This is a genomic window from Kitasatospora sp. NPDC085879 (assembly GCF_040686255.1).
Classification (GTDB): Bacteria; Actinomycetota; Actinomycetes; order Streptomycetales; family Streptomycetaceae; genus Kitasatospora.
The window spans coordinates 113011-157760 of sequence record NZ_JBFBJZ010000014.1 but is presented as its reverse complement, the minus strand read 5'-3'; the positions used below and the strand labels follow the sequence as shown (position 1 = coordinate 157760).

The 44750-nt window shown below is 74.9% G+C and carries 38 protein-coding genes, 5 tRNA genes and 3 pseudogenes; 16 read left to right on the top strand and 30 right to left on the bottom strand.

The window, feature by feature from the left end:
* Positions 1–194: 194 nt before the first annotated feature.
* Positions 195–764, top strand: coding sequence for a CGNR zinc finger domain-containing protein (locus AB0P35_RS14050; protein WP_363510294.1), 570 nt, complete (start codon positions 195–197; stop codon positions 762–764).
* A gap of 72 nt (positions 765–836) precedes the next feature.
* On the top strand, positions 837–1334 hold the full coding sequence (locus AB0P35_RS14045) for a DsbA family protein (RefSeq protein ID WP_363510292.1): 498 nt from the start codon (positions 837–839) through the stop codon (positions 1332–1334).
* A 40-nt stretch (positions 1335–1374) separates the two neighbouring features.
* Here AB0P35_RS14045 and AB0P35_RS14040 read toward each other — a convergent pair whose 3' ends face one another.
* The 3 genes from AB0P35_RS14040 to AB0P35_RS14030 form a co-directional block, all read right to left on the bottom strand.
* The gene (locus AB0P35_RS14040) at positions 1375–2217 is read right to left on the bottom strand and encodes a GNAT family N-acetyltransferase (protein WP_363510290.1); all 843 of its coding nucleotides are present in this window, start codon (positions 2215–2217) and stop codon (positions 1375–1377) included.
* A 79-nt stretch (positions 2218–2296) separates the two neighbouring features.
* Complete coding sequence (locus AB0P35_RS14035) at positions 2297–3112, bottom strand: aminodeoxychorismate lyase (RefSeq protein ID WP_095871973.1); 816 nt, start codon at positions 3110–3112, stop codon at positions 2297–2299.
* A 21-nt stretch (positions 3113–3133) separates the two neighbouring features.
* On the bottom strand, positions 3134–4189 hold the full coding sequence (locus tag AB0P35_RS14030) for a chorismate-binding protein (protein ID WP_363510288.1): 1056 nt from the start codon (positions 4187–4189) through the stop codon (positions 3134–3136).
* Positions 4190–4494: 305 nt separating this feature from the next.
* On the opposite strand from AB0P35_RS14030, the gene AB0P35_RS14025 reads away from it, so the two are divergent.
* From AB0P35_RS14025 to AB0P35_RS14005, 5 genes are all read left to right on the top strand, one after another.
* Positions 4495–4567: transfer RNA gene (locus tag AB0P35_RS14025), tRNA-Gly, on the top strand.
* A gap of 39 nt (positions 4568–4606) precedes the next feature.
* Positions 4607–4680: transfer RNA gene (locus AB0P35_RS14020), tRNA-Cys, on the top strand.
* 33 nt (positions 4681–4713) lie between these two features.
* A tRNA-Val gene (locus AB0P35_RS14015) sits at positions 4714–4785 on the top strand.
* Between the two features lie 28 nt (positions 4786–4813).
* Positions 4814–4885 (top strand) — tRNA-Val (locus AB0P35_RS14010).
* Between the two features lie 28 nt (positions 4886–4913).
* A tRNA-Val gene (locus AB0P35_RS14005) sits at positions 4914–4985 on the top strand.
* A gap of 227 nt (positions 4986–5212) precedes the next feature.
* Here AB0P35_RS14005 and AB0P35_RS14000 read toward each other — a convergent pair.
* The gene (locus AB0P35_RS14000; RefSeq protein WP_095871974.1) at positions 5213–5404 is read right to left on the bottom strand and encodes a hypothetical protein; all 192 of its coding nucleotides are present in this window, start codon (positions 5402–5404) and stop codon (positions 5213–5215) included.
* A gap of 535 nt (positions 5405–5939) precedes the next feature.
* On the opposite strand from AB0P35_RS14000, the pseudogene AB0P35_RS13995 reads away from it, so the two are divergent.
* Positions 5940–7292, top strand: a pseudogene (locus AB0P35_RS13995) (protein kinase); the annotation flags it as partial.
* A gap of 666 nt (positions 7293–7958) precedes the next feature.
* Here the strand turns inward: AB0P35_RS13995 and AB0P35_RS13990 are convergent.
* The 17 genes from AB0P35_RS13990 to argC all read right to left on the bottom strand — a co-directional run bounded on the left by AB0P35_RS13990 (position 7959) and on the right by argC (position 28821).
* Positions 7959–8765, bottom strand: a complete 807-nt coding sequence (locus AB0P35_RS13990) for an RNA methyltransferase (RefSeq protein ID WP_363510285.1) — start codon at positions 8763–8765, stop codon at positions 7959–7961.
* Positions 8766–8869: 104 nt separating this feature from the next.
* Complete coding sequence (gene cobA / locus AB0P35_RS13985) at positions 8870–10102, bottom strand: uroporphyrinogen-III C-methyltransferase (RefSeq protein ID WP_363510283.1); 1233 nt, start codon at positions 10100–10102, stop codon at positions 8870–8872.
* A 94-nt stretch (positions 10103–10196) separates the two neighbouring features.
* Positions 10197–13760, bottom strand: a complete 3564-nt coding sequence (gene cobT / locus AB0P35_RS13980) for a nicotinate-nucleotide--dimethylbenzimidazole phosphoribosyltransferase (RefSeq protein ID WP_363510281.1) — start codon at positions 13758–13760, stop codon at positions 10197–10199.
* 364 nt (positions 13761–14124) lie between these two features.
* Positions 14125–15375, bottom strand: coding sequence for a precorrin-6y C5,15-methyltransferase (decarboxylating) subunit CbiE (gene cbiE / locus AB0P35_RS13975; protein ID WP_095871979.1), 1251 nt, complete (start codon positions 15373–15375; stop codon positions 14125–14127).
* A 169-nt stretch (positions 15376–15544) separates the two neighbouring features.
* Positions 15545–16192 carry a GNAT family N-acetyltransferase gene (locus tag AB0P35_RS13970; RefSeq protein WP_363510279.1) on the bottom strand — a complete coding sequence of 216 codons (648 nt, stop codon included), beginning with the start codon at positions 16190–16192 and terminating at the stop codon, positions 15545–15547.
* A 187-nt stretch (positions 16193–16379) separates the two neighbouring features.
* Positions 16380–17216 carry a MetQ/NlpA family ABC transporter substrate-binding protein gene (locus tag AB0P35_RS13965; RefSeq protein ID WP_363510277.1) on the bottom strand — a complete coding sequence of 279 codons (837 nt, stop codon included), beginning with the start codon at positions 17214–17216 and terminating at the stop codon, positions 16380–16382.
* A 90-nt stretch (positions 17217–17306) separates the two neighbouring features.
* The gene (locus AB0P35_RS13960; protein ID WP_363510275.1) at positions 17307–18041 is read right to left on the bottom strand and encodes a methionine ABC transporter permease; all 735 of its coding nucleotides are present in this window, start codon (positions 18039–18041) and stop codon (positions 17307–17309) included.
* The gene (locus tag AB0P35_RS13955) at positions 18038–19060 is read right to left on the bottom strand and encodes an ATP-binding cassette domain-containing protein (RefSeq protein ID WP_363510273.1); all 1023 of its coding nucleotides are present in this window, start codon (positions 19058–19060) and stop codon (positions 18038–18040) included. Before AB0P35_RS13955 ends, AB0P35_RS13960 begins: the two co-directional genes overlap by 4 nt.
* A gap of 468 nt (positions 19061–19528) precedes the next feature.
* Positions 19529–20029, bottom strand: a complete 501-nt coding sequence (locus tag AB0P35_RS13950) for a GNAT family N-acetyltransferase (protein WP_363510271.1) — start codon at positions 20027–20029, stop codon at positions 19529–19531.
* A gap of 265 nt (positions 20030–20294) precedes the next feature.
* Positions 20295–20852 carry a sigma-70 family RNA polymerase sigma factor gene (locus tag AB0P35_RS13945; RefSeq protein WP_363510270.1) on the bottom strand — a complete coding sequence of 186 codons (558 nt, stop codon included), beginning with the start codon at positions 20850–20852 and terminating at the stop codon, positions 20295–20297.
* Between the two features lie 62 nt (positions 20853–20914).
* Entirely contained in the window at positions 20915–22354 is a 1440-nt protein-coding gene (argH, locus tag AB0P35_RS13940; protein WP_095871986.1) for an argininosuccinate lyase, read from the bottom strand.
* Positions 22355–22433: 79 nt separating this feature from the next.
* Entirely contained in the window at positions 22434–23627 is a 1194-nt protein-coding gene (locus AB0P35_RS13935) for an argininosuccinate synthase (RefSeq protein WP_363510269.1), read from the bottom strand.
* Between the two features lie 267 nt (positions 23628–23894).
* Positions 23895–24443, bottom strand: a complete 549-nt coding sequence (locus AB0P35_RS13930; protein WP_095871988.1) for an arginine repressor — start codon at positions 24441–24443, stop codon at positions 23895–23897.
* Between the two features lie 23 nt (positions 24444–24466).
* Complete coding sequence (locus AB0P35_RS13925; RefSeq protein ID WP_363510267.1) at positions 24467–25663, bottom strand: acetylornithine transaminase; 1197 nt, start codon at positions 25661–25663, stop codon at positions 24467–24469.
* Entirely contained in the window at positions 25660–26592 is a 933-nt protein-coding gene (argB, locus tag AB0P35_RS13920; RefSeq protein ID WP_095871990.1) for an acetylglutamate kinase, read from the bottom strand. The genes AB0P35_RS13925 and argB overlap by 4 nt, the downstream gene beginning before the upstream one ends.
* A 19-nt stretch (positions 26593–26611) precedes the next feature.
* Positions 26612–27766 carry a bifunctional glutamate N-acetyltransferase/amino-acid acetyltransferase ArgJ gene (gene argJ, locus AB0P35_RS13915; RefSeq protein WP_363510304.1) on the bottom strand — a complete coding sequence of 385 codons (1155 nt, stop codon included), beginning with the start codon at positions 27764–27766 and terminating at the stop codon, positions 26612–26614.
* Positions 27767–27792: 26 nt separating this feature from the next.
* Positions 27793–28821 carry an N-acetyl-gamma-glutamyl-phosphate reductase gene (argC, locus tag AB0P35_RS13910; RefSeq protein WP_095871991.1) on the bottom strand — a complete coding sequence of 343 codons (1029 nt, stop codon included), beginning with the start codon at positions 28819–28821 and terminating at the stop codon, positions 27793–27795.
* Between the two features lie 262 nt (positions 28822–29083).
* Between argC and AB0P35_RS13905 the strand changes: the two are divergent.
* Positions 29084–30302, top strand: a pseudogene (locus tag AB0P35_RS13905) (beta-ketoacyl-ACP synthase II).
* Positions 30303–30360: 58 nt separating this feature from the next.
* Here the strand turns inward: AB0P35_RS13905 and AB0P35_RS13900 are convergent.
* The 4 genes from AB0P35_RS13900 to AB0P35_RS13885 all read right to left on the bottom strand — a co-directional run bounded on the left by AB0P35_RS13900 (position 30361) and on the right by AB0P35_RS13885 (position 32972).
* A complete protein-coding gene (locus AB0P35_RS13900; RefSeq protein WP_095871993.1) occupies positions 30361–30801 on the bottom strand; it encodes an SRPBCC domain-containing protein in 441 nt (146 codons plus the stop codon).
* Between the two features lie 95 nt (positions 30802–30896).
* Complete coding sequence (locus tag AB0P35_RS13895) at positions 30897–31235, bottom strand: metalloregulator ArsR/SmtB family transcription factor (RefSeq protein ID WP_363510264.1); 339 nt, start codon at positions 31233–31235, stop codon at positions 30897–30899.
* Positions 31232–31696: an SRPBCC family protein gene (locus AB0P35_RS13890; RefSeq protein ID WP_095871995.1), complete on the bottom strand. Its 465-nt coding sequence runs from the start codon at positions 31694–31696 to the stop codon at positions 31232–31234. Before AB0P35_RS13890 ends, AB0P35_RS13895 begins: the two co-directional genes overlap by 4 nt.
* A gap of 127 nt (positions 31697–31823) precedes the next feature.
* Positions 31824–32972, bottom strand: coding sequence for a methyltransferase (locus AB0P35_RS13885; protein ID WP_363510262.1), 1149 nt, complete (start codon positions 32970–32972; stop codon positions 31824–31826).
* Positions 32973–33281: 309 nt separating this feature from the next.
* On the opposite strand from AB0P35_RS13885, the gene AB0P35_RS13880 reads away from it, so the two are divergent.
* Positions 33282–33875 (top strand): hypothetical protein, encoded by a 594-nt coding sequence (locus AB0P35_RS13880; protein WP_363510260.1) that lies wholly within the window; start codon positions 33282–33284, stop codon positions 33873–33875.
* Between the two features lie 40 nt (positions 33876–33915).
* On the opposite strand, the gene AB0P35_RS13875 is transcribed toward AB0P35_RS13880, so the two are convergent.
* Genes AB0P35_RS13875 through AB0P35_RS13865 form a run of 3 tightly spaced genes read right to left on the bottom strand, consistent with a single transcriptional unit; the run spans position 33916 to position 37078 of the window.
* Positions 33916–34485, bottom strand: a complete 570-nt coding sequence (locus tag AB0P35_RS13875) for a GNAT family protein (RefSeq protein ID WP_363510258.1) — start codon at positions 34483–34485, stop codon at positions 33916–33918.
* Positions 34486–34541: 56 nt separating this feature from the next.
* The gene (locus tag AB0P35_RS13870) at positions 34542–35411 is read right to left on the bottom strand and encodes a hypothetical protein (RefSeq protein ID WP_363510256.1); all 870 of its coding nucleotides are present in this window, start codon (positions 35409–35411) and stop codon (positions 34542–34544) included.
* A complete protein-coding gene (locus AB0P35_RS13865) occupies positions 35411–37078 on the bottom strand; it encodes a serine/threonine-protein kinase (protein ID WP_363510254.1) in 1668 nt (555 codons plus the stop codon). The genes AB0P35_RS13870 and AB0P35_RS13865 overlap by 1 nt, the downstream gene beginning before the upstream one ends.
* Positions 37079–37193: 115 nt before the next feature.
* Between AB0P35_RS13865 and AB0P35_RS13860 the strand changes: the two are divergent.
* Positions 37194–37709 (top strand): annotated as a pseudogene (locus AB0P35_RS13860) (GNAT family protein); the annotation flags it as partial.
* A 120-nt stretch (positions 37710–37829) separates the two neighbouring features.
* On the opposite strand, the gene AB0P35_RS13855 reads toward AB0P35_RS13860, so the two are convergent.
* Entirely contained in the window at positions 37830–39212 is a 1383-nt protein-coding gene (locus AB0P35_RS13855; RefSeq protein WP_363510252.1) for a PLP-dependent aminotransferase family protein, read from the bottom strand.
* 122 nt (positions 39213–39334) lie between these two features.
* Here AB0P35_RS13855 and AB0P35_RS13850 point away from each other — a divergent pair, with 122 nt between their 5' ends.
* The 5 genes from AB0P35_RS13850 (at position 39335) to AB0P35_RS13830 (ending at position 43742) form a co-directional block, all read left to right on the top strand.
* On the top strand, positions 39335–40270 hold the full coding sequence (locus AB0P35_RS13850; RefSeq protein ID WP_363510250.1) for a DMT family transporter: 936 nt from the start codon (positions 39335–39337) through the stop codon (positions 40268–40270).
* 57 nt (positions 40271–40327) lie between these two features.
* Complete coding sequence (locus AB0P35_RS13845; protein ID WP_363510248.1) at positions 40328–40981, top strand: GNAT family protein; 654 nt, start codon at positions 40328–40330, stop codon at positions 40979–40981.
* A 67-nt stretch (positions 40982–41048) separates the two neighbouring features.
* Positions 41049–41906, top strand: a complete 858-nt coding sequence (locus AB0P35_RS13840; RefSeq protein WP_363510246.1) for an arylamine N-acetyltransferase — start codon at positions 41049–41051, stop codon at positions 41904–41906.
* Positions 41899–42663 (top strand): alpha/beta hydrolase, encoded by a 765-nt coding sequence (locus AB0P35_RS13835; RefSeq protein ID WP_363510244.1) that lies wholly within the window; start codon positions 41899–41901, stop codon positions 42661–42663. The genes AB0P35_RS13840 and AB0P35_RS13835 overlap by 8 nt, the downstream gene beginning before the upstream one ends.
* 83 nt (positions 42664–42746) lie before the next feature.
* A complete protein-coding gene (locus tag AB0P35_RS13830; protein ID WP_363510243.1) occupies positions 42747–43742 on the top strand; it encodes a 2-dehydropantoate 2-reductase N-terminal domain-containing protein in 996 nt (331 codons plus the stop codon).
* 36 nt (positions 43743–43778) lie between these two features.
* On the opposite strand, the gene AB0P35_RS13825 is transcribed toward AB0P35_RS13830, so the two are convergent.
* The gene (locus tag AB0P35_RS13825; RefSeq protein ID WP_363510241.1) at positions 43779–44597 is read right to left on the bottom strand and encodes an SDR family oxidoreductase; all 819 of its coding nucleotides are present in this window, start codon (positions 44595–44597) and stop codon (positions 43779–43781) included.
* Between the last annotated feature and the right edge of the window lie 153 nt (positions 44598–44750).

Genomic DNA, 44750 nt, shown 5'->3' with positions numbered 1-44750 from the left:
ATCGACCACCTGCACGCCGAGTCGCAGGCCTCGGCCGAGAGGATCGACCTGCTGCTGACGGCGCCGCGCACCTGAAACTGGGGTGGCCGGCCGTGCTGCCGGGCGCTTTCCTTCGCCCGGGCGCCGCAGCCCGGTAGAGTCGCGGGTGACGACCGACGCGGGGCCGGTGCGCCCCCGCCGCGCGAGGAGCCCACGTGCTGATCACCCATGACACCGAGTGCGCGTTGAGCATTCTGGTCGAGCTGCTCAACACCGCCCCGGAGGCGTGCGGCTCGGAACAGCTGCCCGACACCGCCGCGCTCGACGCGTTCGTGGTCAAGCAGGAGATCAGCGAGATCGACTCGCTGACCGGCGCCGATCTCGCCGCGGTGCAGCTGCTGCGCGGCCGGCTGCGCGAGGTGTTCTCCGCCGAGTCGACCGAGCAGGCCGCCGAGCTGGTCAACGCCGTGGTCGCGGCCGCCGGCACCACGCCCCGGCTGACCAACCACGACCACCACGGCTGGCACATCCACTACTTCGCCCCGCACGCCGCGATCGGCGACCACCTCGCGGCCGAGCTCGGCATGGCGCTCGCCTTCATCGTGATGGCCGGCGAGCTCGAGCGGCTGCGGCGCTGCGAGGCGCCGGACTGCGAGCGGGTCTTCGTCGACCTCTCCCGCAACCGTTCGCGCCGCTACTGCGACAGCCGCACCTGCGGCAACCGGCTGCACGTCGCCGCCTACCGCGCACGGCAGCGCTCGGCCGAGGCCGTCGCCACGGGCTGACCGGCCCGCCCGCGAGCGGCACCGTCCGGGGGACGGTCCGCCGGGTGGAGGACCGGGTGGAAGACTGAGGGCATGACCGACGCCTCCCTCCCCCGCCTCGAATTCTGGTGCGACCTGCAGTGCCCCGACTGCCGCATCGCCCTGGACGACGTCCGGGCGCTGCGCGCCGGCTACGGCGACGAGCTCCGGATCGAGCTCCGGCACTTCCCGCTGGAGAAGAACAAGCACGCGTACGCGGCCGCCCAGGCCGCCGAGGAGGCGTTCGCGCAGGGCAGCGGCTGGCCGTACGTCGAGGCGCTGCTGGAGCGGACCGCGGAGCTCGGCCGCGACGGCGAGAAGGTACTGCTGGCGGTCGCCACCGAGCTGGGGCTGGACGCCGACGAGATCGACACCGCCCTGATCGACGGGCGGCACACCCTGCTGGTCGACGCGGACCAGGCGGAGGGCCGCGCGATCGGGGTCAGCGGCACCCCGACGTATGTGATCGCCGGGCAGCGGCTGGACGGCGGCAAGAGCCAGGCCGGGCTGCGCGCCCGGATCGTCGAGCTGATCGGGCAGGAGCGGGGCTGAGTCGAGCCGCCGGCGGGTCCCGGAGCGGTCGGCGTCTCCGTCAGAGGAGCTGCTTGCCGAGGACCCGCCGGGTGACCCGGTAGCCGAGCGACGCGTACAGCGCGACGGCGACCGTGTTGCTGCTGAAGACGTTGAGCCCGAGGTCGTGGACGCCGGCGGCGAGGCACTCGCGCTCGGCGGTCAGCATCAGGGCCCGGCCGAGGCCTCGGCCGCGGTGCTCCGCGGCGACCTCCACCACCATCACCCAGGCCAGCGGGCGGCCGTCCGGCAGGACCTCCTGCCGCAGGTTCAGCCAGAGGCTGCCGAGGACGCCGCCCTCGGCGTCGGTGATCCGGCGCAGGACGACGCCCGGGGTGTCCGGGCCCTGCGGCAGGACCTGGCGGTGGTCGGCCTCCGCCCTGGCCACCGCCTGCCGCTCGCTGAGGCCCGAGGAGCGCAGGTCGTGCAGGTAGCCGGCTCTCGCGACCACCAGCCACTCCCGGTAGTCCGCGTCGCCGATCGGACGGACCGTCAGCCCCTCCGGCGGCTCCGGCACCGGTCCGAGCCGCTTGGCCATGTTCTGCATCCGCTCGGTGTAGCCGAGCGACCGCGCCAGGGCGAGCGCGGCCTCCGCCTCCGCGGGGACGGTGACGTCGACCCGTCCGCAGTCCCATCCGCGCAGCACTTCTTCGGCGGCGAGCATGCCGACGGTGCCGCGGCCTCGGCGGCGCCCCTCGGTGACCTCCAGTTCGGCGATGTCGCCCCACCACTGGTCGCCGCGCGGCGTCGCCGTGGTGCGCAGCCCGCCGACCGGGCGGCCGTTGACACAGATCCGCCAGCGGCGGCTGCGGCCGCCGCCGGGCAGCGGCTCCTCGGCGCCGGCGGGGCGCAGGGTGGTGGTCATACCGGCTTCCCTGCCCCGGCGGTGGCGGCGCTACGCCTCGGTGGCGGCTTCCGTCGCCGAGGACCGACGTCGGCCGGGATCAGGGGTCGAGGTCGTCGCCGCTGCGCTCGGCGAACTGGGCCATCGCCTTGAGAGTGATCGGGCCGGGTGCGGGCAGCTCGCGGTCGTCGATCCGGGCCACGCCCTGGACGTCGCGGAGCGTGGAGGTCAGGAAGACCTCCTCGGCCTCGAACAGTGCCTCGAAGGGGAGGTCGGCCTCCTCGGCGCCGCTCCAGTCGACCACCAGCTGCCGGGTGATGCCGGCCAGGCAGCCGGAGTCCAGTCGCGGCGTGAGCAGCCGGCCGCCGAGCACGACGAAGACGTTGGAGCCGGTGCCCTCGCAGAGCCGGCCAGCGGTGTTGGCGAACAGCGCCTCGGAGCCGCCGGCGCGGTGGGCGGCGGCCAGCGCCACCACGTTCTCCGCGTAGGAGGTGGTCTTGAGGCCGGCGACGGCGCTGTGCTCGTTGCGGCGCCACGGCACGGTGACCACCGCGGTGGTGTCGGGTCGGGGCTTGGCGGTGCCGAGGGCGACCACCAGGGTCGGCGTGTCCTCGCCGCGCTCGGAGCCGAGCGGGGAGGTGCCGCCGGTGTAGGTGATGCGCATCCGGCCGAGCGGCATCGGGTTGGCGGCGAGCACGGCGGCGCAGGCCTCGCGGACGGCGTCGTGGTCCGGGTCGGCGAGGCCGAGGCCGCGGGCGGAGCGGGTGAGCCGGTCGAGGTGGCGGGTGAGCGCGAACGCCCGGCCGTCGACGGCCTTGACCGTCTCGAAGACGCCGTCGCCGACGGTGAGGCCGTGGTCCAGGACGGAGACGGCGGCGGTGCCGGCGTCGACGAGGTTGCCGTTGACCCAGATCATCGAGGGCTGCTCCTGGGGTTCTCAGTGGGTGCTGGTGCCCGACGCTATCGCGACCAGGCGGGCGGCCTTGAGCTCGGTCTCGTCCCATTCGCGCTCGGGGTCGGAGCCCCAGGTGATGCCGGCGCCGGTGCCGAACCGCAGCACGGGGGTGCCGCCCGTCCGGTCGATCCAGAAGGTCCGGATGCCGACGGCGAGTTCGGCCTCGCCGCGGTCCGCGTCCACCCAGCCGACGGCGCCGCAGTAGGGGCCGCGGGGGGCGGTCTCGAGGGCGTCGATGATCCGCAGGGCGCTGGACTTGGGCGCGCCGGTGACCGAGCCGGGCGGGAAGGTGGCGGCGAGCAGCTCCGGCCAGCCGGCGCCGTCCCGCAGCCGCCCCTCAACGGTGGAGACCAGGTGGACCAGCCCGGGGTGCTTCTCCACCGCGCAGAGGTCGGGGACGGTGACGGTGCCCGTCTCGCAAACCCGGCCGAGGTCGTTGCGGACCAGGTCGACGATCATCACGTTCTCGGCATGGTCCTTCTCCAGCAGGTCGGCCTCGGTGCGGCCGGTGCCCTTGATCGGGCCGGAGGAGACGGTACGGCCCGAGCGCCGCAGGTAGAGCTCGGGCGAGGCGGTGGCGATCTCCACCCCGTGCTCGGGGAGGCGGATCGTTCCTGCGTACGGGGCGGGGTTGCCGCGCGCGAGCAGGCCGGTGAGCGCGTCGACGTCGGCGCGGGCCGGGTCGGGCAGCGGCCCGGAGAGCACCCGGCAGAGGTTCGCCTGGTAGACCTCGCCGGCCGCGATGTGCTCGCGGATCCGGCGCACCCCCGCGGTGTAGGCGGCCCGGTCGAGCGAGCTGTGCCAGCCGTCGGGCCGCGGGCCGAGCCAGCCGTCGGTGGCCGGCGGGACCGGGTCGGGGCGGACCTCGTCGAAGCGGGCGCAGGTGAGGCGGCCCTCGAAGTCGTACGCGACCGCCCAGAAGCCCCGGCCGTCGAGCACCGCGGGGTCGGAGGAGACCTCGCGCAGCCCGGTGGCGAGACGGCCGCCGAAGCGGGCGATCGGCTGGTCGGGGCTGAGGGGGGCGGTGCGGCCGGACACGGTTCTCCTGCGCGGACTCGGTGCTGCTCCGCGCGGGTGCGGCGCGGGTACGGGGGCTGGCTCGGTGCCTGAAGTGTAGGTCGGCGGGCCGCCCGGACGGCCGGGGGGCGGGCGCCGGGACCTGCGCCGTGGCCCCCGTCGGGGCCCTCCGGAGGCCACCCGGACGGCTGACGGAGCACCACCTTCCGACCACCCCCGCGCCACGCTGCGGGAACGGATTTTTAGCTGGCCCGGGAATCCGCTAGAGTTCAACACGTCGCCGGGACGCGGAACCGAAGAAAAGCGGGGAAGCAGCCGGGAGACAGGCGGACGTGGCTCAGTTGGTAGAGCATCACCTTGCCAAGGTGAGGGTCGCGAGTTCGAATCTCGTCGTCCGCTCGATGGAGAACAGGGTAAGATCGTTCTCCGAAGTTGCCTGGTGGAGTGGCCGAGAGGCGAGGCAACGGCCTGCAAAGCCGTGTACACGGGTTCAAATCCCGTCTCCACCTCCAAGAGGTGCCCCTGGTTCGCCGGGAGCCCTCCCCGCGCGATTAGCTCAGCGGGAGAGCACTACCTTGACACGGTAGGGGTCACTGGTTCAATCCCAGTATCGCGCACTCGAACCCTTCGGGGATCGGCATCCCAGCGCGATTAGCTCAGCGGGAGAGCACTACCTTGACACGGTAGGGGTCACTGGTTCAATCCCAGTATCGCGCACGCAGGCCCGGCAGGGCTTGACACACCCGCGCGATTAGCTCAGCGGGAGAGCACTACCTTGACACGGTAGGGGTCACTGGTTCAATCCCAGTATCGCGCACCGAAGATCGAAGGCCGTGGTCCATGTGGACCGCGGCCTTCGTCGTTGTGCTGCACGGGCGGCGGCGTGCCGGGCACCTCCCGGGGGTGCGGAAAGGCAGGTGCCGGGCACGGACGCCCTCACCGACGTCACGCACCCGGCCCCTGCTCCTGCCGGGGTGGCACCGCTGGGCCCGTCCACGTGTCCTGCGGTGTCGTACCCGGCCGGCGCGAACCCCTCCCCTGGGGTCAGCGCCCGATCAGATCGGCGACGGCCTGGGCCTGTGTCGCCAGTTGTTCCCAGCCGCCGAACAGCGCCAGCAGCAGCACCGCGCACGGCACCGCGATGGCGAGTGCCACCGCGGGATGCCTGTCCCCGGTGGGCGACTGGCCGGTGAAAGGCCGGCGGCGGCGCCCGGTGCCGGTGAACTGCGTGGCCATGATCGTCTGCTCCTGCTCGTCGCCGGGCGCGGCCGCTGGGCGGCCCGCTCGGGGCGGTCGGGTGGTCGGGACGGCGGGCCGGGACCTCGGGGGACGAGTAGCGGCCCGCCGTCGAGATCAACGGTATTCCGGAGGGCCCCCACCGGTCGTCATGCCCGCGCACGGTTCCACCGGCCTCCCGGAGGATGAGGCGGCGCCGTGCCGCGTACTACCGCAGGCGGAGAAGAAACCGATCACATCCCCGAGGCAACCCTGAGGCCCACCCCGAGGGGGCTCTCGGGGAGGGCCGGGAGCCCTGCGGAGGGAGCCGTCGGGCGGACCGTCGGGGAGTCCGTTCGCGCGCGTCGCGCCGTTCCCCGGAGCGGGTGCTCCGGGTACCCGTCGGACGCCGTCCGGCGGAGATCGGACAATCCGACCGCCCCTCGGGGTGTTGCGTGTCAGCACAGCACTGCGGCCAGTCCGTAAGCTGTCCCGGACAGGATCTGACGACGGCCCATTCGACGGGGCCTCACTCCACGGGCTGACGGGGACGGGTATGGCGATGATGCGGCTGAGGCGTGAGGACCCCCGCATCGTCGGACCGTTCCGACTGCACCGGAGGCTCGGCGCGGGCGGCATGGGCGTGGTCTACCTGGGCTCCGACCGGAAGGGACAGCGGGTCGCCCTCAAGCTGATCCGCGACGAGCTGGCCGGGGACGCCGAGTTCCGCACCCGGTTCGCCCGCGAGGTGGCCGCCGCCTCGCGGATCCGCGGCGGCTGCACCGCCCGCGTCGTCGGCTCCGACCTGGAGGCCGACCGCCCGTGGCTGGCGACCGCCTACGTGCCCGGCCCCTCGCTGTACAAGCGGGTCACCGACGAGGGCCGGCTGCCGTGGCCGGAGGCGGCCCGGATCGGCGCGGCGCTCGCCGACGGGCTGGTCAAGGTGCACGAGGCCGGGGTCGTCCACCGCGACCTGAAGCCGTCCAACATCCTGCTCTCCCCGCGCGGCCCGCGGATCATCGACTTCGGCATCGCCTGGTCGCGCGGTGCCTCCACACTGACCCACGTCGGCACCGCGGTCGGCTCGCCCGGCTTCCTCGCACCCGAGCAGGTCCGCGGCGCCGCGGTGACCCCGGCCACCGACGTCTTCGCCTTCGGGGCGACGCTCGCCTTCGCCCTCACCGGGGACTCGCCCTTCGGATCCGGGGCCTCCTCCGAGGTCATGCTCTACCGCGTCGTGCACGAGGAGCCGGATCTGGCGGCCGTACCGCCGGTGCTGGCGCCCTTGATCCGGGCCTGCCTGGCCAAGGAGCCGGGCGAGCGGCCGGCCGCCGCCGCACTGCACGAGCGGCTGACCGAACTCGCCGCGCGGGGCAGCCTGCTCGGCGGGCGGCCGCGCGGCGGGGCGCCGCTGGGGCCGGTCGGCCCGGCCGGTCACGGCGCGGGGACGGGCGCGGTGCAGGACGGCGGCCCCGGCACGGACGAGGCCGGGCAGCCGCGGCAGGCTCCGCACACGCCACGGCCCGGCGCGGGTCGGCATCAAAGTCCGCATCCCGGTCCGCAGTCCGGGCACGGGCACGGGAGCCACGGGCATCCGGGCGGGCAGCGGCCCGTGGTCGGCGGACGGCCCGCGCCGGGCCGACCGCCCCGGCGTGCTCCGGGGCAGCCGCCGCACCCGGCCGGGCCACTGTCGGACGGCCACGACACCGTGCGGGAGCGGCACCGCACGCCGGCCCCGGCACGGCCGCACACCCCGGCACCGGGGCGGCCGCGGGAGCGCCAGCACACGCCCGTCCCCGGGCGGCCCTCGGCGGTCTCCCGGCGGCGGCTGCTGCGGCAGCGGCTGGTGGTCTTCGTCACCGTGACCCTCGGTGTGGCGCTGGCGATCGCGACCGCGCAGGGCTGCGAGAACCGCCGCGACCAGGGGCGCGGCCCCTCCCCCGCGGCCTCCACGCCCGCCCTGTCGCTGGACGGGGTCACCAGCACGGGCTCCGGTGCGCCGGTCGCCGCGCCCGCCGCGGCGACCGGGTTCGCGTCGGCGGCGGGGCCGCTGCCGGCCGTGGACTGGCCGAACCGCTCGTACACCGACCCGGCCGGCGGGCCGGAGATCCGGCTCCGTGACGGGAAGGCCGGCGGCGACGGCGCCCAGATCGCGCTGAGCACCGTGCTGCCCGCCCGCTACCGGGAGGCACCCGCCGCACTGGTGGTGCTGCGGCGGACCGAGGGCTCCGTCCCGGTCGACCTGGTCGAGCTGTTCGCGTTCACCGGCGACGCCCCGGCGCTGGTCTCCTCGCGGGCCTCGGCCGCGGACCCGCAGGCGGCGGCCACCTGGCGGCTGGAGAACGGCGCGCTGCTCCGCGAGGAGAAGGTCTCGCTGACCGGCGCGACCTCCTCCACCCGGTACACCGCCCGCGCCGACGGCGGCCTGGAGGAGGCCTGGCCGGGCGCCGGGGTGTCGGGCGGCAGCCGCTGACGGCACGGGCCGGACGGGCGGGAGCGGTCGGCCCGGCCGGGGTGTGGCACCGGGGAGACGCGCCTGTGGTGGGACACGTCGTGAGCCCCTTGCGGGAACGCCCTACCGGGCGCGGGTCGTGTAGAAGGCGACGGCGGAGGCGGCGGCGACGTTGAGCGAGTCCACTCCGGCGTCCATCGGGATGCGGACGTGCTCGTCGGCGGCGGCGAGGGTCCGGCGGGCGAGGCCGTCGCCCTCGGTGCCGAAGACCAGGGCGAGGCGCTCGGCGTTGCGGGCGGCCAGCTCGTCCAGGGTGATCGCCTTCTCGCTGAGGCAGAGGGCGGCGACCGTGAAGCCGGCCGAGCGGAGGGTCTCGATGTCCGTCGGCCAGGTCTCCAGGCGGGTCCACGGCACCTGGAAGACCGCGCCCATCGAGACCTTCACGGACCGGCGGTAGTACGGGTCGGCGCAGCGCGGGGTGAGCAGGACCGTGTCCACGCCGAGCGCGGCGGCGTTGCGGAAGGCCGCGCCGATGTTGGCGTGGTCGACGATGTCCTCGAAGACGGCGACCCGGCGGGCCGGACCGAGCAGGTCGGTCAGGGCGGGGAGCGGGCGCCGCTCCATGGCGGCGAGGGCCCCCCGGTGGACGTGGTAGCCGGTGACCTGTTCGGCGAGCGCGGGCTCGACTACGTGGACGGGGGCGTCGGCGGCGGCGGCGACGTCGGACATGACGTCCAGCCACTTGGGGGTGAGGAGCATCGACCGCATCCGGTAGCCGGCGTCGACCGCCCGGCGGATCACCTTCTCGCCCTCGGCGATGAAGAGGCCCTCGGCGGGCTCGCGGCGGCGGCGGAGTTCGACGTCCGTCAGGTCGGTGTAGTCGGCGAGCCGGGGGTCGGCGGGGTCGGTGACAGTGCGGGGTTCGGACACGGGGTCGATCCTGCCGCGTGGGACGGGGCGGGGCCAAACCGGCGGACGCCCCGACCCGGGGGACGGGTCGGGGCGCACCTGGAGCGGAGTCGGGCCGGCCCGGCTCAGTGGGCGAGGACGTTGACCACGTCGCCGATGACGATGACGGCCGGCGGCTTGATGCCCTGGGCCGTGACGGTCTCGCCGACGGTGGCGAGCGTCGCGTCGACGCGGCGCTGGCCGGCGGTGGTGCCCTCCTGGACGACGGCGACCGGGGTGTCGGCGGGGCGGCCGCACTCGACGAGCTTGGCGGCGATCGCACCGATCTTGTCGACGGCCATCAGCAGGACGAGGGTGCCGGTCATCCGGGCGGCGGCGTCCCAGTTGGTGAGGGAGCGCTCGTCCGGGCCGACGTGGCCGGAGATCACGGTGAACTCGTGGGTCATGCCGCGGTGGGTGACCGGGATGCCGGCCGCGGCCGGGACGCTGATCGAGCTGGAGATGCCGGGGACGACGGTGACCGGCAGCCCGGCCTCCACACAGGCGAGGAGCTCCTCGCCGCCGCGGCCGAAGACGTACGGGTCGCCGCCCTTGAGGCGGACCACGAACTTGCCGGCCTTGGCGTGCTCGATCAGGGTCCGGTTGATCGCCTCCTGGGCCATGTAGCGGCCGTAGGGGATCTTGGAGGCGTCGATGACCTCGACGTGCGGCGGGAGTTCGGCGAGCAGCTCGCGCGGGGCGAGGCGGTCGGCGACCACCACGTCGGCGTCGGCGAGCAGACGGCGGCCGCGGACGGTGATCAGGTCCGGGTCGCCGGGGCCGCCGCCGACCAGGGCGACGCCCGGGGTGCGCTCGCGGTACTGGCGGGCGGCGAGCGAGCCGTCCCGCAGGCCGTCGACGATGGCGTTGCGCAGCGCGGCGGAGTGGCGCGGGTCTCCGGTGAGGACGGCGACGGTGGCACCGCCGTCGCGGCCGCTGGCCGGGGTCCAGGCGGTGGCGGCGGAGGCGTCGTCACTGCGGGCGCAGAACACCCGCAGCCGCTCGGCCTCGGCGGAGACCGCGGTGTTGACCTCGGGGTCGTCCGTGGCGACCAGGGCGTACCAGGTGTCGGCGAGGTCGCCGTCGGCGTAGCTGCGCGGGTGCCAGGTGATCTCGCCCGCGTCGGCCATCGCCTGCACGGCCGGGGTGGTGGACGGGGATATCAGGTGGACGTCGGCGCCGGAGGCGATGAGCGCGGGCAGCCGGCGCTGAGCGACCTGGCCACCGCCGACCACGACCACGCGCCGGCCGGCGAGCAGCAGGCCGACCGGGTAGGGGGTGAGGCCCTCGGTGCTGGGGTGGGGTGCGGGCGCGTTCATGGGCGGGGCTCCTGGGTGGCGGAGGTACGGGGACGACGCGGATCCCCGCCCGGACCGGCGCGCCCTCGGGCCGGTACGGGCGGGGCCGGGTGGCTCAGGCCTTCTCGGTGACCCCGGCGGAGTCGAACGTGGCTACATCGTGCATCGCACGCGCGGCGCTCTGCACCAGCGGCAGGGCCAGCAGTGCGCCCGTGCCCTCGCCGAGACGGAGGTCCAGGTCGATCAGCGGCCGCAGACCGAGCTTGGCGAGCGCCGCCTGGTGGCCCGGCTCGGCCGAGCGGTGGCCGGCGATGCAGGCCGCCAGCGACTCCGGGGCGATCGCCTTGGCGACCAGCGCCGCGGAGCCGGCGATGACGCCGTCGAGGATGACCGGGGTGCGCAGCGAGGCGGCACCGAGCATGAAGCCGGCGATGGCGGCGTGCTCCAGGCCTCCGACCGCGGCGAGGACGCCGATCGGGTCGGCCGGGTCCGGCTGGTGCAGCGCGAGGGCCGCGCGGACGACCTCGACCTTGCGGGCGTGCGTGGCGTCGTCGATGCCGGTGCCGCGGCCGGTGACCTCGGCCGGGTCGGTGCCGGTGAAGACGGAGATGAGCGCGGCCGAGGCGGTGGTGTTGGCGATGCCCATGTCGCCGGTGATCAGCACCTTGTTGCCGGCCGCGACCAGGTCGCGGGCCGTCTCGATGCCGACCTCGATCGCCTGGACGGCCTCCTCCCGGGTCATCGCCGGGCCCTGGGTCATGTCGTCCGTGCCGGCCTTGACCTTGCGCGGCAGCAGGCCGGTGGTGCGGCCCTGCTGGATGGCGTCCGGCAGGTCGGCCTTGACGCCGACGTCGACCACGCAGACCTCGGCGCCGACCTGCGCGGCGAAGGCGTTGACCACCGCTCCCCCGGCCAGGAAGTTGGCGACCATCTGGCCGGTGACCTCCTGCGGCCACGGGGTGACGCCCTGGGCGTGCACGCCGTGGTCGCCCGCGAAGATCGCGACGCAGCCCGGCTCCGGGATCGGCGGCGGGCACTTGCGGGCGAGGCCGCTCAGCTGGGCCGCGATGATCTCCAGCACGCCGAGCGAGCCGGCCGGCTTGGTCATCCGCTTCTGGCGGTCCCAGGCGTCGCCGAGGGACTTGGCGTCCAACGGGCGGATGCCGCGCAGGGTGTCGGCGAGCAGGCTGTGCGGCTCCTCGCCGGGCAGCGCCCGGTTGCCGTACTGCTCCTCGTGGACGACCCAGGAGAGCGGGCGCTTCTTCGCCCAGCCCTGCTGCTGCAGCTCGGGCTCGTCCGGGAAGGCGTCGACGTAGCCGACGCACAGGTAGGCGACGACCTCCAGGTGCTCGGGCAGGCCGAGCTCGCGGACCATCTCGTCCTCGTCGAAGAAGCTCACCCAGCCGACGCCGAGGCCCTCGGCGCGGGCGGCCAGCCAGAGGTTCTCGACGGCGAGCGCGGCCGAGTACGGGGCCATCTGCGGCTGGGTGTGCCGGCCGAGGGTGTGCCGGCCGCCGCGGGTGCGGTCGGCGGTGACCACGATGTTCACCGGGGTGTCGAGGATGGCCTCGATCTTGATTTCCTTGAACTGCTTCGCCCGGCCCTTGGGCAGCGAGTCGGCGTAGGCGTCGCGCTGGCGCTGGGCGAGCTCGTGCATCTTGCGCCGGGTCTTGCGCGAGCGGATGACGACGAAGTCCCAGGGCTGCGAGTAGCCGACGCTCGGGGCGGTGTGGGCCGCCTCCAGGACGCGGAGCAGCACCTCGTGCGGGATCGGGTCGGAGCGGAAGCCGTTGCGGATGTCGCGGCGGTCGCGGATGACCTGGTGGACGGCCTCCCGGCCGGCCTCGTCCAGACCGGAGGGGGCCGGCGGGCGCTGCTCCGAGGCGTCGGCCTGCGGCTCGGCCCCGGCCGGCACCTCGACCGCCTGGGCCTGCTTGCCCTGCTCGGGCTGTTCGGCCGGCTCGGCGGCCTGGGGCTGCTGGGCCTGCTCGGGCGCGGGTGCCTCGGTGACGGCCTCCGGGGCCGCCTCCTCGGTCGGGGCAGCGGCGGCGACCGGCTCGGCGACCGGCTCGGCGGCGGGCGCTTCGACGGTGGCGGACGGCTGCTCGGCGACCGTGGGCTCCTCGGCGACAGCCGCGGCCACAGCCACGGCGACCGGCTGGGCGGGCTGCTCGGGCGCGGCGGTCTCGACGGGCTCCGCGGCAGCGACGGGCTGGGGCTGCTCGGCGACGACCGGCTCCACGGCCACGGCCTGGACGGCTTCGGCGGCCGGCTGCTCGGCGGTCTCCACGACGGGCGTGGCCTCGGCCGCAGCGGACTCCACCGGCCCGGCCTGCGGCTCCTCGGCGACCGGAGACTCGGTCACCGCCTGCTCGGTGACGGACTGTTCGGCCGCGGGCTGCTCGGCGACGACCGGCGGCTCGACGGCCTCGGCTGCGACGGCCTCGGGCGCGACGGGCTGGGGCTCCGGCAGGCCGTGCTGCGGGGCCGGGTCGGCGAGGAAGGCGGCGATGCGGCGCGGGGCGCCGCCGGACTGCGCCGGGATCGCGGCCTGCGCACCCTCCGCGGGCTGCGCGGCGGGGACGGGCTCGACCGCAACGGCGACGGCCTGCGGCTCGGTGACGATCTGCTCCGCCACCGGCTGCTCCACCATGATCGGCGCGGCGGCCTCGACCACCGCGGGCTGCGCGGCCACTGCCTCGGGGGCGGCGACCGGCTGAACGGCGATCGGCTCAACGGCGACCTGCTCGACCGCGATCGGCCCGACCGCGATCGGCTCGACGACCGGGGCGGCCACGACGGCGGGCTGCTCCGGCGCCGGCATCGGTGCCGGGACGGTGGCGATCGGCACCCCGTGGGCGGGCGTGCTGCCGGGGACGGGGACGGCTGAGGGGCCGCGGTCGGCCAGCGAGCGGACCGGCACATGGCCGGTCATCAGGGACGGGTCCGGGATCGGCGGACCGGCGTGCAGCGGGCGGCGCACCGGCTGGGCGGGCTGCTCGACGGGCGCGGGGCCGACCGGCGGCACGGCGATCGGCTGCGGCTGCGCGGCCTCCGGCGCGGGCGCGTCCTGAACGGGGGCCGACGGGGTCACGGGCGCCTCCATCACGACGAACTGCGGGTCGACGGACTGCGGGTCGACGAGCCGGGCCTCGGTGGGCTGCAGATCGGTGGGCGTCAGGTCGGGCGGGGTGAGCGGCGGCCAGGAGGGCTCGACCGGCACGCCCGGCGGCTGCTCGGCCGGTGCCTCGGCGGTCGGCAGGGCGCTCTCGTCGACGGTCCGCAGCGCCATGGTGTCCATCACCGGTGCGCCCTGTGCGGCCTCGGCGACGGGTACGGCGGCGACCGGCGCGGCGGCCGCGGGCGGCTCGACGGCGGAGGGCTCGACATGGACGGTTTCGACGGCGCCGTGCACGGCGTCACCCCAGGCGGTCTGTGGGCCGGGCATCAGCAGGAGGTCCTCGTCCTCGTCCAGCTGGTCCGGCTGGTCGAGAAAGGTGAAGGACGGCCGGTGGCCGCCCTGCCAGGTGTCGGTGCCGAGGGGGACGCTGCCGGGCGCGACGGCCTCGATCGGCGCGGTCAGCGGGTCGACACCGACCAGGTGGTCCGGTGCGCCCGCGCCGTGCCCGCTCGGGGGCACGGCTGAGCCATCGCTTGGGAGGTGGCCGCCATCGGTCATGTCCAAAGCTCCTTCCAGGCCGCTTTCGCGTCCTCGGCGACGCGATCGCCGACCGCTGCCGCCCCTGCCCGCCACCCGTCCCGGGTGGCGCGCCATCAGAATTAACGACTAGCCGGGGCATCCGGCACGTCCGCGTCGGGCCCCAGCGCATTCTCCCGGCCCGACGGGTTCCGCGTCGAATGCCCGCGAACCTCACCCCTGGCGATCGCGGCACGTCGCCGGGCACCGTCCGTACCGGATGGACACGGTGCACCGATCGCCGTGCGCAACCAGGACGCCACCCTATCGGTCGGGGCCGACGGGCTCTCGAATCGGTGTCCGGATGCGACGGGGATCACCCGGTGTCCGTCCGGCATACGGACTGTCAGGGGGCCAGCGAGCCCCAGAGCAGGACGGTCTGCTCGCCCGGGCCGAGGGCGAGTCCGCCCGGTCCGTCGGGGAGCGGCGCGAGCGGCGCGGCCTGCAGGAGGATGCCCTCGACGCGGTAGCCGGCGGTGGCCGCCGCCTCCCGGATCTCCTCGGCCTCGGCCAGGGTGTGCGCCACCGCGACCAGGCGCTCGGGGCGACGTGCGAGCACCGCGCGCACCACCTGTGCGCCCCCGTGCTCCACTGCGACCGCGTCGGGCTCCGGCAGGCCCCCGAGCACGTCCGGTCCCGCGCCGTGCACCACGTCCACCTCGACCCCGTACCGGCGGGCGTTGACGCCGATCCGGGCGCAGGCGGCGCCGTCCTCCTCGACCGCGACCACGGCGGCGCCGAAACGGGCGATCTCGACGGCGAGCGCGCCGCTGCCCGCGCCGACCGTCCAGACCAGGTCGCCGGGGACGGGCCCGAGTCTGGCCGCGGCGAGCGCGCGGACGTGCGGGGACAGCGCCCGGTCGCCGTCGGCGGTGCGGGCCTCGGCGTCCGGGCCGGTGTACGCCTCGGTGGGCAGGGCCCAGCCGCGGTCGCCGCCCGGGAAGCCGACCGGGCGGCCGGCCAGCCATCCGGCGGCCTCGTCGCTGCCCGGCGGGGTGCCGCCGATCACCAGGACGACGTTGGGGTCGCGCCAGTCGTGGTCGGGCACCCGGTCGGAGGTGAGGACGGTGACGTCCTCGTCGGGGGTGCCGAGCGCCTCGCAGACCACGAAGGTGCGGTGCACGCCGCGGAGCATCAGGGCGAGTTCGCTGGGGCCGGCGTCGGCGGTGGTGAGGACGGCGACCTTGGGGTGGGCCCGGCAGACGTTGGCGGCGCGGCGCAGCCGTCCGCCGTGGGCGGAGACGACCTGCGCGTCCTCCCAGGGCATGCCGGCCCGGGCGAAGGCCGCGGCGACCGAGGAGACGGCCGGCAGGACCTCGAGTTCGAGCCCGTACTCGGGCCGGCGGAGGGTGCGGACGACGCCGAAGAAGCCGGGGTCGCCCTCGGCGACGACGACGGCGGTGCCGCGGTGTTCGACGATCCGTCGGGCGGCGGACTGCACGCTGCCGAGTGCGATGCGCTCGGCGCCGGCCGGTACCGGCAGTGCGGCGAGTTGGTACGGCGCTCCCGCGACCAGGGTGGCCCCGGCGAGCGCGGTGGCGGCCGTCTCCGTGAGCGGTGTGCCGTCCCACCCGATGACCGTGATCCGGTCAGCCATCTGCGGCTGTTCTCCCTCGCCCGAAATCCGCCCCTGTTGCCGGACGGCGTGACCGCGCGTCCAGGAGCAGAGGCTACCCGGTGGGGCGGTCGGGACGGGCACCGCCGTCCCGGTGACGGGTGGCCGGTGGTGGCCGGTCGGGCGGGCGGGCCGCCGCGTGGCCGGGCGGTCAGTCGTGCAGGACGTAGCGCGGCTCGGCGAGGCCGGCCCGCGGGGCGTTGTGCTCGTCGGGGAGGTCGAGGTCCTCGGGGAGCAGGCTCCAGAGGATCAGGTCGGTGCGCGCGTCGGCGCCGCCGTGGTGGTCCGGCTCCTCGCCGCGGACTATGCCGGCGCTGCGCAGCACGCCCTCACTGATCGCGCCGGTCTTCTGGGCGACCTGCTGGGCGGCGATGTTGCCGGCGGCGGTGCGCATCTCCAGCCGGAGGAAGCCGCGGTCCTCGAAGAGCCACTGGGCGACGCCGAGGACGGCCTCGGGGGCGTAGCCCTCGCCGCGGGCCCAGGCGGCGGTGATGAAGCCGATCTCCGTGGAGCGCAGCCGCCAGTCGGTGCAGCGGAGGTCGACCAGGCCGACCAGGCGCTGGGTGAGGTGTTCGGCGACGGCGAAGACGATGCCGCCGCCCTCGGCGCGGCGGCCGGGGGCGAGGACGCGGATCAGGTGCCGGGCGTGCGCCTCGGTGAACGGCGAGGGGAGGGAGGTCCAGGTGTGCACCTGGTCGTCGGAGGCGAGGGCGGTCAGGCCCGCGGTGTCGCCGTCGTCGAGCGGGCGCAGCAACAGCCGTTCGGTGCTGATGGCCGTCTCGGGGAAGCTCGCTGCCATGCCGTCTCTCCTCGCCGGGTCGTGGACACACCGTACGCCCCGCCTGACTTCGGGCGTGCCAGGGTACCCGCATTCCGGCGACGGCCCGTCAGATCGGGCTGCGACACGGTCGGGGCGGGCGCATACTGCGCGGCCGGGCCCCGGCCGCGGTGTGCGGCGGGGCCCGGTCTCGGGGTGTTCGTCAGGCTCAGAAGGCGGGGATCACCGAGCCGTTGAAGGTGTCCTGGATGTACTTCTCGACCTCGGCGGAGTGCAGCAGCTGGGCGAGCTTCTGGACCCGCGGGTCGTTCTCGCCGCCCTTCTTGACGGCGAGGATGTTGGCGTAGGGGTTGCCCTCGGCCTTCTCCAGGACGATGGCGTCGGTGGCGGGCTTGAGGCCGGAGTCGAGGGCGTAGTTGCCGTTGATGACGGCGGCGTCGAGGTCGCCGAGGGAGCGCGGCAGCTGGGCCGCCTCCAGCTCCTTGAACTTGAGGTTCCTGGGGTTGGTGGCGATGTCCTGGACGGTGGCGGTGGTGCCGGCGCCGGACTTGAGGGTGATGACGTTGTTGTCGGCGAGCAGCTTGAGCGCGCGGCCCTCGTTGGTGGCGTCGTTGGGGACGCCGACCTCGGCGCCGTCCTTGAGCTCGGCGACGGACTTGACCTTCTTGGAGTAGAGGCCGAGGGGTTCCAGGTGGACCGTCCCGACGGAGACGATGTCGGTGCCGTTCTTCTTGTTGAAGTCCTCGAGGTACGGAACGTGCTGGAAGTAGTTGGCGTCGGCCGAGCCGTCCTGGACCGCGGTGTTGGGGGTCACGTAGTCGGTGACCACCTTGACGTCGAGCTTGAGCCCGGCCTTGTCGGCGAGGTTCTTCTTGACGTAGTCGAGGATCTGGGCGTGCGGGGTGGGGCTGGCGACGACGGTCAGCGTCTTGTTCGGGTCGGCGCTCGCCCCGGCGGGCGAGGAGCCGTCGCTGCCGCAGGCGGCGAGGGTGAGGACGACGCCGGCGGTGGCGAGGACGCTGATGGACTTCAGGACGTTACGCACGAAAAGTGCCTTTCTCCGGTGGTGCGGTGGTCGGCGGGCCGTCGGGGACGGCCGCCTGGTGCGGGCCGGGGTGTCCGGCCGCGGTCTGGGTCAGCGGGTGGAGGCGGGTTCCGCCGCCACCTCGCCGGGGAGGTCGACGGCCTCGGGGCGGGATCGCCGGGGCGAGGCGCCGCGGTGGCCGAGCCGGCGGACGAGGACGTCACCGATCAGCTGGATGGCGGTGACGATGACGACGAGCTCGGCGATGATCACCCACATGAAGCCGGTCTCGAAACGCAGGTAGCCGTAGCGGACGGCGAGGTCGCCGAGTCCGCCGCCGCCGACCACGCCGGCCATCGCCGAGTAGCCGATGAGGGCGATGACGGTGGTGGTGGCGGAGGCCACCAGGGCGGGCAGCGACTCGGGCAGCAGGGTCTTGCGGACGATGGTGGCGGTGGAGCCGCCCATCGACTGGACGGCCTCGACCAGGCCGCCGTCAACCTCGCGGACGGCCGTCTCGACGAGCCGGGCGAAGAACGGGATGGCGCCGATGGTGAGCGGCACGGTGGCGGCCTGCCAGCCGATGGTGGTGCCGGCGATCGCCTTGGTGAGGCCCTGCAGCGCGACCATGAGGATGATGAACGGCAGCGAGCGGCCGATGTTGACGATCGCTCCGAGCACCCGGTTGACGGGCACGTGCTGGAGCAGGCCGCCCTTGTCGGTCAGCACCAGCAGGACGCCGAGCGGCAGTCCGAGGAGCACGGTGGCGACCGAGGAGACGCCGACCATCTGGAGCGTCTCCCAGGTGGCGGGCCACAGGAGTTCCTGCATCTGGTCCCAGGTCATGCCGCCGCTCCGTCCGCCGTGACGAGGTCGACCTGCAGGCCCTGCTCGCGCAGGAAGCCGATCGGGACGACGTTGTCCTGGTGGCCGCCGGGCAGTTCGACCCGCATCCGGCCGACCATCCGGCCGGCGATGGTCTCCACCGCGGCGCCGAGGATGTTGATGTCGATCTGGTAGGTGCGGGCGAGCTGGGAGACGAACGGCTGGGCCGGGGTGTCGCCCTGGAAGGTGATCTCGACGACGGTGTGGCCGCTGTGGCCGGAGGCGAACTCGCCGAGCGGGAAGAGGTCGCGGGCGATCCGGGAGCCGCCGTCGGCGAGCAGGTCGGTGAGCACGCCCGACTCGACGATCCGTCCGCCGCGCATCAGGGCGGCCGAGTCGCAGACGGACTTGATGACGTCCATCTCGTGCGTGATGAGCAGGACGGTCAGGCCGAGCTGCTTGTTGAGGTCGCGCAGCAGGGCGAGGATCGACCGGGTGGTCTCCGGGTCGAGGGCGCTCGTGGCCTCGTCGGAGAGCAGCACCTTGGGGTCGCCGGCGAGGGCGCGGGCGATGCCGACGCGCTGCTTCTGGCCGCCGGAGAGCTGGGCGGGGTAGTTGCGGGCCTTGTCGGCGAGGCCGACCAGGTCGAGCAGCTCGGCGGCCTTGCGGCGGCGGGCGGTGCGGTCGAGGCCGATGATCTCCAGCGGCAGTTCGACGTTCTGCTGGACGGTGCGCGAGGAGAGCAGGTTGAAGTGCTGGAAGACCATGCCGATGCGGCGGCGGGCCTCGCGCAGGTCGCGGCCGGCGCGGTTCTCGCCGCCGGGCAGGGCGGTCAGGTCGACGCCGTCCACCGTGACGGTGCCGGCGGTGGGCCGCTCCAGCATGTTCACGCAGCGGATGAGGGTGGACTTGCCGGCGCCGCTGGTGCCGACGACTCCGTAGACCTCGCCCTGGCGGACGTGCAGGTCGACGCCGTCGAGGGCGGTGACCTCTCGGCCGCGTGAGCGGTAGACCTTGGTGAGGCCCTGGGTGGTGATCACGGCTGCTTTCCGTTGGTCGGGGGCGCGGCCTTGTGAGCCGGCGCACCGGGATGCGGTCGGAGGCGTGCGGGGGCACGCCGGAGGGAGGGGTGTCAGTGGTGCCGGACGTCGACCGTGGTCGCCGGGCGGGGAGTGTGCCTGCGGGCGCGGCCCTGACGAGTCGTCAGCGACGTGGTGGCCCGGGGAGCGCCGGACGTCCGGCGCGGGTGCTCGCTTCGGGGCGCGAGGAGGGGGACGAGGGCCCTCAGCAGTGACACATGCGACAGCACATGCGGCTCGCGCCGCCCGGCGCGGTGCCGGTGGGGGTGCATGTCGTGGTCGCAGTCATGGAAGACAGTTAATCAGACCTTCGGACACGATCCCAATAAACAGGATGATCGGTCCGGAATGCGGACACGACCCTTGTGCCGCAAGCCCGACGGCGCCCGTCCCGAGTGGGGAGGGCGCCGTCGGGCGGAGCGAAGGACGTCAGGCGGAGGCCGCCAGCGAGGCCGGGACGGTCTTGCGGAGGGTCACCAGGGAGAGCCGGCCGGAGACCTCGCGGACCGCCGACTGCCGGTAGCCGTGGCGGGCGTACAGCCGGAGGTTGCCGAGGCTGCGGTGGCCGGTGAAGAGCTCGAAGGCGTAGACGGCGCCGGTCTCCTGCAGGCGCTGCTCGACGGCGTCCAGCAGGCGGCCGCCGAGGCCGTGGCGCTGCATCCGCGGGTGCACGACCAGCCGGCCGATCCGGGCGGTGCCGTCGGCCTCCACCCGGCCGCGGACGGTGCCGACCACCTCGTCGCCGAGCCGGGCGACGAGGAACTCCTGCTCGCCGAGCTCGGCCTTCAGGCTCTCCAGGCTCTGGGTGAGTGGTTCCAGGGACCAGTCCCCGTAGAGCTCGGCCTCGTCCTGGTAGCCGAGGTACTGCAGTTTGAGGATCTGTTCCGCGTCGTCCTGCGTCGCCGGCGAGATGATCACACTCATGCCCATGTGCGGGGTCTCCCCATCGTTAGTGCCCGGTGCCTGCCGAGGGTCTGCACCGGTGCCCGGCCTGAGGCCCCGGACGGGGATCGGCCCGGCCGGGGAAGAGGGTCGAACGGTCCCCGGGCGACGGCGTGACGCTGCGGCCGGACCGTGGTCGAGGCCCGGACCCGACGCCAGGAGAGACGTTCGCCAGCGCTCTACCCCGGCGTCGCCGGATCTCAACCTCCCGGATGCCGGACGTGGCGAGCGTCACGTTCCCGACCGTACGCGGTCACTCCCCCGTCCAGTCCCCGCGGCGCGCCGCGAGCAGCGACCGCAGGCAGGCCAGACACCGCGACCGGGTGGGGCCGATGGAGCCGCGCGGGATGCCCGTCCGGGCGGCCAGCGCGGTGTAGCCGAGCTCCGGCGACTCGGCGAGCGAGAGCAGCAGCTCCGGGCAGCGCCCGGACAGCCGCGCCAGGGCCCGGCGGACGGCCCGGGCGAGCTCGGCGGCCAGCAGCTCCTCGTGCGGCCCGCGCCGGGCCACCGCCGGCCGCGGCACCGGAACCTCCGGGACGGCGGCGCCGCGGGCCGCCAGCGCGGACCGGACGGCGCGGCCGCGCAGCCAGCCGCGGCGGTCCCGGGGCAGCCCGGGGCCGGCCGCCCGCTCGACGGCCTGCAGCCAGACCTCCTGCTCCAGGTCCTCGCCGTCCAGCCGGTCCCCGGCCAGCACGGCGAGGAAGGGCACGAGATCGCGGCGCAGCTCGTCGACGGGGAGATCGGCGAGGGGACGGCACTCGGCGGGCGGAGGGGCGTGGGGCGGAGCAGCGTCGGGCGGGGCTTCGGTCACATCGGCCGCAACGAGTGGAGGCGCGCCGGGTCACCCGGCGCGCCCCATCGTCCGAGGGCGGGTCAGCCCCGGAGCCACTCCTGCTGGGCGGCGAGGTCGGCCTTCACCTCGGCCAGCTGGGCGGCGACGGCGCTCGGGGCGGTGCCGCCGCGGCCGCTGCGGGAGGCGATGGCGCCGTGCACGCTGAGCACCGAGCGGACCTCCGGCGTCAGGTGCCCGGAGATGGCGGCGAACTGCTCGTCCGTCAGGTCCCACAGTTCGATGCCCTGCTGCTCGCAGGTCTTGACGCAGGCTCCGGCGACCTCGTGCGCGACCCGGAACGGCACGCCCTGCTTGACCAGCCACTCGGCGATGTCGGTGGCCAGCGAGAAGCCGGCCGGGGCCAGCTCCTCCAGCCGCTCCCGGTGGACGGTCAGGGTGGCCATCATGCCGGTGAAGGCCGGGAGCAGGACCTCCAGCGTGTCGCAGGAGTCGAAGACCGGCTCCTTGTCCTCCTGCAGGTCGCGGTTGTACGCGAGCGGCAGCGCCTTGAGGGTGGCGAGCAGGCCGGTGAGGTTGCCGATGAGGCGGCCGGACTTGCCGCGGGCGAGCTCGGCGATGTCCGGGTTCTTCTTCTGCGGCATGATCGAGGAGCCCGTGGAGAAGGCGTCGTGCAGCGTGATGAAGCCGAACTCCTTGGTGTTCCAGATGATCACCTCCTCGGCGATGCGCGAGAGGTTGATGCCGATCATGGCGGTGACGAAGGCGAACTCGGCGACGAAGTCGCGCGAGGCGGTGCCGTCGATGGAGTTGCCGACCGAGCCGCGCTCGAAGCCGAGGTCGGCGGCGACAGCCTGCGGGTCGAGGCCGAGCGAGGAGCCCGCCAGCGCGCCGGAGCCGTAGGGGGAGACGGCGGTGCGGGTGTCCCACTGGCGCAGCCGCTCGGCGTCCCGGCCGAGGGCCTGCACGTGCGCGAGGACGTGGTGGGCGAAGAGCACCGGCTGGGCGTGCTGAAGGTGGGTGCGGCCCGGCATGGCGGTGTCCGGGTGGGCCTCGGCGAGGCCGACCAGGGCGTGCTGGAGGTCGAGGACCAGCCCGCCGATGGTCTTCGCGTGGTCCCGGAGGTACATCCGGAACAGCGTGGCGATCTGGTCGTTGCGGGACCGGCCGGCCCGCAGCTTGCCGCCGAGGTCGGGGCCGAGGCGCTCCAGCAGGCCGCGCTCGAGGGCGGTGTGCACGTCCTCGTCGGCGATGGTGCCGGTGAAGGCGCCGGACTCGACGTCGGCGAGCAGCCCGTCCAGGCCGGCCAGCATGGCGGCGAGCTCGTCCTCGGTCAGCAGGCCGGCCTTGTGCAGCACGCGGGCGTGCGCCTTGGACCCGGCGATGTCGTAGGGCGCGAGGCGCCAGTCGAAGTGCACCGAGGCGGAGAGCTTGGCCAGCGCCTCGGACGGGCCGTCGGCGAAGCGCGCGCCCCAGAGGCGCAGCTCAGGATTGCTGCTGGCGGCGTTCTGGTCGGCGGTCATCGCGTGGGCTCCTTACACAGGTGATGGGCGTGAGCCCCGGCCGTGGGGAGTGCGGCCGGGGCTCGGGACGTGCTGCGGCTCAGGCGAGGTCGCGGCGGGCGGCGATCTTCGAGGACATGCCGAAGATCTCGATGAAGCCCTTGGACATCGACTGGTCGAAGGTGTCGCCGGTGTCGTAGGTGGCGAGGTTGAAGTCGTACAGCGACCGGTCCGACTTGCGGCCGTTGACCACGGCGCGGCCGCCGTGCAGCACCATCCGGATCTCGCCGGAGACGTGCTGGTTGGCCTCGTTGACGAAGCCGTCCAGGGCGCGCTTGAGCGGGGAGAACCAGAGGCCGTCGTAGACGAGCTCGGCCCAGCGCTGCTCGACCTGCCGCTTGTAGCGGGCCAGCTCGCGCTCGACGGTGACGTTCTCCAGGGCCTGGTGGGCGGTGATCAGGGCGATCGCGCCGGGGGCCTCGTAGATCTCGCGGGACTTGATGCCGACGAGGCGGTCCTCGACCATGTCGAGGCGGCCGACGCCCTGGGCACCGGCCCGCTTGTTCAGCTCCTCGATGGCCTGCAGGACGGTGACCTTGCGGCCGTCGATCGCGACCGGCACGCCGGCCTCGAAGGTGATGACGACCTCGTCCGCCTCGCGCGGGGTGGCCGGGTTCTGGGTGTACTCGTAGACGTCCTCGATCGGAGCGTTCCAGATGTCCTCGAGGAAGCCCGTCTCGACGGCGCGGCCGAAGACGTTCTGGTCGATCGAGTACGGCGACTTCTTGGTGGTCGCGATCGGCAGGCCCTTGGCCTCGGCGAAGGCGATCGCCTTGTCGCGGGTCATCGCGTAGTCGCGGACCGGGGCGATGCACTTGAGGCTCGGGGCGAGCGAGTTGATGCCGACCTCGAAGCGGACCTGGTCGTTGCCCTTGCCGGTGCAGCCGTGGGCGACGGTGGTGGCGCCGTGCTTCTGCGCGGCGGCGACCAGGTGCTTGACGATCACCGGCCGGGACAGCGCGGAGACCAGCGGGTACTCACCCTGGTAGAGGGCGTTGGCCTTGACGGCCGGCAGGCAGTACTCGTCGGCGAACTCGGTGCGGGCGTCCGCCACCTCGGCCTCGACGGCGCCGCAGTCCAGCGCGCGCTGGCGGATGACGTCCAGGTCCTCGCCGCCCTGGCCGACGTCGACGGCGACGGCGATGACCTCGGCACCGGTCTCCTCGGCGATCCAGCCGATGCAGACGGACGTGTCAAGACCGCCCGAGTAGGCGAGTACGACGCGCTCGGTCACGGCTTTCTCCTTCACAGACGGTACGAACAGGGCGGAGCCCACTGCGGGGCGACTCCCATGCGGCGATAGGCATAAGTATGCACTACCGCGTATGGATTTCAAAACGCGGGCCGCCTCCGGCCGGGCTCGCGGCCAAGGTAGGCCCGCCCCCGGGCCGGGTCAACGACCGTCCCGGCGCCACGCTGCACACGGAATACGCCGAAACGCACACCACCCCGGCGACCGTGCGGTCACCGGGGTGGTGCGGGAGGTGCCTGAGGCGCGCTGCTACTGGGCCTTGGCCTGGGCCAGCTGCATCAGGTGGTCGGCCAGCGCCTGGCCGCCCGCCGGGTCACGGCTGATCAGCAGCACCGTGTCGTCGCCGGCGATCGTGCCGATGATCTCGTAGGTCTCGGCGGCGTCGATCGCCGAGGCGAGGAACTGCGCCGCACCCGGCGGGGTGCGCAGCACGACCAGGTTGCCGGAGGCCGTCGCGGAGACCATGAGCTCGCCCGCCAGCCGGGCCATCCTGGCCTCGCTGGCGGACTCCCCCATCGGCGCGCGGGGCGTGCGGTCGCCGCCCTCGGCCGGCACCGCGTAGATCAGCGCGCCGTCCCGGTTGCGGATCTTCACCGCGCCCAGCTCGTCCAGATCCCGCGACAGGGTGGCCTGGGTGACGACCAGTCCGTCGTCGGCGAGCAGCTTGGCGAGCTGGCTCTGCGAGCGGACGGGCTGACGGGTCAACAGGTCCACGATCCGCCGGTGGCGCGCGGTGCGGGTCTGCGGGACCTGCGGCGTCGCCCCGGAGGCGGGCTGGTCGGACTGGGGTGCGGTCATGTGACGATTCTCCCGGACTCCGGTCAGCTGTTCGCGTCGGGGGCTTCCCGCACCGACCGGAGGATGCCGGGGAGCGCCGCGAGGAAGGAGTCCGCCTCCTGCTCGGTCAGCACCAGCGGCGGCACGAGCCGGACGGCGTCCGGCACCGCGGCGTTCACCAGGAAGCCGGCCTGCTGGGCGGCGGCCTGCACCCGGGCGGAGACCGGCTCGGTCAGCACGATGCCGAGCAGCAGGCCGGCGCCGCGGACGTGGCTCACCAGCGGGTCGCCGATCGCCTCGATGCCGTGCCGCAGCTTGTCGCCGATCTTGCGGACGTGCTCCAGCAGGCCCTCGGCCGCGATCGTCTCCAGAACGGCGAGGCCGGCCGCGGCGACGACCGGGTTGCCGCCGAAGGTGGTGCCGTGCTGGCCGGGGTGGAGCAGGTCGGCGGTCGGGCCGAAGGCGACCGCGGCACCGATCGGCAGGCCGCCGCCGAGGCCCTTGGCGAGGGTGACGATGTCCGGCTCGACGCCCTCGTACGCCTGGTGGGCGAACCAGTGGCCGGTACGGCCGACGCCGGTCTGGATCTCGTCCAGGACCAGCAGGGTGCCGGTGGCGCGGGTGATCTCCCGGGCGGCCCGCAGGTAGCCCTCGGGCAGCGGGATCGCGCCGTTCTCGCCCTGGATCGGCTCCAGGAAGACGGCGGCGGTCTCGGTGGTGACGGCGGCCCGCAGCGCCTCGATGTCACCGAACGGCACGTGGCTGACGTCGCCGGGCAGCGGCTTGAACGGCTCCTGCTTGGCGGGCTGGGCGGTGAGCGCGAGGGCGCCCATCGTCCGGCCGTGGAAGGCGCCCTGCAGCGAGACCAGGTGGGTGCGGCCGGTCAGCCGGCTGATCTTGAAGGCGGCCTCGTTGGCCTCGGCGCCGGAGTTGCAGAAGAAGACCCGGCCCGGGCGGCCGAAGAGTTCCAGCAGCTTCTCCGCGAGCTTCACGGTCGGCTCGGCCATGAAGAGGTTGGAGACGTGGCCGAGGGTGCCGATCTGCCGGGTGACGGCCTCCACCACGGCCGGGTGGGCGGTGCCCAGCGCGTTGACGGCGATGCCGCCGACCAGGTCGAGGTACTCCCGGCCGTCGGCGTCCCACACCTTGGCGCCCTCGCCGCGGACCAGCGGGATCCGCGGGGTGCCGTAGTTGTCCATCAGCGCGTGCTGCCAGCGCTGGGTGAGGTCGGTGTTGCTCATGCCAGGCCCCCGAGTACGGTCGGTTCGTCGTCGGGCACGACCATGGTGCCGACGCCCTCGTCGGTGAAGATCTCCAGCAGCAGGCTGTGCTGCACCCGCCCGTCCAGCACGCGGGCGGTGCCCACGCCGGAGCGGACGGCCCGCAGGCAGCCCTCCATCTTGGGGAGCATGCCGGTCGCCAGCGACGGCAGCATCTCCTCCAGCTCGGACGCGGTGAGCTGGCTGATCACGTCGTCGGAGTTCGGCCAGTCCTTGTAGAGGCCCTCGACGTCGGTGAGCACGACGAGCATCTCCGCGCCGAGCGCGACCGCGAGCGCGGCCGCGGCGGTGTCGGCGTTGATGTTGTAGACGTGGCCGTCGGCGCCGCGGGCGATCGAGGAGATCACCGGGATGCGGCCGTCGCCGATCAGCGCCTTCACGGCGCCGGCCTCGATGTTGACGATGTCGCCGACCAGGCCGATGTCGACCTGCTCGCCGTCGACCACGGCGTACCGCTTGACGGCCGTCATGGTGTGCGCGTCCTCGCCGGTCATGCCGACCGCGAACGGGCCGTGCCCGTTGAGCAGCCCGACCAGCTCGCGCTGGACCTGCCCGGCGAGCACCATCCGGACGACGTCCATGGTCTCCGGGGTGGTGACCCGCAGGCCCGCGGTGAACGAGGACTCCAGGCCCAGCTTGTCGAGCTGGGCGTTGATCTGCGGGCCGCCGCCGTGCACGACCACCGGGTTCAGGCCCGCGTAGCGCAGGAAGACCACGTCCTGCGCGAACGCGGCCTTGAGGTCCTCGTCGACCATGGCGTTGCCGCCGAACTTGATCACGACGGTCTTGCCGTGGAAGCGCTCCAGCCACGGGAGCGCCTCGATGAGGGTGCGGGCCTTCGGCAGCGCGGCGTTGCTGCGGGCCTGTTCACCCTTGGGTGCGATCTTCACGGTCTCTTGTCCCCCGGGATCAGGTCGAGTAGGCACTGTTCTCGTGCACGTAGTCGGCGGTGAGGTCGTTGGTCCACACCGTCGCGGCGGCGTCGCCGGCGTTGAGGTTCGCGGTGATGACGACCTCGCGGCCGGCCATGTCGACCAGGTCGCGGTCCTCGCCGACGCTGCCGGCGCGGCACACCCAGACCCCGTTGATGGCGACGTCCAGTGCGTCCGGCTCGAAGGCGGCGGAGGTGGTGCCGATCGCGGCCAGCACCCGGCCCCAGTTCGGGTCCTCGCCGTGGATGGCGCACTTGAGCAGGTTGTTGCGGGCGACGGTGCGGGCGACCTCGACGGCCTCGTCCTCGGTGGCCGCGCCGGTGACGTCGATCCGGATGTCCTTGGAGGCGCCCTCGGCGTCGCCGATCAGCTGCCGGGCGAGGTCGGCGCAGACGGTGCGGACGGCCTCGGCGAACTCGGCCGCGTCCGGGGTGACGCCGGAGGCGCCGGAGGCGAGCAGCAGCACGGTGTCGTTGGTGGACATGCAGCCGTCGGAGTCGACCCGGTCGAAGGTGGTGCGGGTGGCGCCGCGCAGTGCGGCGTCCAGCGCCTCGCTCTCCACCGCGGCGTCGGTGGTCACCACGACGAGCATGGTGGCCAGGCCCGGGGCGAGCATGCCCGCGCCCTTGGCCATGCCGCCGACCGTCCAGCCGGCCGGGCCGGTGACCTGCGCGGTCTTGTGCACGGTGTCGGTGGTCTTGATGGCGATCGCGGCGGCCTCGCCGCCGTCCTCGCTGAGCGCCTTCACGGCCTGCTCGACGCCGGGCAGCAGCAGGTCCATCGGCAGCCGGACGCCGATCAGGCCGGTGGAGCAGACCGCGACCTCGATCGCGCCGGTGTTCAGCTCGGCGGCGACCTTCTCGGCGGTGGCATGGGTGTCCTGGAAGCCTTCGGGGCCGGTGCAGGCGTTGGCGCCGCCGGAGTTGAGGACGACCGCGGTCAGCGAGCCGGTCTTCAGCACCTGCTCCGACCAGAGCACCGGCGCGGCCTTGACCCGGTTGGAGGTGAAGACGCCCGCCGCGGCGAACTGCGGGCCGTCGTTGACGACGAGTGCGACGTCGGGGGTGCCGGAGGCCTTGATGCCGGCCGTGACGCCGGCCGCTCGGAAGCCCTTCGCCGCCGTCACGCCGATGTTCTGATGGTCCGTCACGGGCTGGCTCACGGTGCGACTCCGTTCAGCGGGAGGCCGAGCTCCTCGGGCAGGCCGAGGGCGATGTTCATGGACTGCACCGCGCCGCCCGCGGTGCCCTTCACCAGGTTGTCGATCGCGCTGATCGCGATCACCCGCCCGGCGTGCTCGTCCAGCGCGACCTGGACGAGGGCGGCGTTCGAGCCGTACACCGAACTGGTCTGCGGCCACTGGCCCTCGGGCAGCAGGTGGACGAAGGTCTCGCCCGCGAAGGCCTCGCGGTAGGCGGCACGCAGCGACTCCGCGGTGGTGCCGGGCTTCGCCTTGGCGCTGCAGGTGGCGAGGATGCCGCGGGGCATCGGTGCGAGCGTGGGCGTGAAGGAGACGGTGACGTCCTCGCCGGCCACCGGGCCGAGGTTCTGCGCCATCTCCGGGGTGTGGCGGTGCACGCCGCCGACGCCGTACGGGCTCATCGAGCCCATCACCTCGCTGCCGAGCAGGTGCGGCTTGACCGCCTTGCCGGCCCCCGAGGTGCCGGAGGCGGCGACGACCACGGCCTCCGGCTCGACCAGCTTCGCCGCGTAGGCGGGGAAGAGCGCGAGGGAGACGGCCGTCGGGTAGCAGCCGGGGACGGCGATCCGCTTGGTGCCCTTGAGCGCGGCGCGGTGGCCCGGCAGCTCGGGCAGGCCGTAGGGCCAGGTGCCGGCGTGCGCGGAGCCGTAGAACCGCTCCCAGGTCGCGGCGTCCTTCAGCCGGAAGTCGGCGCCGCAGTCGACGACCAGCACGTCCTCGCCGAGCGCTTCGGCGACGGCGGCGGACTGGCCGTGCGGCAGCCCGAGGAAGACCACGTCGTGCCCGGCCAGCACCTCGGGGGTGGTGGGCTCGAGCACGCGGTCGGCCAGCGGCAGCAGGTGCGGCTGCAGGGTGCCGAAGACCGCCCCCGCGTTGGAGCCGCCGGTCAGCGCCCCGATCTCGACCTCCGGGTGCCCGAGCAGCAGGCGCAGCACCTCACCGCCCGCGTACCCGCTCGCTCCGGCGACGGCGACTCGCAATGCCATGGCGTTCCTCCTTGGTTCAGCATGAATATACGCACCTCGGAACATTCATGCAAGGAGCTCCGGACGTCCCGGGACCAGCCTGCCCGATCCCCGCCGGACCGGGCCGCCAATCGTCGGAACCCTCCAATGTTCCCACGCCCGACATGGTGGCCGACCGTGCCCGAATGAGCGTCAGATGGCTGGCAGAGTGACAATCGGGCCCGACCGGCGGCACGGCTGCGGCGGGCACGGGATTGTGTTCCTTCCACAAGGGAGTTCACCAGTGAGTACACCGACCGATGTCGTGGTCACCGGCCTGGGGGGCCACCACCCCGCTCGGCGGGGACACCCCCTCGACCTGGGCGGCGATGCTGGCCGGAGCGTCCGGGGTCACCGCGATCGAGGAGGAGTGGGCGGCCGGGCTGCCGGTGCGGATCGCCGGGCGGCTCGCGGTGGAGCCCGCCGGGCTGCTGGACCGGGTGCAGGCCCGGAGGACGGACCGCTGCGAGCAGGTGGCGCTGGTCGCCGCCCGGGAGGCCTGGGCGGACGCCGGCCGCCCGGAGGTCGATCCGGAACGGCTGGCCGTGGTCGTCGGGACGGGTACCGGCGGGGCACTGACCATGCTCGGGCAGGACGACGTGCTGGAGGCGGCCGGCGTGCGCCGGGTCTCCCCGCACACGGTGCCGATGCTGATGGCCAACGGCCCGGCGGCCTGGGTGAGCATCGACCTCGGCGCCCGCGGCGGCGCCCACGCCCCGGTCAGCGCCTGCGCCTCCGGAGCGGAGGCGATCGCCCTCGGGCTCGACCTGATCCGGCTCGGCCGGGCCGACGTGGTGGTGGCCGGCGGCGCCGAGGCCTGCATCTGCCCGCTCACCCTGGCCGGTTTCGCCCAGGCGAAGGCGCACTCCACCCGCAACGACGCACCCGCCGCGGCCTCCCGGCCGTTCGACACCGGACGGGACGGCTTCGTCATCGGCGAGGGCGCGGCCGTGGTCGTCCTGGAGCGGGCCGGTTTCGCGGCCGCCCGCGCGGCCCGTCCGTACGCGGCGCTCGCCGGCGCCGCCGTCACCTCGGACGCCCACCACATCACCGCCGCCCACCCGGAGGGCCAGGTCCGGGCGATGCGGCGGGCCCTGGCCGCGGCCGGCCTCTCCACACTGGAGGTGGACCTGGTGCACGCCCACGCGACGTCCACCCCGCTGGGCGACCTCGCGGAGGCGCGGTCGGTCGCCGAGGCGGTCGGCACCCACCCGGCGGTCACCGCGATCAAGTCGATGACCGGCCATCTCTTCGGTGCGGCCGGGGCACTGGGCGCCGTCGCGGCCGTCCTGTCGGTGCGGGACGGTGTCGTCCCGGCGACCCTGAACCTCGACGAGCCCGACCCGGAGGTGAAGCTGGACGTCGTCACCGGCGGCCCGCGGCCGGGCCGGTACAACGCGGCCCTCGGCAACGCCTTCGGCTTCGGCGGCCACAACGTCTCGCTGGTGTTCACGGGCGTCTGACGCGACCACGGCACGGTGCCCGTGGGCCGGCAGCCGGCCCACGGGCACCGCCAGGGCGTCAGTGCCAGTTGCTGATCCTGACATCGCGCGGCGCGGGGGCACCCGTGCCGGTTTCGAGCAGCTGCTTGAGGCTCATCAGGAAGGTCGCCCACTTGGTGCTGCAGTGGTACATGAATTCCACCGGCTCCCGCCACCCCTCGTGCCGGAACAGCACGATCGTGAAGCCGTCCTCCTGCTTGAGGTCGAAGCCGACCTGCGTGCCGATCCACTCGGCGGGGCCGTCGACGACCTCCCAGAGCACCCGCCGGCCGGGCCGGGCTTCGAGGACCTTCATGTCGAACCCGCCGGGCTCGAAGCGGAACCGGAGCACGCCGCCGGGGGCGCCGTCGCCGTCGGTGTCCTCCGTCCACCAGTTCGCCAGGCCCTCGACCGTGGTCAGGGCGGCGTAGACGTCGTCGGGGGACGACAGGACTCCGATTCTGTGCAGGATGTCGGCCATCTCGACACCTCTTCTCTTCCTTGTCCGGGCGCCCGCGGGTGCGGGCAGGTCGGGTCGGCGCCGCCGCGGCTGCGGCGGCACGGCTTTCGTTCGGGTCAGTCCTCCCGGCCGCGCTGGAGGGCTTCGGCGATCCGCTTGATGCGGCTGAGCCGGGCATCCCAGGCGGCCCCGACGGAGGACAGTTGCGCTACCGCGCGGGCGAGTTGGGCCTCGTCCACCTCGTAGCGGCGCTCACGGCCGGCCGGCGCGGCATGGACCAGCCCGACCCGGTCGAGCACGGTGAGGTGCTTGGCGACCGCCTGCCGGGTGACGGGCAGCCGCTCGCTCAGCGTCGTCGCCGTACCGCCGCCGTCGGCCAGCAGCAGGTCGAGCATCCGCCGCCGGGTGGGATCCCCCACGGCCGACCACAGGTCGTCGTCGACGGCGGCGTTCATGGGGTCGACACCAGCCGGGCGACGTAGGCCGTGAGGCGGGGAAGGAAGTGGTCCCAGCCGGAGACGTGGTCGCGGTAGCACTCCTCCAGTACGGCCGCCTCCCAGCCCTTCTCCCGGAAGCCCGTCTCGGAGAAGCGCAGCAGCGTGCCGGCGCCCGACGGAACCAGGTCGAAGGTCACCAGGAGCGAGTTGGCCGGTGTGGCGGCCTCGCCCTCGTCGTACACCCAGCGGAAGGAGAACCGGCGGGGCGGGTCCGCCTCGACCACCGTGAGCCGTTCGACCTTCGCGTCGGGGGTCGAGCCGTCGCCGAACACGATCACCCCGAGGGCGCCGGGCACCGGCTTCAGGTCCGCCTCGTCCGGCCACCACTCGCGCAGGTGCTCGGGCGTGCTGAGGACTTCGTAGACCACCTCGGGTGCGGCTCCGATGTGGATCTCCCGCTCGATGCTGCCGTACTCCATCGGACACCTCCGCCGTCACGCAACCTTTGGTTGCATATAACGGTAGACCCGTCGCCCGGGATGTGCAACCAAGAGTTGCGCGAGATGCCGCCCGGGCCGGGCGGGCGGAGCGCCGCAGGACGCGGGGTCAGTTCTTCACGGCGCGCAGCAGGACGAACTTCGGGTCGCTCGCCACCGTGCGGCAGTTGCCGAACAGGCGGCGGAGCTTGACGTGGTAGCCGAGGTGGCGGTTGCCGATCACCCAGAGCTCGCCGCCCGGCCGCAGGGCCCGGCGGGCACCGGTGAACATCCGCCAGGCGGTCGCGTCGGTGAGTGCCTGGTGGCTGTGGAACGGCGGGTTGTTCAGGACCAGGTCGACGCTGCCGGGGGCGACGGCGGCCATGCCGTCGCCGGCCTCGAAGCGGGCCGGGGCGTCGGGGCCGAGGTTGGCCCGGAAGGTGGCCTCGGCGGAGGCCACGGCCTGGTACGACTCGTCCAGGAAGACCACCTCGGCCGCCGGGTTGGCGAGGGCGGCCGCGGTGCCGACGACGCCGTTGCCGCAGCCGAGGTCGACCACCGTCTCCGGGCCGCGCCGCTCCGGCAGGTGGTTCAGCAGGAAGCGGGTGCCGATGTCCAGGCGGTCGGCGCAGAAGATCCCGGCGTGGTTGTGGACGGGCCGCCCGGCGGCCGCACCGATGTCCTCCGGCAGCCGGTAGGTCTGCGGCCAGGGGCTGCCGGTGCGGGCGATCGCGGGATCCGGCGTGCAGTGGATCAGGCGGGCCTTGCGGACGGCGAGCGAGGTGCGGGTCGGGCCGAGGACGGACTCGAAGAGCGAGAGCGTCGAGGTGTGGATCTCGGTGACCATGCCGGTGCCGACGACGATGGTGCCCTCGTGGACGGCCGGGGCGAGCCGGTGCAGCTGGTCCTCCAGCAGGGCGAGGCTCTTGGGCACCCGGACGAGCAGCACGTCGACCCGGTCCGGCGGGGTGTCGCGGGTGGACAGCAGCCGGACGGCGTCCGCGTGCTCGGCCCGGTTGCGGGCGAGGTTGGCGAGGGTGGCCTGCCGGCCCAGCCAGGAGTCGCCGATCTGCACGGGGTGGTGCTCGGCCAGCGCGGTGGCCAGCGCCCCCCAGCGGTCGCCGACGACGGCGATCCGGCCGGTCAGGTCGGTTCCGCTCTCCGCCAGGTGTCGCAGCAGGTAGTCGTCGGCGGCGTCCCAGGCGCGCAGCCGGTCGCGGGGGTCCTCGGGGAAGCGGGTGAGGTCGATCTCGCCCCACGGCGTGCTCAAGCGGTTCATCGTCCACCCAGGCTATCCGACCTGCGGGCCTGCTCCGGCGGGGCTGCGACGCTTGCGGCGCCGCTGTCGGGTCCTCCCTGACCTCCTCGCGGACGGCACGACCTCCGGTCGAGCCGCCTCCGTACCACCGGGTGGAGCGGCTGTGCCGGGCCCCGGTGACCGCCGGACCGTCATTCGGCGACGGCTCCCCGGCCGTTGACGGCGCGTCGACCCGTGCCGGCGGTGGTGGGCGCCGACGGAGAGCGGGCGGTGCGGTGTTAGCCTGCGGCGAAGCGGCGCCGGGGGGCGCCGCAGTTTCGGGGGATCACGGTGGCTTCGGCGGGGCTGGGTGCCGGGCGCGGATGGCGCCCGGCGGGGTCGGCGGCCGGGGCGGCGGTGCTGCTGGTCGCGGGGTACGCGGCCGGGGTCTGGTCGGACCGGTCGGGCGGCCGGATCCGGGTGTCGGAGCTGCTGGACCGTCCGGTGCCGATGCTCGGCGCGGCCGCCGTCCTGCTGGTGGTGGCGCTGTTCCTCGCACCGCACCGACCGGGCCGGGGCCTGTTCACGGCTCCGGTGGTGCTGTTCACCGGGATCCTGGTGCTGCGGGTGCTGATCGGGGCGCTGGACACGGCCGAACCGCCGCGGCAGCACACGGTGCTGACCGTCGCGGCGCCCGGCCGGGCGGACCGGCTGCTCTCGGTGGTGCGCCACGCGGTCGGCCCGTGCTGGTCGGTCGAGGTGGAGACCGGCGCCGGCTGGTCCGCCCGGCGCTGGCTGCTGGGCGTCTTCGAGCACGGCCCGGCGGCGGGCGGTCCGGTGGACGGCCGCTGGGACGGCCCGGACCGGGTCGTGGTGCGGGCCGCGGACGGCGAGCACGTCTTCGACCTGCCGGACGACCCGGGCGAGCGTCCGCACCGCCGCTGACCGCCGGCCGCCGACGGCGCCGCTCGGGCACGGTGAGCGGTCAGGGCCGCCCGCGGTGCCGGGCCCACTCGTCGGCCAGCACGGACATCACGGTGGCGTCGACCCACTCGTCGCCGTCCCGCAGCGCCTCGCGCCGGACGCCCTCCACGACGAAGCCGACCTTCTCGTAGACCCGCCGGGCGCGCGGGTTGAACGCGAACACCTCCAACTCGATCCGGTGCAGCCCGAGCCGGTCGAAGGCGTGGCCGAGGAGGAGTCGCAGCGCCTCGGTGCCGAGGCCGCGGTCGCGGCCGGCCGGGCCGATCAGGGTGCGGAAGTTGCAGCTCCGATTGGGCTCGTCCCACTCGTTCAGCACGGCCTCGCCGACGCAGCGGCCGCTCGCCAGGTCGACCACGGCGAGGTCGAGCCGGTCCGACTGCTCGTTGCGGGAGGTGTACCAGCGGACGAGCCCGTCGGCGTCGATCGACGGCTGCCCGGTGCTGCCGGTCAGCCGCATCACCTCGGGGTCGTCCAGCGCGGCCGTGATCTCGGGCAGATCCTCGGGGCGGAAGGGGCGCAGCTGCACCTTGGTGCCGGTGAGGACGGGTTTGTGGGCGAAGTCGGCGGTCACCCCGCGATTCTCGGCGGCGGCCGGTGGCCCGGCAACGGAATTCCCGGGCGTGGTGGTCAGTTCCGCGGTTCGGCGTCCAGCCAGCGGTTGCCCTGCAGGCGGCTGTAGCGGAGGTGGGCGGTGTCTCCCGGGACGATCCGGAACGGCGTGCCCCGGTCGTCGATGGCGACGGTCTCGGACCGGCCCTGGTCGACGTAGCTGAGTTCGGCCGTCCAGGTGCAGTCGCAGGTCGTGCTGAGGGTGGTGATCTCGAAGGTGACGGACCGCCGGGGGTCGACGGAGAGTTGGAGGGCGTTGAGGTTGACGGGGGTGTCGTCGGCCCGCTTGCCCTTGACGACGGGCGGGTCGCGGTCGATGTCGACGGTCACGTGCACCACCTCGCGCGGGCCGCCGCCGCACTGCGGGTCGACCAGGACGCTGACCACGGTGCCCGTGCGGGCGGTGGACCGGGCGACCGTCTTGACGGAGAGGCGGCGCAGGTCGATCTGGCGGTCGGCGGTGCTCTGGACCACCGCCTCGGTGAGGCTCCGTCCGGCGATCGCGCCCCGGCGTTCCCGTGCCCAGGCGTCGGGGTCGGAGCCGGGGGCGTCCAGGCGGCGTACCGCTTCGGGGGTGAGCGGCAGCCGCCACAGGTCGTTGGCCTCGCAGCCGGGCGCGACGACCTCGGTGTTGGCGAGCAGGGCGCCGGCCGGGGGTGAGGCCGCGCCGCCGGCTGCCGGGGACGCGGAGCCGGGTACGGCGGGGCCGCTGTCGGCCGGCGCGGGCCGGCCGCCGGCGGGGGAACCGGGCGCGGGCCACAGTGCGGGTGCGGCGATCCAGGTGAGGGCGAAGGCCGCGGCTGCGCTGCCGGTGCCGACGGCGGCCAGCCGCCGACGGGCGGCCGCGGCCGGCGGGGTGTCGCCGGGGCGGCGTGCGAGGAGTGTCATCAACCGATCCTGAATCCGCCGCAGGTGCTGGAGACGAGCGATCCGTCCGGACGGATCCTGTAGTAGACCACCGTCCAGTCGCCCTTCTGGTCGAGGGCGGCCGCGCCGGGGAAGTCCTCCGGATAGGCGGCGAAGCTCTCCGGTGGTTGGCCGCCGTCCGGCCTGCCGACCAGCAGGACCTTGCTGATCTGGGCGGCCGGGTGCTCGTGGGCGGCCGACTGCGCCGGGGTCCGGATCTCGACGACGGTGTACTCCGGCCTGCCGTCCTCGCTGGTGCGCAGCGACCCGAAGAGTCGCCTGCCCGTCTCGTCCGGTCTCCTCGGGAAGGTCCAGTCGCCGGTGTGGGGTCCGGCGATCGGGGTGCCGTCCCCGGTGGCGCGGTGGTTGCAGGCGTCGCTCGCGAAGACGTAGGCGAGGTCGCGGTCGGCCTCCGGGATGCGGGCCGGGCCGACCGGGCCGGGTCGGCCGTCGGCACCGGTCGAGGGCGCGGTGGTGCCCGGTGCGGCGGAGCCCGCCGCGGCGTCCGAGGGCCCGGGCGAGGGCGCTGACGAGGTCGTGGCGACGGCGGTGGCGGCCGTGGTGGCCGCGGCGGTGCCGGCGGCGGGGCTTCCCGTCCCGCCGGGCGGCAGCCGACCGACGGCCAGCGAGAGGACCAGGGCGAGTGCGGCACCGAGGACCGCCGCGGTACCGCCGACGGCGGTTGTGAGCAGGCCGGACGGGCGGGCCCGGACGGTCGGGGGCGCATCGGCCCCCGTCCCGTCGGTGGCACCGGTCAGCTCGCGGTAGACCGGGTCGTCGACGAGGGAGCCGTCGACGTTCAGCTCGCGGACGATGTCGGCCGCGGTGGGTCGGTCGGCCGGCCCGTGGGCGGCGCAGCGGCGCAGCAGGGCGGCGAACGCCGGTTCCACGCCGTCGAGGTCGAGGTCGCCGGCGACGGCCTGGTAGATCAGCGCGGGTGCGCCGTGCCCGGCGAACGGGGGGCGGCGGGTCGCGGCGAACGCGGCCGTGCCGGCGAGCGCGAAGACGTCGGCGGGCGGGCCGCCGCGCTCGCGGCCGGAGAGCACCTCGGGCGCGAGGTAGCCGAGGGTGCCCGCGATCTGCTGCGGGTCGCCCGTCGCGGTGTGGGCCGGGCTGCGGGCGATGCCGAAGTCGATCAGGCGTGGTCCGTCGGCGGCCAGGATGACGTTGGAGGGCTTCAGATCGCGGTGCAGCACCCCTTGGCGGTGCACGTCGGCCACCGCCTCGGCGAGCGCGGCGAGCAGCCGCCGGCAGGTCGCGGCCGGAAGCGGACGCCCGTAGGAGGCGACGGCGGCGGCCAGGGTGGGGCCGGCCAGGTACTCGGTGGCGAGCCAGTAGGGCGCGTGCTCGGTCCCGGCATCGACCAGGGCGGCCGAGAAGGCGCTGCGCATCCCGCGGACGACCGCGACCTCGCGGCGGAAGCGGGGCAGAGCCTCCGGGTCGTCCCGCAGATCCGGGTGGACGATCTTCAGGGCCACCTGGCGGCCGCCGGGCGACCTCGCGAGGAAGACCTCGCCCATGCCGCCGGCGCCGAGCGGGCGCAGCACCTCGTACCGGCCGATCCGGCGGGGTTCGCCCCCGGGGAACTCCTGCATGACCCGGCGGCCCCCCGCTGTGTCGTCCTCGCCCTGGCTGTGGATCGGCCGCACGCGGGCCGGGCGACAGTATGCCGTCGGGCGGCGGTGCGTGGTGGCCGGTCCGGACAAGTGGTGCCGGATCGGCCGACGGGGCGTCACCTGCCGCCCGGGCCGGTACCGTGCCTGCATGCAGACCAGGCCGACCCTGCTCGGCGCCGTCGTCCTCCTGCGGCCGGCGTTGCCCGCCGACGTGCCCGCCCTGGCGGGGATCCGCGCCACGCCGGAGGTGCGGGCCCGCTGGCGCGGCGGGCCCGACATGACCGCCGAGGTGCGGTCGGACCTCGCCGACGAGCAGACGCCGACCCTGGCGGTGGAGTACCGGGGGCGGGTGGTCGGTGCGATCCAGTGGCACGAGGAGGACGAGCCGGACTACCGGCACGCGGGCATCGACGTCTACCTCGACCCGTCGGTGCACGGCCGCGGCCTCGGGACGGACGCCGTCCGCACCCTCGCCCGCTACCTGGTCACCGAACTCGGCCACCACCGGCTGGTCATCGACCCGGCCGCCGACAACACCCCCGCCATCGCCTGCTACCGCAAGGTCGGCTTCCGCCCGGTCGGGGTGATGCGGCAGTACGAGCGCGGCCCGGACGGCACCTGGCACGACGGCCTGCTGATGGACCTGCTGGCGGACGAGCTCACTGCCGCCGACGCGCCCGCCTCGGGGCGGCGGCGCAGCGCGGCGCGGGCGGCACTGCGCAGGATCAGGCTGCGGCGGCGCTCGCGCGGGTGAGGGGCCGTCCGTACCCGGGTGGGTTGCGGCTCAGCCGGTGGCTTCGGTGACGGCCTCGGCGAGGAGGTCGGCGGCGTGGGCCAACTGCCGTTCCGTCAGGCCGGCGTAGCCGAGCACCAGGGCCGGCGGGCCGGGGAGTGCGAGGCGGGTGGGGGCGACGGGGTCGACGCGGACGCCGCGGGCGGCGGCGGCCTCGACCACGGCCGGTTCGGTGCAGCCGGGCGGCAGGTCGAGGTGGAGGTGGAGGCCGGCGGCGACGCCGCGGACGGCGGCCGCGGGCAGGTGGCGGGCGAGTGCGGCGGTGAGGGCGTCGCGGCGGGCCCGGTAGCGGGCGCGGACGGCGCGCAGGTGCCGGTCGTGGCCGCCGTCGGCGAGCAGGCGGGCGAAGGCGAGTTGGTCGAGGGTGGAGCAGCCGAGGTCGGTGTACTGCTTGTCGGTGCGGAACTCCTCGACCATCGGCTCCGGCAGGACGGCCCAGCCGAGCCGGAGTCCGGGCGCCAGTGACTTGCTGAGCGAGCCGAGGTGGACGACGAGGTCCGGGGCGAGGCCCTGGAGGCAGCCGACGGGTTCGCGGTCGTAGCGGAACTCGGCGTCGTAGTCGTCCTCGATCACGAGGGCGCCGGTGCGGCGGGCCCAGCCGATCAGTGCGGCACGGCGTTCGGGGGCGAGCACCACGCCGGTCGGGTACTGGTGGGCGGGGGTGACGAGGACGGCGCGGGCGCCGGTGGCGGCGAGCGCGTCGACGTCGAGGCCGTGCTGGTCGACGGGGACGCCGACCGGTTCGATGCCGTGGGCGCGCAGCAGGCCGAAGGTGCCGGGCGAGCCCGGGTCCTCGACGGCGATGGTGCGGTGGCCGTGCCGGACGAGTCGGCGGACCACCAGGGCCAGTCCCTGGGCGACGCCGCCGACCACGGTGAGCCGGCCGGGGTCGGCCGCGGCGGCGCGGACCCGGCCGAGGTAGGCGGCGAGTTCGGCGCGCAGGGCGGGGTGTCCGGCCGGGTCGCCGTAGCCGAGGGCGCTGTGCTCGGTGGCGGCGAGGGCGCGGCGCAGCGCGGTCTGCCAGGCGGCCCGCGGGAAGAGCGCGAGGTCGGGGGTGCCGGGTTTGAGGTCGTAGCGGACGGCCGGCGCCGTCGTCGCCGGTGGCGGCGCGGGCGGGCGCGGCGTGATGCCGTCGGCGACCCGGGTGCCGGCCCCGGGCGTGCTCACCAGGTAGCCCTCGGCGACGAGTTGGGCGTAGGCCTCGACCACGGTGCCGCGCGAGAGGCCGAGGTCGCGGGCGAGCGTGCGGGTGGCGGGCAGCCGTCCGCCGGCGGGAGGGCGGCCCTGCCGGACGGCGTCGCGCAGGGCGGTGGTGAGCCGGGCGGTGAGGCCGCCGTCCCTGGTGGGGTCGAACGGGAGCAGCAGTTCGGTCACCGGGCCACCTCCATGGCGGGAGCGTACAGCGGCCCGGCGGTCCGGGTGCGGCGGATTGGTCCACTGCAGGGCTGCCGAAGTGGACCTGGGTGGTGGACCACGGGCCGCCTAGCGTGGCGGGCATGTCCCTCTCCCCCACCGCCTCCGGCGGCCTGCGCGGTGCGGCCGCGATGACCATGCTCGGCTGTTCGACCGGGGTGAGCGCGGCGTTCGCCGGCTACCCGCTGGCGGGCGGGCAGGCGCTGCGCTATCTGCTCGCGGCGGTCCTGCTGCTGCCGGTCGCCGTCCGGGCGGCGCCCGGTGCGCTCCGGCCGACGGCCCGGGAGTGGGGGCGGCTCGTGCTGCTCTCGGCGATCGGCCTGGTCGGCTTCAACGTGCTGCTGGTGCAGGCGCTGCGGCACTCGGGGCCGGCCGCGGTGGGCAGTGTGGTGGGTGCGGCGCCGCTGCTGATGGCGGTGCTCGGGCCGGTGCTCGCCGGGCGGCGGCCGTCCCGGCGGACGGTGGCCGCGGCGGCGGTGGTGGCGGCCGGGGCGGCGGTGGCACAGGGGTTCGGCGCGGGGGACGCGGTCGGCACCGTCCTCGCGGTGGGGACGCTCGGCTGCGAGGTCGGGTTCTCGCTGCTGGCGGTGCCGCTGCTGCCGCGGCTCGGGCCGGTCGGGGTGTCGGCCTGGGTGACGGTGCTGGCGGTGCCGATGTTCGCCGCGACGGCGCTCGTGGACGGGCGGGCGGCGCTGCGGTGGCCGAGCGGGTCGGAGCTGGCCGCGCTGCTGTACCTGGCGGTGCTGATGACCTGTGTGGCCTTCCTGCTCTGGTACCGGGCGCTGGAGCTGCTCGGGCCGGAGCGGGCCGGGCTGTTCGCGGGGCTGGTGCCGGTCACCGCCGCACTCTCCGGGGCGGTGCTGGGCGAGGGGGTACCACGGACGGGTGAACTGCTCGGCGCGGTGCTGGTCGGCGCCGGGGTCTGCCTCGGTCTGCGGGCCGGTGCCGCCTCCCCCGCCGGCCGGCCCGGGCCGGCCGTGGGACGGCCGCAGCCGGCGGACCGGCAGCCGGTGTCCTGACGTCCGCACGCGCGGAAACCGGGTGCGGACGGCCCGCCGGGGCGTCAGAATGCCCGGATGCTGACCGACCACTGGCCGCTGCTGGGGCTGCGGCTGCGCACCGACCGCCTGGAACTGCGGCTGCCGTCCGACGAGGAGCTGGCCGAGCTGGGCGATGTCGCCGCCGCGGGCGTCCACGCGCCGGACGACATGCCGTTCCTGTCCGCCTGGACGGACGTGTCGCCCGCGCAGCGCGCCCGGGCCGTGGTGCAGCAGCACTGGCGCCGCCAGGGCACCTGGGCGCCGGACGACTGGGCACTGACGCTGGTGGTGTTCGCCGAGGGCCGGCCGGTGGGCGTGCAGGCGGTCGCGGCCCAGAACTTCGCCGTCACCCGCGAGGTGCACACGGGCTCCTGGCTGGGCTTCGCCCACCAGGGCCGCGGGATCGGCCGGGAGATGCGGTCGGCGGTGCTGCACCTGGCCTTCGCCGGCCTGGGGGCGCAGGAGGCGACCTCGGCCGCGTTCACCGACAACCCGGCCTCGCTGGCGGTCTCGGCCCGGCTCGGCTACCGGCCGGACGGTGTCCAGCGGGACAGCGTGCAGGGCCGGGTCCGGGTGTCGCAGCGGCTCCGGCTGAGCCGCGCGGACTGGGAGGGATCGGACCGCCCGGAGGTCGGTGTCACCGGGCTGGAGCCCTGCCTCGCGGACTTCGGGCTGGCCCCGGAGCGCTGAGGGCCGACGGACGCGGAAACGGGCAGTGGTCGAACTGACGAACGATCACCGGGATAGTCTGCCTGCCATGTTGAGCCCCGATCTCGTCGACCGGTATCTGCACCGGCTCGGCCTGCCGCGCCCCGCCGCGCCGACCTCCGCCGCACTCGCGGCCCTGCACCGCGCCCATGTGGAGCGGGTGCCGTACGAGGACCTGGAGATCCAGCTGGGCCGGCCGACGACGGTCGACCCGGTCGAGTCCGCGGAGCGGATCGTGCGCGGCCGCGGCGGCTACTGCCTGCACCTCAACGGTGCGTTCTCGGCGCTGCTGGGGGCGCTGGGCTTCGACGTCACCCGGCACGTGGGCGGCGTCCAGCGGACGGTCGACCCGGCGCCGGTCGGCGCGACCGGCAGCCACATGGCGCTCACCGTCCGCACGGAGGACGGGCCGTGGCTGGTGGACGTCGGCCTCGGCGACGGCCTGTACGAGCCGCTGCCGCTGCGGGCCGGCGAGTACCGGCAGGGTGCGCTGCGCTTCGGGCTGGCGCCGTCCGCCGCGGTGCCGGGCGGCTGGCGGCTGGAGCACGACCCTGCGGGCTCCTTCACCGGCATGGACTTCGCGCCGGAGCCGGCCCGGCCGGCCGACTTCGCCGCCGAGCACACCCGGCTCTCCACCTCGCCGGACTCCGCCTTCGTGCAGTTCCTCTGCGTGTTCCGGCGGGACGCGGAGGGCTTCGAGGCGCTGCGCGGCTGCGTGCTGGTGCGGGCCGGCGCCGAGGGCCGGGAGGTCCGCGAGGTCACCGGCGAGCAGGAGTGGTTCGGGCTGCTCACCGGCCGCTTCGGGCTGGACCTCGCCGATGTCCCGCCCGCCGGGCGCGCCGCGCTCTGGCAGCGGGTGCACGGTGTCCACCTGGCCTGGAAGGCGGCGGAGGCGGCCCGTGCGTAGCGCACCCGTCACCCCGGCCGGCGACCGGATCCGCTGGGTCGAGCTGCCGGGCACCGGCCCGGCCCGGGTCTGTGTGCACGGCCTGGGTGCCTCCTCCCCCGCGGTGTTCACCGAGGCGGCCCTGCACCCGCTGCTCGCCGGGCGCCGCACGCTCCTGGTCGACCTGCTGGGCTTCGGCCTCAGCGACCGGCCGGAGGACTTCGGGTACACGCTGGAGGAGCACGCCGACACGCTGGCCACCGCGCTACGGGCGGCCGGGGTGGCCGGCGCCGACCTGGTCGCGCACTCGATGGGCGGCGCGGTGGCGATCGTGCTGGCCGCCCGGCACCCGGAGCTGGTGGGCCGGCTGGTGCTGGTGGACGCCAATCTCGACCCGGTGCCGGCGCCCGGGCCGCCCGGCGGCGGCAACAGCGGCATCGCCTCCTTCACCGAGGAGGAGTTCCTGGCGGGGGCCTGGCGGCAGGTCCGCGACGCGGTCGGCGAGAGCTGGTGGTCGACGATGCGGCTGGCCGGCCGGGTCGCCCTGCACCGCAGCGCCGTCCACCTGCTGCGCGGCACCGAGCCCACGATGCGGGAGCTGCTGATCGGCCTGGCGCAGCCGCGGACGTTCCTGTACCCGGCGGCGGACGGCGAGCCGTTCGGCGCCGGTCGGCTGTCGGCGGCCGGGGTGCGCCTGGTGGCCGTCCCGGACTGCGGGCACACCATCATGCTCGACAATCCGGACGGCTTCGCCCGGGCGGTCGCCGCGGCGACCTGACGGCGCGGCCGGGCGGGCTGACGGGGCGTCGGCCGCGGGCCGCCCCTGGCGCCGCCGGGGCCGGGCGTGCCAGGGTCGGAGGCATGCGATACATCATCATCGGCGCCGGCTCGGTCGGCGGGACGATCGGCGGCCGGCTGCACGAGAGCGGGCACGAGGTGGTGCTGGTCGCCCGCGGCGCCCACCTGACCGCGCTGCGCAAGGAGGGCCTGCGGCTGACCACCCCGGAGGGCGGCCGCACCCTGCCCGTCCCGGCCGTCGGCGGCCCGGAGGAGCTCGACCTGCGGCCCGGGGACGTCCTGGTGCTGGCCGTGAAGACCCAGCACTCGCTCGCACTGCTGGACGCCTGGGCGGCCCGCCTGGTGGCCGGCGGCGGCACCGCGGGCGAGGTGCTGCCGTTGCTCTGCGCGCAGAACGGCGTCGAGAACGAGCGGCTCGCGCTGCGCCGCTTCCGGCACGTGTACGGGGTGTGCGTCTGGCTGCCCTCCAGCCACCTGGAGCCCGGCCGGGTGGTCGCGCAGGGCAGCCCGCTGAGCGGCGTGCTGCACGTGGGCCGGTTCCCGTCCGGCAGCGACGCCACCGCCGAGCGGATCGCCGCGGACCTGGCCGCCTCGCACTTCGGCGCCCCGGTCTCCGCGGACGTGATGCGCTGGAAGTACGCCAAGCTGCTCGGCAATCTGAACAACGCCCTGGAGGCCGTCGGCGGGCCGGTCGACGGCGAGCTGCGGCTGGCGCTGGCCCGCCGGACGGTCGCCGAGGGCGAGGCGGTGCTGACGGCCGCCGGGATCGGTTTCGCCGACTCCGAGGAGCAGCGGGCGGCCGGCCGCGACCTGGTGACCCTGGTGCCGATCGACGGGCAGACGCGGGGCGGCGGCTCGTCCTGGCAGAGCCTGGCCCGGGGCGCCGGGGACATCGAGGCGGACTACCTGAACGGGGAGATCGTGCTGCTCGGCCGGCAGCACGGTGTGCCGACCCCGCTGAACGCGGCGCTGCAGCGGCTGGCCAACGCGTTCGCGCGGGACGGCCGGGCCCCGGGCAGCCTGCCGGAGGCGGAGCTGGCGTCGCTGCTGGAGGGCTGACCGGTGGAGGCCTGACCGGGCCGCGCGGGCGCCGGCTCAGACGACGGGGTCGTCCGGCCCGTACGGGCGCAGCCGGAGCGTCCGGGCGTCGGCCTCGCGGATCTCCCCGGCGCGGGCGCAGATGGTCTCCAGGTCGTCCCGGCCGGCGTGCACGAACCTGCCGTGCAGGGCGTCGAAGCGGCCCCGGGCGGCGTCCACGGTGACGGCCACCATGTACGGGATCGAGCCCCAGTCCTTCTTGTCGGCGAACATCGGCATGGCGGCCGTCATGTCGGTCTGCACCGCGCCGGGGCTGATGTCGAGGACGACCACGTGGTGCTCGGCGAGCGAGTCGGCGATGTTGTCGGAGAGCTTGAGCAGGGCGGCCTTGGACGTGGCGTAGGCGGTGTAGCGGCCGTCGGGGCGGAGGGCGAAGCCGGAGTTCAGGTTGATCACCCGGCCGCCGCCGCGCTCGACCATGCCGGGGAGGACGCTGCGCAGCAGGTTGAACGGGCCGCGCAGGTTGGTCTCCACGACGCGCCACCACTGGTTGAAGTCGGCCTCCCAGAGCGGCACCTCGACGTGGTCGATCTCGCCCGCGTTGTTGACCAGCAGGTCGATCGGGCCGAGGTCGCGCTGTACCGTGCGCACCGCCTCCCGGACGTTGCCAGGGCGGGTCACGTCGGCGCTGACGGCGACCCCGCGGGAGCCGTGCCGGACGCACTCGCGCAGCGTCTCGGTGAGGGTGGCGTGGGTGCGTCCGACCAGGCCGACCATCATGCCCTCGGCGGCGAGTCCGATCGCGATCTCGCGGCCGAGTCCGCGGCCCGCCCCCGTGACCAGGCCGACCTGGCCGGCCAGTGATCCCGTCCCCATCCCGTGCTCCCTCCTCCTCGGCTGCACCGCATTCTGGTCCGGCCCGGGCGCCGGGCGCCGCCGCCCGGCCGGGCCGGGGGCCGGGGTCATCCGAACGGCCCAGCGCCACCGTCCGGCGCCGGGGAGTAGTACGGTCGACCAGGACACGCGCGC

Bases quoted from the DNA above. Each gene is read 5' to 3' on its own strand.
- AB0P35_RS14045 (WP_363510292.1), top strand. From the start codon at position 837: ATGACCGACGCCTCCCTCCCCCGCCTCGAATTCTGGTGCGACCTGCAG.
- AB0P35_RS14040 (WP_363510290.1), bottom strand. From the start codon at position 2,217: ATGACCACCACCCTGCGCCCCGCCGGCGCCGAGGAGCCGCTGCCCGGC.
- AB0P35_RS14035 (WP_095871973.1), bottom strand. From the start codon at position 3,112: ATGATCTGGGTCAACGGCAACCTCGTCGACGCCGGCACCGCCGCCGTC.
- AB0P35_RS14000 (WP_095871974.1), bottom strand. From the start codon at position 5,404: ATGGCCACGCAGTTCACCGGCACCGGGCGCCGCCGCCGGCCTTTCACC.
- cobA (WP_363510283.1), bottom strand. From the start codon at position 10,102: ATGAACGCGCCCGCACCCCACCCCAGCACCGAGGGCCTCACCCCCTAC.
- cobT (WP_363510281.1), bottom strand. From the start codon at position 13,760: ATGACCGATGGCGGCCACCTCCCAAGCGATGGCTCAGCCGTGCCCCCG.
- cbiE (WP_095871979.1), bottom strand. From the start codon at position 15,375: ATGGCTGACCGGATCACGGTCATCGGGTGGGACGGCACACCGCTCACG.
- AB0P35_RS13970 (WP_363510279.1), bottom strand. From the start codon at position 16,192: ATGGCAGCGAGCTTCCCCGAGACGGCCATCAGCACCGAACGGCTGTTG.
- AB0P35_RS13960 (WP_363510275.1), bottom strand. From the start codon at position 18,041: ATGACCTGGGACCAGATGCAGGAACTCCTGTGGCCCGCCACCTGGGAG.
- AB0P35_RS13950 (WP_363510271.1), bottom strand. From the start codon at position 20,029: ATGGGCATGAGTGTGATCATCTCGCCGGCGACGCAGGACGACGCGGAA.
- argH (WP_095871986.1), bottom strand. From the start codon at position 22,354: ATGACCGCCGACCAGAACGCCGCCAGCAGCAATCCTGAGCTGCGCCTC.
- AB0P35_RS13930 (WP_095871988.1), bottom strand. From the start codon at position 24,443: ATGACCGCACCCCAGTCCGACCAGCCCGCCTCCGGGGCGACGCCGCAG.
- AB0P35_RS13925 (WP_363510267.1), bottom strand. From the start codon at position 25,663: ATGAGCAACACCGACCTCACCCAGCGCTGGCAGCACGCGCTGATGGAC.
- argC (WP_095871991.1), bottom strand. From the start codon at position 28,821: ATGGCATTGCGAGTCGCCGTCGCCGGAGCGAGCGGGTACGCGGGCGGT.
- AB0P35_RS13900 (WP_095871993.1), bottom strand. From the start codon at position 30,801: ATGGCCGACATCCTGCACAGAATCGGAGTCCTGTCGTCCCCCGACGAC.
- AB0P35_RS13895 (WP_363510264.1), bottom strand. From the start codon at position 31,235: ATGAACGCCGCCGTCGACGACGACCTGTGGTCGGCCGTGGGGGATCCC.
- AB0P35_RS13890 (WP_095871995.1), bottom strand. From the start codon at position 31,696: ATGGAGTACGGCAGCATCGAGCGGGAGATCCACATCGGAGCCGCACCC.
- AB0P35_RS13885 (WP_363510262.1), bottom strand. From the start codon at position 32,972: ATGAACCGCTTGAGCACGCCGTGGGGCGAGATCGACCTCACCCGCTTC.
- AB0P35_RS13870 (WP_363510256.1), bottom strand. From the start codon at position 35,411: ATGACACTCCTCGCACGCCGCCCCGGCGACACCCCGCCGGCCGCGGCC.
- AB0P35_RS13850 (WP_363510250.1), top strand. From the start codon at position 39,335: ATGTCCCTCTCCCCCACCGCCTCCGGCGGCCTGCGCGGTGCGGCCGCG.
- AB0P35_RS13845 (WP_363510248.1), top strand. From the start codon at position 40,328: ATGCTGACCGACCACTGGCCGCTGCTGGGGCTGCGGCTGCGCACCGAC.
- AB0P35_RS13840 (WP_363510246.1), top strand. From the start codon at position 41,049: ATGTTGAGCCCCGATCTCGTCGACCGGTATCTGCACCGGCTCGGCCTG.
- AB0P35_RS13830 (WP_363510243.1), top strand. From the start codon at position 42,747: ATGCGATACATCATCATCGGCGCCGGCTCGGTCGGCGGGACGATCGGC.
- AB0P35_RS13825 (WP_363510241.1), bottom strand. From the start codon at position 44,597: ATGGGGACGGGATCACTGGCCGGCCAGGTCGGCCTGGTCACGGGGGCG.